Origin of the sequence: Microcoleus sp. (assembly GCF_041354475.1) — a bacterium.
Taxonomy (GTDB): Bacteria; Cyanobacteriota; Cyanobacteriia; order Cyanobacteriales; family Microcoleaceae; genus Microcoleus.
On the sequence record NZ_JBGJZU010000018.1, the window covers coordinates 1 to 57671 of the forward strand.

Sequence of the window (57671 nt, forward strand, 5' to 3'; positions counted from 1 at the left end):
GGCGGATTTTCCGATCTAGTTTTTTGTAGCTAGGACTTATAGAATTAGGAGAATTCAAGCCGTCAAGCGAAGGCGATGCACTGAGCGTAGCCGAAGTGACGGGGCTTCAGACCCATTTCTTTGGTGAAAATTTAAAGCGTGTGGGTAACTTATTCTTGTACTGCTGCTCTGACTCCAACTGCCGTTGCCTTGGGAAACTTTGATGGTTTCCACCTAGGGCATCGACAAGTCGTGCAGCCAATTTTAAATCGATCGATTCGGGACAATTCTGGGCAGATTTCGGCGACTGTTTCTGCACCGCAGCGGGCTTTGGGACAACCAGGGCCTAGTAACAACGAAAATTTGGTTTTTGAACCGGAGACTAGGAGGGAGTTTGATCCGGCAGACAGCCTCGTCCTCGCCCACTGGGGCAAGAATTCTGATGTGGGTTTGTCCCAGAGTCGGACTGAAGACAATGAGATTCCAGGCTGGAACTCTGATGGGGCCGTGAGGTTTTACGGAACGGTGGTGACATTCGATCCGCACCCACAAGAGTTTTTTACTGGTCAAGCAAAAAAACTGCTGACTCCTCTGGCAGAAAAGATAGAATTGCTAGAAGCAATGGGTGTCGAGCAGCTTGTGCTGCTGCCGTTCGATCGCGAATTGGCTGCTTTGAGTGCCCAGGAGTTTGTCGAGGAAATTTTGGTGGGACAACTGCAAGCGAGTCGAATTAGTGTCGGGATGGATTTTCGTTTTGGACGGGGACGGACGGGCACGGCTGTGGATTTACAGGCGATCGCCTCTAACTACGGCATTGATGTTACTCTAGTAGGACTTCACACCTGCGGTAGTGGCGAACGAATCAGCAGTTCTGTGATTCGCGAAAGTCTAGCCAGCGGAGACCTCCAACGGGCAAATCAGTTGCTGGGCCGTCCTTACAGTTTGGTGGGTCCCATAGTTCGGGGACAGCAGCTTGGCAGGACAATCGGATTTCCTACCGCTAATATTCAATTACCACCCTCCAAGTTTTTGCCACGTTTTGGTGTATATGCAGTGCGAGTATCGATCGAGGATGGAGATGGAGTCTTCCCAGATGAAAGTTCTTCCTATAAGTGGGAAAATCCCAAATCTCTAATGCTGGGGGAATCCTTAGATGTATCTTTGGTCAATGGGGTGATGAATGTGGGCTGTCGTCCCACAGTGGACGGTCAGCAACCAACAGTGGAAGTTCACCTGTTAGATTGGTCTGGGGATTTGTACGGTAAAACCTTGAGTGTGAGTTTGGTGGAGTTTTTGCGACCTGAACAAAAATTCCCTTCTCTGGAAGCTCTCAAAACTCAAATTCAGGCAGATTGTGATGTTGCTAGAAGTGTGTTGTTATAGGGAAAATGGAAGATGGCCAATGGCATTCTCTGTAATGGTTTAAACAATTAAAAATCAGAAAAATGAGAGAAAACATCGATCGGCTCAAGCAAAATCTAGGCAAGACTATTGTTGGGAAGACGGATGCGATTCGCTTGGTGATTGTAGCCCTGCTTTCGGGGGGACACGCGCTGTTGGAAGACGTGCCTGGTGTAGGGAAAACGCTGTTGGCGAAGTCTTTGGCGCGCTCTATCGATGGAAAGTTTCAGCGGATTCAATGTACTCCCGATTTGTTACCAACGGATGTCACTGGTACTAATATTTGGAATCCCAGCAGCGGGAAGTTTGAATTTTTGCCTGGTCCAGTGTTTGCCAATGTGTTGTTGGCCGATGAAATTAATCGGGCGACACCGCGTACTCAGTCTGCTTTGCTGGAAGTGATGGAAGAAAAGCAGGTGACAGTAGACGGGGTTTCTCGGAATGTTCCAGCACCGTTTTTTGTGATTGCGACTCAAAATCCGATCGAATATCAAGGCACTTTTCCGCTACCAGAAGCCCAGATGGATCGCTTCACTTTATCTTTGACTTTGGGTTATCCTGCACAGTTGGAAGAGTTGCAAATGTTGGAGAGGCTGTCTGATAGTTTTGCGGTGGAAGATTTGCAGCCTTGTATTTCTTTGGAACAGGTGCAGGAGTTGCGCCGTTTGTGCGCGACGGTCAAGGTGGAAGGGCATTTGAAACAGTATATTGTGAATTTGGTGCGATCGACTCGCGAAGATGAGGAGATTACTTTGGGAGTTAGTCCGCGAGGTGCTGTATCTTTGCATCGTGCGGCCCAAGCTTTAGCGTTTATTTCTGGCCGAGATTATGCGACTCCCGATGATGTCAAGAATTTGGCCCCCCACGTACTTGCTCATCGATTAATTCCCGCCGCTGGGAGGAGGGCGAAGACGATTGTTGACAGATTGTTGCGAGAAGTTGCTATTCCTTAAACAGTTGGTAGTGCATCTCAATTTGGCATAGGCGAAGCATGACCTCTGTAAATCTCTGGCGATTGCTAATAAATTGTCTGCGGTCATGCTATAGCCCCTAGGAATATATTTGCCAAAATGACAGCAAATAAGGTAAAGTAAACGGCACAAGAGTTGAGAGTTCCATCACTCCAGCAACTCAACCCACCGCTCCTACCTCAGCACAAATGAGGGTAGGAGGGAGGTTCACCCCATTGGTGTCAACTTAACGTCAAACCTAGTCACAGATTGCTGTTTGACTATTAAATCCAGATCCCCCCTAGCCCCCCTTAAGAAGGGGGGGACAAGATTCCGATCAAAGTCCCCCTTCCCCCATCCCCCCTTGGGGGGGGGGGGGGGGGGTGGGGGGGCTAGGGGGGGGTGGGGATTTAGGGGGATCTAGACTTAGGTAAAAGCGACATTTATCAAGGCTTTCAGTCTTAAGTTGACACCAATGGGTTCACCCCTAACCACTAATCTCTAACAAGCACAAAAAATGTCAACCTACTACTACGTTTTAGCTAGCCAGCGCTTTTTACTAGAAGAGGAAGCCCTAGATGAAATATTCAAAGAAAGAACTCGCAACTACCAAGAACAAGAAAAACAAATAGACTTCTGGTTAGTTAAACAGCCAGCTTTCCTAGAAGCACCGACAATGGCGAAAGTTAAGGCACAATGCCCTCAGCCCTCAGCGGCCATTATTTCCACCGATCCTAAATTCATCACTTGGTTGAAACTGCGATTAGAATATGTACTGACAGGTGAATTTGAATCACCTTCAGAAACTATCCCCGATGCCTTAGCATCCCTACAGTTAGCATGAACAAATTAGCAAAAAGCAAAAAGCTAGATTGTAAAGCTGGCAATATTTATCAGCAAAATCAACAATTTTATGGTTAAGTTGCGGATATTTTATGCTGGCTTCATCGCCATTTTTGCATTGACAATTTCATCGATTTCTGTGAAAGCTCAGCCGAGTTGCCAACCGCCTCAGTCCGATGAGTATCTACTGTTAATTGTTACCAAAACCCCGGAACAGCAAGAAATAGCCAGACGTTCTTTTCCCGGAAATACTAATAATACAGTTTGCCAATATATCACTGACACGGTAACGCGAGTTGGCGGCTTTCGCAATTCGCAAATCGCTCGCGATTGGGTGAAATATATCGAAGAAGTTGTCGGATTACGGGCTTATGTGGTACGATCGCCCGCGCAATCTATTACCCAAGATTTGCCAGTCTACAATCCTGAACCAGCTACTAATCCCGACAATGGCAGTGTGGGCTTTAATCCCCAACCCCTGGGTGCCGGTTATGCTGTGTTGGTGGATTATTTTAACCAACCGGAATTAGCCTCCCAAGTGAGGCAAGTTTTAGGGAAGCAAGTAGGCTTAGCTTCTTACGGGCAGCGTCCTTTTTTGTTCGTGGCTTATACAACGGATCAAGCTGCTGCTACTGCTGCGGTAAAAGCATTGAGCGATCGAGGTTTTTGGCCCATGTTGGTAGACAGCCGCCGGGTGACGTTAATTTCTCCTGGTGTTCGATGATGATGGCTTGATGCTAAATCCCAGTTACTCACCCCTTCGATCGAGGGGTTTTTTAACCTGGATTGGGTATGAGTTGGGGCTGATGGTTTCCTAGCTGACTTTCAGCGCGCTTTTTTGCTTCCATCGCGGCTCCATAATCTAGTCTATAGCGAAGTGCTTTGTCGTAGGAGTCGATCGCCTCTTGATATCTTTTGACTGCTACCAGGGCATTGCCACGACTGTACCAGGCTTCGGGGTAGTCTGGCTTGACATAGACAGCTTCATTATAAGAGGCGATCGCATCTTCGTACCGCTTCAAATTATATTGTGCATTCCCTCTGTTGTACCAAGCTTGATACTCCTTTGGGTTTAAATCTAGGGCTTTGCTGTAACATTCAATTGCTGATTCGTATCTGCGTAATTCGTGGTAAGACCAGCCTAAATTGTACCAGGCTTGATAATAGTCTGGTTTCAGTTTAATAGCTTGTTCGTAAGCTTCTACCGCTGCTTCATGCCGTCGCATTTTCAACAAAGCGATGCCTTTACTATACCAGCCTTGGTAAAAATTGGGTTGAAAGCGCACGGCTTTTTCGTAGGAGTCTAAAGCTTCTTGGTTTTTGTTCAATTCTAGGAAAACATTACCTAAATTGTACCAGGCTTCCGGGTTGTCGGATTTAATTTCTACTGTTTTTTGATAGGAGTTTACAGCTTGTTCGTACTGTTTTAAATTCTGGTAGGCTTGTCCCTGATTGTACCAAGCTTGGTATAAGTTTGGCTGAAATTTGACTGCTTTTTCGTAGGAGGCGATCGCTTCTTCGTACCGCTGGGAATTTAAGAGTGAATCGCCTCTACCTTGCCACGCTGGGGGATAGTCTGGCTGGATTTTTAAGGCGTGTTCAAAAGATGCCATCGCCTCTTTATCTTGTTGCAATTTGTCCAAAACATAACCGCGTCCAGTCCAAGCTTCTAAGTATTCGGGATTTAATTCTATTGCTTTGTCGTAGGCTGACTGGGATGCTCGATATTGTTTCAGTTCGGACAAAGTTTTGGCTTTTTCTTGCCAAACTTCAGCGTAGTCTGGTTTTAGATTAAGGGCGCGATCGTAAGCTTCCAGAGCTTCGGGAAATCGGTTTAAATTGTAAAGAGTATTGCCACGCTTGTGTAAGTCTGTGGCGTTAGCTGAATTCAGGGTATTGACAGCATAAGTGGATGCTATAATAGTGAGGCTAATTAAACTGGCGATCGACAATATTTTCAAATACAGTTTTTTGCGGGATTTGACAGGCACCTGGGGAGTCACGACAGGAGACAATAGAGGAACAGTACCGCTGTGAGCTGTTTTTAATTCTTTAATAGCTTCCAAGGCTTCGCCGGCACTAGCATAACGCTGGCGAAAATCGTAGCGCACCATTTTATCTAAAACTTTAGCAAATTCTGGAGTGACTGATGCTTTGTCCTGCCAAATAATTTCCTCTGTATCTGGATCTTTTGGTAATTGGTGGGGAATTATGCCTGTGAGGCATTGAATGGCGATCGTACCTGTTGCATATATATCACTGCTGAGTTTTGGGTTGCCGTGGGCTTGTTCGCTAGGCATATAACCGGGGGTACCAATGCTGACGCTTAAGCTGTTTTTGGCATGAGGATTGGTGATTTTAGTAGTAATTTCTTTGACTGCACCGAAGTCTATTAAAACTAATTTTCCGTCTCGATCTCTGCGGAGGATGTTGCGGGGATTGACATCGCGGTGAATCACATTTTGCTGGTGTACAAAGTCGAGAATTTCGAGAATTTCCTGTAAGATGCCCAGGACTTCATTTTCCTTCATGCAATTGCTAGCCCCCCCAGAGGTAGAAGGGGGGATAATTTCTTGATTTAAATCATGACCTTCTATAAATTCTTGAACTAAATAAAATTCTTGATTTTCTTCAAAATAGGCGAAAAGCCGGGGAATGCGATCGTGATTTCCCAACTTGTACAAAACTTGTGCTTCGGTATCAAACAAACGTCTAGCTATTTGTAGACTGTTGGGATCTGTTGTTTGGGGTTTGAGTTGCTTGACGACGCAGAGGTGATTTCCTGGTAATTGCCTATCTTCGGCTAGGTAAGTTTGAGCAAATCCGCCGCCTCCCAAGTGACGGATAATGTTGTAGCGACTGCTGAGTGTGATTCCAAGCATGAGATTTACCTATGGCCTTTGTCAGTTAGGTGGTTACTAGGTAATCGGTAATGGGGCATGGGGCATGGGGCATGGGGCATGGGGCATGGGGCATGGGGCATGGGGCTTTTGCTAAATTATACAAAAATAGTAGAGGAGGCAGAAATTGAGTTTTTGCTTCCTCTACTATTTTTGATGCGATCGCCTCTGGGGAGATGGAAGGGCGATCGCCAGCATTAGCCAAAAAGTGTCCGATCCCTGGGAGTGCCAGTTGTATGTAAAGTTTTATTACAATTACACTTTAGTAACTTTAGATACAGAATTATCTGTTATATTGAAAATATGGACAAGAAAGACCAGCCCAACTTTAGTCAAGCAAGACGGAGGAACCGCATATGTCTACCGAAAATCAAGCTCGCTCCCTGATGATGCGCCATCACCACTTAGTGAAAAACCGCCAGCAATCGATGCTCAACCGTAGCGCCACCGAAGTGGGTATGGAAGATCCTAACTACTGGGGTCATATTCAAGGGAAGCCCCAGCCAAGCCTGCAAGCCAGTTACGATCGCAGCAACGCCACCATGAGCTAAGCAAGCTCAATTGCCAACAGTCGGCCAAGTCAATACCTACCTTTGGAGAAATGGTGATGTCTACCCAAGAACAAGCCCGCAGTCTGATGATGCGCCATCAAAACCGAGTTGTGAATCGTCAGCAATCTTTGCTAAGCCGCGTGGCTGCTGAAATTGGTTTAGATACTAGCTCACAGCACAGAGGTCGATCGCAAACATAGCCTTCAAATAATGCCATTTACAGTATCATCGCGATTTCTTCTTGAGTTTGAATTCTCAAGAAAAAGTCGCGATTAATTTTATAAATGGGCTGAGATACTTGATATAATCCGGTCTCAATGGAATAGAAGGCTTTAGGGAGGGAATCATGTCAGACTGGAAAGTAATTGACGGCGGAGTTACAGCACCGAAAGGATATCGAGCATCGGGAATTACAGCGGGTTTGAAGCCTTCTGGCTTGCCGGATTTAAGCTTAATTTTGTCAGATGTCGATGCGATCGCCGCGGGAGTCTTCACCACATCGACTGTGCGGGCTGCTTGCGTGGACTACTGCCGCCAGTTACTGCAAGCTAAACCCAGCGCCAAAGCCATTTTGTGCAATGCGGGACAAGCCAATGCAGCAACGGGAGAACAAGGTTTAGCCGATGCCCTCGAAAGTGCGAAATTGTTGGGAGAAGCGCTGAATATTCCCCCAGAATCAATTCTGTTGGCCTCGACAGGAGTCATCGGGCAGCGGATTAAAATGGAACCGCTGAGGGCGGCAATTCCGCAATTAGTGGCCGAGGCTTCTTCCACTGGTTCCGATGCGGCCGCTAAGGCTATTTGTACAACAGATTTAGTGCCGAAAACCATCGCTCTAGAAACCATGTTTGGCGATCGACCGGTACGCATCGGTGGCATTTGCAAAGGTTCGGGAATGATTCACCCAAATATGGCAACAATGCTAGGATTTGTAACTTGTGATGCCGCCGTATCATCACATTTGTGGCAAGAAATGCTGAGTCGCGCGGCTAACAGAAGTTTCAATCAAATTACTGTTGACGGAGACACCAGCACCAACGATTCGCTAATTGCTTTGGCTAACGGACAATCTCGCACACCAGCAATTACAGAAATGGGTGCAGATGCGGAGAAATTAGAGGCGATGCTTACAGAAGTTTGCGTGCATTTAGCCAAGGCGATCGCCCGTGACGGTGAAGGTGCAACTTGTTTAGTAGAAGTGCAAGTTAGTGGCGCGCCGGATGAAGTTTCAGCTAGTAAAATCGCCAAAACCATAGTTGGTTCTTCTTTAGTGAAAGCAGCAATTTTTGGACGCGATCCAAACTGGGGAAGAATTGCAGCGGCGGCTGGGCGTGCGGGCGTACCTTTTGAACAAGAGAACTTGCGAATTCAATTGGGAGATTTTTTGATGATGGAAAATGGGCAACCTTTAGCCTACGATAAATCTGCCGCGAGTAATTATATGAAAGCGGCGGCTGAGGGAGAATATTTGACCAATGATACGGTTTTAATTCAGGTTAGTGTGGGCAATGGCGGAGGTTTTGCGAAAGCTTGGGGATGTGATTTGAGTTACGACTACGTAAAGATTAATGCCGAATATACGACTTAATCGTCATTTTTTATTAGATACCCAACTTTTTCACAAAGTCGGGTATCCAGGTATAATATATATACAAAATCACGTCTATTTTTGAATTTTCAGGGGAGTTATATCAATTCCGGTTGTATCGGAATGATTTAACCGCGAAGGCGCGAAGTACGCGAAGCAAGAGAAGAGAGAGTTTTAATACAGGACGATGAAGACAGGATTTTATATTATTTAACCGCAGAGAACGCAGAGAACACAGAGAGATGAATACAGGATTTGATAAGTAGAAGGAAGAAGGAAGAAGGAAGAAGGAAGAAGGAAGAAGAACCCCCCCCCTAGCCCCCCCAAGGGGGGAAATTCAGGAAGAAGGAAGAAGGAAGAAGAACCCCCCCCTAGCCCCCCCCAAGGGGGGAAATTCAGGAAGAAGGAAGAAGAACCCCCCCCAAGGGGGGAAATTCAGGAAGAAGTCACCCCCCCAGCCCCCCCAAGGGGGGAAGATCGAGGTGAAGAATGCTCATACAGCAAGCTTTTTAGCCACCTGTATCTTACGTTTAATTAGGTGGATTTACTTATCAGTCAACGAGACAACAGAATATCAGCCAATTTATTCAGTTTTTCATCCTCCTTCTTATTGGTCAAAAATGATTTTTCAATTTCTTGCTGAATTTCTAAAAGTATCTGTTGATTCGCATTGAATGCAGAATAGTTTTTTGACAATATTGGTTGAAAGCGAACATATTGCTCGGCATTCATTAATTGATTGATGATATAAATGATGCCGTCGGAGGAACCATCGGCAAAAACATCAATAATGGGGATACCATCTAGGGGATTAATCCATTCTCCCGCACCCCATGTTTGCGATTCTGAAATGCCGATTTGTTTGAGATTTTGACCAGTGCCTAAAGATGTGACTAAAATATCTTGGATATCGACTGTATCGCGCCAGGGGCTAGCAGGATTTTGTCGCCATTTGGGATTAGCAGGGGGATTGCTATTCCAGCGCAAACGTTCTGCGATCGCACATAATGCTGGGTTACTGGCGACAAATCCGCCGTCTATTAAAGGAATACCTTTGATATTGCCGCCTACGGGGATTTGATGGCCCTCTTCCTCCCAATTTTTGAGAAAGTCGGGATTGTTCATGATGTGGGCGGGAAAGGCAATGGGTACGGCAGCAGAGGAGCGACAAATTTCCCAAACTGGGATTTTTTCGTGGGCAACTTTGGTATTCTTGAAAACAACTGGTTGGCGATTATAAATGTCGTAACTGGTAATTAAAACTGGTTTTGGCAACTCTTGAAATAGTAAGGGTTTGCCCACTAAATTTTCGGGTTTTATTGGTTTTGGTAGTTTTTCAAAATTAATTTCTCCTTGTCCAAAAAATGCCTGAAGCACTTGTTTTAAACCTACACCATCGTAGATGGGCTGAGTGGAAAAACCTGCGGAAAGACGGTTGATAAAACTACTAAAGACATTTTTGAAAGGTGGGAATATTTCTATGCCTCTTTCGATGTACATTTTTTTGATGCGGCTAGCATCAATTCCTCTAGCTACAGCACAAACTGTCATGCTTCCTGCGGAAGTACCGGCCATCAAATCGAAATAATCTCTGAGTTTTTTATCGGGAGCTTTTTGGCGTAGTTTTTGCTCCAATTTTTCTAAAATAATGGCGGAAACTAGGCCACGGATGCCGCCACCGTCGCAGGAAAGGATGGAATAAGGTTTGTCAGCCATTCGATTTCGGATTGGGGATTTGGGATTGAAGATTGGAGATGTACCTTGTTGCTGACCCCCTTGGGGGGTGAGGGGGGTTGCCTTCTTCCTGAAGCGGTTGGTATCCTTCAACTTCGCTACGGCGGTAAACGCAGTCGTTGGACTTGCTTCCTTGTACTTAGGAAATCTGCAACACAATTTTACCTGTTACGGAGCCTGTTTCTAGTAATTGATGAGCGGCTTGGGCTTGTTCTAGGGGGAAAGTTTGGCTGACGTGAATTTTTAGTAAGTTACGATCGCACAAACGGGCACATTGCTGCAAAATACGAGCCTGCTGTTGCTGTTCTTCTACCAAACCTTGCAACATTGGGGTTAACATTAATTCCAAACTGATGCGCAGATTTCGCATTCGGGCGGTTTTCAAATTGCCTAAAGCGGGGTCTGGTTCCAAAATTGTCACCAAATCTCCATAAATTTTTACAGCCGGAATAGTTTGGTAAAAAGTTTCTCCCCCAACGGTATCGAAGGCTAAATCGACTCCTTCTCCTTGGGTCCAAGTCAAAATTTCATCGACAACATCGGCTTTTTTATAGAAAATAACTGAATCTGCTCCTAATTGTTGGACAAATTCGGCTTTTTCTGGGGAACTGACGGTAGTGCAAACCTCCGCACCCTGTAATTTGGCTAACTGTATGGCGACATGGCCGACACCGCCAGCACCTGCTTGAACCAAAACTTTTTGACCAGCTAGCAAGCGTCCGCGATCGTACAGCGATTCCCATGCTGTAATTAAGACTAACGGTGACGCCGCCGCCTGCACAAAACTTAAACTAGCAGGCTTGAGGGCGAGAAACTGCTCGTCTATCACTGCCAACTCAGTATAAGTCCCTGTCGGACCGCCTAAGCCACCGTTGCAGAAGAAAACTTCGTCCCCAACTTGAAAACTTTGTACGCCAGAACCTACGGCTTCAACAACTCCAGCACCGTCACAGCCCAAAACGTGAGGAGTTCGATCGGGATAAAAAGTACCGCGCCCCCGCAACTTAGTGTCGATCGGATTTACTCCCGCGGCTCTGAGCCTTACCAAAACTTCGGTTTCTTTTTGTATAGTAGGGGCTGGGATATCTTGCAGTTTCAACACTTCCGGGGCTCCGGGAGTTTCAAAAACAATTGCTTTCATATTTTTTTGTTAATTGTTAAAGATGCTCTACCTCCGATCCTACCTTGCTATGTTACTCATCTGTGAGGATATGTAGTTATTTTTTTAGTCGGTGTCTGCGAGAGTGGTAGTAGTCGTACAGTAAACATCTAAGTGTTCTTTTTTGGATCGGGATTACTGTTTACAAAACAGCGCAGGTTCGCTGGCATCTATATCTTTCTATAAAGCTGATAACTATGGACGGTTCTCAATACGAAATTCAGTCTCTGGCCTGTAACGATCCCCAAGTTAGTGGTGCTTCTCAATTCGATGAAGATTTGCTGGGCAAAATTTTAGCAGGTATCGATCGCGCGACGGGAGAAGAATTTTTTGAGGCGTTAGTTCGTCACTTAGCGTCCGCACTCTCAGTTCGCAGCGCCATCCTGTCCCAATTGCTCAAGTCTCACGATCGCAATGGTTCTAGTCCTAAATTGCAAGTTATCAGCTTTTGGAGCGATCGACAACGGCAGCCAAACTTTGAGTTCGACACGGCAAATACTCCCGAATCACTGACGATCGAGCAGGGAATGTACTCCTGTCCAGACTGCCTTATAGAAACCTTTCCTCAAGACCGTAGACCTTTAGCTAGAGGGGCGCGGAGTTTCCTGGGAGTCTCCCTAGTCAACTCCTACGGCGAACCCCTAGGCACTATTTGTCTGTTCGACGATCGACCCTTTTCCCCAGAAAAGGTAGCTCAATTTAGATTAATTCTCAAAATCTTTGCCTCGCGGGCGACGGCGGAATTAGAGCGACAGCGACTGCAAGCACAACTCTACACTGTGGAAGCAAAATACTGTGCTCTTGTGGAACAAGCACCTACTGTCACCTACATTTCTCCGCTGAACAACCCTAGCATCAAACTTGATATTAGCCCGCAAATTGAGACTTGGCTTGGCTATTCTGTGGCTGAATGGAAGGCTGACCCGAATTTGTGGCTGAAAGTTGTTCACCCGGACGATCGCGATCGGGTGCTGGCTGAAAGCGTTACACAGACATTCGCTGATGGAGAATATATCCCCTCGGAGGGGCCGATTGTTTCAGAATACCGGGCGATCGCCCGCAACGGCAAAGTGCTATGGTTTCGAGACCGGGCGATTGTGGTTCGCGACGAAGCCAGCCAGTCTCTGATCCTGCAAGGGGCAATGTTTGATATCACGGAGACTAAAGTAACGGCTAATGCGCTACTAGAAAGTGAATTACGGTATTACACTTTGGAAAAAATTCTCCCGGTGGGGATTTTTCGGGGCGATGCTTCTGGAGAGTGTTTGTACGTCAATGAACGATTTTTGGAGATGGCGGGGCTGAGTCTGACGGAGACACTGGGCTCTGGTTGGACTAAAGCTTTGCATCCACAGGACCATGACCGGGTTTTGAAGCAGTGGTACCGGGCGGTGAGAGAGAGATTGCCTTTTAAGTTAGAGTACCGCTTTTACCAGGGCGATCGCACAACTTGGGTATTTTCGCAAGCGGTGCCGGAAATTGCTAAAAGTGGGGAAGTTCTCGGCTACATTGGCACTCTGACTGATATTACCGATCGCAAACAAGCAGAAGAAGGACTGCAACGGGCGGAAGAAAAATATCGCAGCATCTTTGAAAATGCCAGCGAGGGGATTTTCCAGACGAGTCCAGACGGGCGCTACCTCAGTGCAAACCCAGCTTTGGCCAGGATTTATGGCTATGAGTCGGCGGCAGAATTGATGATACAAATACAAAATATCGATACCCAACTATATGTTGAACCCGATCGCCGGGGTGAGTTTTTGTCGGAAATCGAAAAACACGGTTATGTGTCTGAGTTTGAGTCGGAAGTTTACCGCGCTGATGGTACGGCTATTTGGGTTTCGGAGAATGCCAGGGCAGTTCGCGATGCTGAGGGAATTTTGCTTTACTATGAAGGCACTGTGGAAGATGTCACCGATCGCAAAATAACCGAAGAAAAGTTAGTACATGACGCTTTGCACGACACCTTGACTGGTTTGCCGAATCGAGCTTTATTTATGGATCGGTTGTCTGAGGCGATCGACTTGTCAAAATGTCGTCCTAATTTTTTGTTTGCGGTGTTGTTTATTGACCTTGACCGTTTTAAGGTTGTCAATGACAGTTTAGGGCATTTAGTCGGCGATCGATTGCTGATTGCGATCGCTGGACGACTGCAAACTTGTTTGCGTCATGGAGATACAGTGGCGCGCCTCGGTGGCGATGAATTCGCTATCTTGCTGCAAAATATCAAAGACAGGGAGGATGCAATTTATATTGCCGATCGAGTTCAAACCGAACTATCGGAGCCTTTTTACCTCAACGAATATCAGGTGTTTAGCAGTGCCAGTATTGGGATTGTTTGTTCCGGTTTGTCGCAGCAGTCATCAGAAAATTCGGAACAATCCCTCGCGGGCGATCGGGATATTAACAACATAGAAGTTGGTTTATCTGCCTTTGCTGCCGACTCCGCCATTCCCCCTATCCAGCAGCTTCAAATTTTGTACGATCGGCCTGAAGAATTGCTGCGAGATGCAGATGCCGCTATGTATCATGCTAAAGCATCGGGTAAAGCTCGTCACGAGGTTTTTGACTTAAGTATGCACACTCGTGCCGTCGCCCTTTTGCAACTAGAAAATGACCTGCGCCACGCTTTAGAACGCCAGGAGTTTCAACTTTACTACCAACCGATTATTTGTTTAACTAGCGGTACGATCAGCGGTTTTGAAGCGCTGCTGCGATGGCATCACCCGCCGCGGGGAGTAGTCTCTCCTGTGGATTTTATGTCGGTAGCAGAGGAAACCAAATTGATTATACCTATTGGTTGGTGGATGATGCGATCGGCTTGCCGGCAGATGCAACAATGGCATCAGCAATTCCCGGAGCATCCTCATCTAACTGTCAGCGTCAACCTTTCTAACCAACAATTTAAACAGCTAGATTTAATCGAACGTATTCGCGAGATTTTGGCAGAAACTCAGCTTAATCCTCGCACTTTAAAGTTGGAAATTACTGAAAGTGTAATTATGGAGAATGCCGAATCAGCAGCGGCTGTGCTCGTGGAGTTGAAAAGTTTAGAGGTTCAATTATATATTGACGATTTCGGCACTGGCTATTCTTCTTTGAGTCGGCTGCACACTTTTCCCACTGATGCTTTAAAGATCGATCGAGATTTTGTGAACCGGATGACGGAAGATGAAGGAAACGAAGCCATTGTGCAGACTATTTTAGTTTTAGCCGGTCATTTGGGCATGAATGTAATTGCTGAAGGTATAGAAACTATTGAACAGCTTAATTTGCTCAGGGCACTGCAATGTGAATACGGACAGGGATATTTTTTCTCTAAACCTGTAGACAGCAATACCGCAACCATGTTAGTAGCAACTAAACCAGAATGGTAATTAGTTTGTTGACGGTTGACTGTTGACGGTTGACTGTTAACCTTTGGCTTTTTGTTTTAGTGAATTAATATAAGCATTAAGTTTTGGTGAAAGTTCATTTAATAAGGGATGCAGATACATTTAATCCGGTAAATCCCGGACTAAGCCAGGAATAACCGTGTATGGCAAGACAGAGAAAGCAACAAGCTCTCCTGTCAAGGAGGTATCTCTCAAAGCTTTCAACAAAATATTGAAAGCGCCAGTCAACAGTCAACCGTCAACAGTCAACCGTCAACCGTCAACTAACTTAAACTTTCGCTTCCAAAGACTTAAGAAACTCGGTATTTACTCCCGACTCCCGCGTCAGAGCAATTTTCCCAGTACGAGCAATTTCCTTGATGCCAAATCTATTGAGCACCTGGACGATCGCCACCATTTTACCTGGATCTCCGACTACTTCCAAAGTCAGGGTATCATCACCAATATCCACCACTCGCGCTCTAAAAATCTGAGCTAACTCAATTATTTCCGATCGCGTCCCGGTAGCAGCATTAACTTTCAACAACATCAATTCCCGTTCCACACAAGGAATTTCGGTTATATCTTGCACTTTGAGCACATTAATCAACTTGTACAGTTGCTTAGTCAACTGCTCAATAATTTGGTCATCTCCCGGTACCACCATCGTAATCCGAGACACTCCCACTTGCTCGGCCGGGCCAACGGCGAGACTTTCAATATTAAAACCCCGGCGGGCAAACAAACCAGCAATTCGGGTGAGGACACCCGCTTCATCTTCAACTAAAACCGAAAGAGTGTGTTTCATTTATCCAAAAAGACGCATTTCGTGCAATTCTACATATTATGTTGTACGGGGGGGCAAGAGCGTTCCCTGTCGGCACTCGCGACAACTGAAAATTTGTGTACGAACGTACACAATTCCTCGCTCTAATTAAAATTATTCTGGTTTTGTCCGTGACTAGAACTGGATTTTTGAGACCAATTGGTCTCAAAAATCCTTCAGAGAAAAACGCGATGTTGGAGTGAGGGCATTTGGCGGCGGACTTGTTCTAGTCGATCGCTACGCCTCTAATCGCTAATTCATTGGACGTTTGTGGAAAACGCATACATATACCCATCGTTGCGGTGGATTGATTCGCAGTATTTATGACGCACTGGACTTACCTTGCCTAGTGGCGTTCTCATCTCGAAAACTCCACTTTCTCTGACAGTCAACCTGCCGACGTGAGTACCTGCAAACTTCCCCGAAGGGAGAACTGCCCTCACCATATCGCCAGTCCCAAACCCAAAAAACGTCTTGCACCGCGTTCTGTGCCTCACCGGAAATCCATATTTATTAGTCGTAGACATCTGACGATTGCCCCATCCTTTAGCTGAAATTAGCAACGGCTTCTTAGCGTGAACTTGCAGCATTTCTACATTTCCTACGCAGGCGGCATCCAGCCAATGAGTTTTAGGTAGTTGCAGTCGAGTACGATTGAACTTTGTTCTACCTCCTGTTGAAACTTCTATTGGTGATCCTGTTTGTTTAAGTCGTTGAAATAATGCCCAACGGGTAGAATTTACCGCAGTTGCATCTTTCAAAGGTTGTGAGGCCTGCTTCAAAATACGGGACAATATCTCAGGCTTTTTGGATAAGAACTCCCGGATATCTTGATTGCCTTTCTTTTGGTTGCATCCATGACAGGCTATGGCGAGATTGGAAACTCTATCGCTTCCACCTTTTGATTTTGGGTGAATGTGTTCTACCTCAAAAGGTACGTTTTCCACCCCGCAGTAAGCGCACTTCCTCCCCCATTTCTCTAATAAGTATTCCCTGACTTCATAGCCCGCAAGTTCACCTTGCTGATACTCCTTGCCAGAAATTTCGGGATTCTGCATTGCCTGCGTGTCAAATTTAACCAATTCCTGCGATATGCCTGTAATTGGCACATATCGACGGACGCGGTTAACCCAAGTCATGATATTCTTCACCCTGGATTCTCTACTCGGTGGCAACCATCCGGGCGTTCTCTTGCGGTTCAGAAAGCGTGGTTTGCGGTAACGAGTTTTGCGGTTACGACGATTGCGACGAATGGCACGACGCGATTCTAAGTCGTTTTTAATTTGCTGCCCGCGATGGGTTAATTCCGCACCCCAGATAACTTGATCGCCCTGCACAATTGCTAGCCCAGTAGTCTTGGAACCTGGATCAATTTTTAATTGAGCAGGTTGCACTTGCGGGTCTGAAACTGCATATTTCAGGATGATCGTGAACGGGTAACGGCGATATACAGCCGCTTGTTGTAGGTTCAATAATCGTCTTGCCTGTCCTGGCGGTACTGGATCAAGCGGTTGTTTGTTGGTATCTAGAACGAACACAAAGTTAGACATAAAAGTCCTCTGATTACTCAGGTTATGTTTTCCTCGTCAATGTTAGCGAGGCTTGTCGTGCCGGAGACACTTCCTTAGCTAAATAAAGATGTTTAATCTCCGGCGACAGAGCTACAGGCTCGAAAGCACCCGTAGGTGTCGTGACCCTGCTAACGTAGCCTAATTAAAGGCTTAGACTGGCTACCTTGTTCACTTTTGTCCAGTGATTAGCGGATAGCGATTAATTTCGGCAATTTTGAGACCCATGGGTCTCAAAAATCCTTCAGAGAAAAACGCGATGTTGGAGTGAGGGCATTTGGCGGCGGACTTGTTCTAGTCGATCGGGATTAATTTCGGCGATCGCCACACCCGGTTCATCCCCGGCATCGGCCAAAACCACACCCCAAGGGTCGATAATCATCGCGTGACCGTGAGTTTGACGGCGGCCGTAGTGGTGTCCAGTCTGTGCCGGGGCGATCGTGTAACAAGTATTTTCGATCGCCCTAGCTTGTAACAAAACCTTCCAATGATCCTTGCCAGTATAAGCCGTAAAAGCCGCCGGCACAAACAAGACATCCGCCCCCTGCTGGGACAAATGCCTGTACAATTCCGGGAACCGCACATCATAGCACACCGAAAGCCCCAGGGTCCCCAATTCCGGCGACACATAAATCGGCGGCAAATCTGCACCAGCCTTCACAGTGTTCGATTCCCGATAAGTAATGCCATCGGGCACATTCACATCAAACAAATGTACTTTTTCATACCTTGCCACCTCAGTACCGTTGGGATCGACTAGCAAGCAAGTATTGTATACCTTACCCCCCGTCGTCGGCACCGGAAATCCGCCGCCCAGAATCATTACCTGGAAACGCTGAGCCATAGTTTTGAGAAATTTTTCACTTTGTTGCCCGATGGCTTCGGAAGAAGCAATTTTTTCCTCTTCTTCTCCCATAAAGGAAAAATTTTCTGGTAAAGAAACTAACTCCGCACCCTGACGCACGGCTAGGTCGATTAATTCCTCTGCCTGGATTAAATTTTTTTCCAGGTCAGGCAAGCTAGTCATTTGAATTGCTGCGGCGAGATAAGACTTCATTGATATCAGTAGTCAGTAGTCAGTAGTTATTAGTCAGTAGTCAGTAGTTAGTAGTTATTAGTCAGTAGTCAGTGGTCATTAGTCATTAGTCATTAGTCAGTGGTCATTATAGGGGTTCTCAAGAAAGTGAGGTATGCCCTATGCCCTATGCCCTATGCCCTATGCCCTATGCTCTATTCCCTGATTTTGAGAGTTTTGATATTTGAGCCTTGAAATAACTTGATAAATCACAGCTCAAAATTCAAAACTCTCAACTTTTTTTACCTAGGTTTGGGAACCTAAATTCGCTGAAACTTTAGCGCAGCGGGTGGAAAAGCAAGTCAGGGTAAAAACGGTTGAACTCGATCAAAATTCCTGCCGTTACCACCATCCAAGCTGCTGCCAATACTGGTGCGGTTGAAAGATACTTCAGAAAGTATTGCATAAATACTGCTCCTCGAAAATTTAGACAACTTTAAAAACAATGCGCGAACAGATTTTAGATTGAGGATTTTAAAATTGGCATGAGTCAACCAGCTAAAATCTCAAATCTAAAATCTAAAATCCCAAATTACTAGCGCGGCGAAACGGTAATTTCGTCGTCTTTAGCAAACATTTCACCACTGGTGATTTCCTTGAGGGCTGCCACAGGCCACAAAAAACCACTCAGCATAAATGAGACTGCCATTGGAACATCGATAATAATCTCTTTTTCCTCTGGACTGTCAGATTTCTTAGCTGCTTGCAGATAAGCACGGCCTACCCAACCAATCCAGCCAGCGATATACAAAAACAGCACGCTAGGAATCAAAAAGTCGCCAGCGTAGCTCAAATTGCCATCCACAATTAAGTGAGGATATCCTTCAGGGCCACACAAAGCTTCGGAATAACGGTCAAATCTGGCTTTTGCAGATGCCGGGTCGCCATTGGTAGAACGGGCATCTTGAGCCAGTTCCTTGAATGCGGGGGAGTCCTTGCACGGCACTAAATTGTAAGCCGAGGCTACAGGAGCAAAACTAATCCAAAGACTCACCACTAAAATCGCAGCAAACAATCGTCGCATGAAATTGTTTCCTTTTGTTACAAAACAATAAGTTTTTGTACAAGCATTTCAACTTGTTGATCGGTCATCCAGATTACTGCTCTGTTGACAGTTTAAGCTAGCAATAGCCAACCTATCAAATAAAATTACCAGTTAATGGCAACCGTTTTCGCAATTGAAACAAGTTGTGACGAAACTGCCGCAGCAATTGTTAAGAATCGTCAAGTTTGCAGCAATGTTGTAGCATCACAAATTAAAATCCACCAGCAGTACGGCGGGGTGGTTCCAGAAGTGGCTTCACGAAGTCACTTAGAAATGTTAAATCAAGTAATTGCCCAGTGTCTGTCTGAAGCCAACCTCACTTGGTCAGAAATTGACGGGATTGCAGCCACCTGCGCCCCCGGCTTAGTAGGCGCATTGTTAGTCGGGCTGACAGCGGCAAAAACCTTGGCAATCGTCCACCAAAAACCCTTTTTAGGCGTACACCACCTGGAAGGGCACATTTATGCTTCTTACCTTACTGAACCAGACTTGCAGCCACCATTTTTGTGTCTGTTAGTTTCTGGGGGGCACACCAGCTTAATTCACGTCAAAGATTGTGGAGTTTACGAAACCGTAGGACACACTCGCGATGACGCAGCGGGGGAAGCTTTTGATAAAGTCGCAAGACTATTGCAGCTAGGCTATCCGGGCGGGCCGCTAATTGACAAATTGGCAACAGTGGGGAATCCTACAGCTTTTAAGTTGCCAGAAGGCAAAATTTCTCTACCCGAAGGTGGTTTTCATCCCTATGACAGCAGTTTTAGTGGCTTGAAAACTGCTGTTTTGCAATTAGTGCAGAAACTCAAGAAAGAAAATAATCATTTTGGTAGCGAGGGCATCTTGCCAGAATCTGTGATTAATGATATTGCGGCTAGTTTTCAAGAGAGTGTAGCTAAGAGTTTAACAAAAAGGGCGATCGCCTGTGCAGTCAATCTGGGACTCAACACTATTGCGATCGGTGGCGGAGTCGCGGCTAACAGCGGATTGCGACAACATTTGCAAGCCGCAGCAGCTAAACACAATTTGCGAGTATTGTTTCCACCTTTAAAGTATTGTACTGATAATGCAGCAATGATCGCCTGTGCAGCGGCAGAACACTTGCAGCAGGGACACGCATCACCATTAACTTTAGGAGCACATTCGAGAATGGCGATTAGCGATGTGATGCAACTGTACAATTTGAATATTGATTAAGCTGACTTCAAAATAACACGAATATTTTGGCGATTCGTGAGGTTGGAGTAAGGTTTTTGAATCTCCACGCGCCTAGTCCAAGAAACCGGGTTTCTGCGTAGCGCGCTTAGTCCAAGAAACCGGGTTTCTACGACAATTTAGGAATCATAACGAAGATTTGGGTAAGAAACCCGGTTTCTCAACGCCGCGCGCCTAATCCAAGAAACCGGGTTTCTGCGACAATTTAGGCATCATAACGAAGATTTGGGTAAGAAACCGGGTTTCTGAGTCCCACGCGCCTAATCCAAGAAACCGGGTTTCTGCGACAATTTAGGCATCATAACGAAGATTTGGGTAAGAAACCGGGTTTCTGAGTCCCACGCGCCTAATCCAAGAAACCGGGTTTCTACGACAATTTAGGCATCATAACGAAGATTTGGGTAAGAAACCCGGTTTCTCAACCCCACGCGACTATATCTAGTTGTTAGAATAGATAAACCTGAGCATTAAAATCGCAAATGTATGACAGCAAAAATACACATCAGCAACTTGGGTAATTCCTTAGCTTTGCCAATACCGGACTATATTGTAAAATTTTTCAACCTGAAAGCAGATGATTCGGTAATTTGCAGTATAGAAAATGGAAAAATGGTCATAGAACCTGTAAATCAGAAAGTTTCCAAATATACCCTAGATGAATTATTAGCAGGCGAAATAGAACCCAGCCAAGAAATCTATTGGGGAAAACCAGAAGGAGAAGAATTTTGGTAAACTATATCCCCGAACGAGGTCATTTCATTCGCCTCAATTTCGATCCTCAAGCAGGGCACGAACAAATGGGAACTCGACCTGCACTGGTTGTGAGTCAAACTAAATTTAACCAAAAAATGGGGTTTGTGTTTGTCTGTCCAATTAGTACCACACAACGCAAAAATCCGTTTTATGTTCCCATTCCAGAAGGTGAATTGGTGACAGGTGTAATTATGACAGATCAACTGCGTTCTTTAGATTATCGATCAAGGCAAGCAAGTTTGATTGGTGAATGTCCAGAAGATTTAGTTAGGGAAGTATTGAAGCGAATTGAACCTATCTTATTTGAAAATATGACCTCCTAGAAACCGGGTTTCTGCGATAATTTTTGTATCCTCACCGAAATGTGGGTAAGAAACCCGGTTTCTGAGGCCCCCACGCGCCTGATCCAAGAAACCGGGTTTCTACGATAATTTTGGCATCCTCACCGAGATTTTACGAAGAAACCCGGTTTCTGACTTCCCGCGCGATCGCTGTTATCATAAAATCACTTCAGAGCAGAAGGGAACGACAATGCCAACCCAAGAAAAACCAGCAATCGCCAAGCAACCACCAACCGAAAAACGGTACTACACGCCGGAGGAATATCTCGCATTAGAAGAAAGTGCGATCGATAAAAGTGAATACCATGATGGAGAGATAGTACCAATGACAGGCGGAACCGCAAACCACAACAAAATCGCACTGAATTTTTGCCGAAAATTCCCCTTGACTGTGAATGGTCAAGATTACGAGACATTTATCAATGATGTGCGCCTGTGGATACCCTTAACTCGCCGCTACGTCTATCCCGATATCATGGTTATTAAAGGAGAACCAAAATATCAAGGAAGTAACAAAACAATTGTTACAAATTCTTTGATAATCGTCGAGGTTTTATCCAATTCAACCAAAGATTACGATCGCGGTGGCAAATTTCTCGCCTATCGCTCAATCCCGGAATTTCGAGAATACATTTTAATTGACCAATATAGCTATCATATCGAGCAATTTGCTAAAAACTCTAATGGCAAATGGGTATTAACAGAGTATGACTCAGAGGAATCGGTATTAACCTTGGAATCAGTAGAATTTCAAATGCCGCTCAGAGAGATTTATGAACGAATTAATTTTGATGTTAAAGACGAAGAAGTGAACGAGTCAATAACTGAAATTCAAGCATAAAATCGAGTTAGTTGATAATCCAAGAAACCGGGTTTCTGCGATAATTTTGGCATCCTAACGAGATTTTGTGAAGAAACCCGGTTTCTGACTCGCACCCATCGCCCAACAATAATTCATGAAAATCCGCGACGCAAGTGAAAGCGACTTACCAGCAATAGTTCAAATATACAATGCAGCCATACCAGGTCGATCGGCTACAGCAGATTTAGAACCAATCTCCGTCGAAAGTCGGCTTGCTTGGTACAGAGAACATTCCCCTGATTCCTTACCAATTTGGGTAATGGAATCAGAACAAAATATCATTGGCTGGCTGAGCTTGCAACGTTTTTACGGGCGCGCCGCCTATCAGCATACAGCAGAAGTGAGCATTTACATCGCACCCGATCGCCAATGCTGCGGAGTCGGACAAAAATTACTCCAACAGGCAATTCGGCGCTGTCCCGAATTAGGAATTAAAACCTTAATCGGCATAATTTTTGCCCACAATCAACCAAGCTTAAAATTGTTCAATAAATTTGGATTTCAGACTTGGGGACATCTACCACAAGTCGCCGAACTTGATGGAGTTGAAAGAGATGTAGTAATTATCGGTTTGCGTTTAAACAAACCATAAACTAGACCGAAAGAAACCGAAATGGACAGCCCGGAACACCGATCGAGTTTTGGCTGAATGCAAAATTTATTTAAGAGAATTGGAAACTCCCTAAATAATTTGCTATAATTATGAATAGCAGCACCCAAGTGGTATTGCTAACCCCACAGAAAAGGTTAGAGGAGTTAAGTCAAATGCCAAACAAACTCCAAGTTAAAACACAATCAGTCGGATATAGCGACTTTTACTGGAACCGCTTTAGTCCGAGAGTTGCTACTATCAGCAGCATCCGTAACGCCAATCACTGGGAGGGTGGATTTATCACTTATATTGCCTATCCCAGAAAAGTTGAAGCTATAGCAGCAATGAAATATTTACTGTTGCATCAACAAGTTACGGATGTAGATATGCGAAAAGCCAAACGGATGAAAGCAAAAGGTATTCGTTGGGAGCTAAAAATACGGGGTTTAGCTTTTAATCAAGTGCTGAAATTTGCCACTATGGACATAACTAGCGAGCTAGTTATATCCCCAGCATTTGAAACCGCTTCTACACGCAGGAAGTCCGCGCCACGCGAGAGTGAAGGATAATATCAATTCCGGTTGCATCAGCGAAATGACTGTTGACTGCTGAGTGTTTAAACAATACCGATTCCAGCGTCAACGATATCAGTACCTGGGAGTGCAAGCTAAAAATTGCCACTCCAAGGTACTGATATTAAATCGTAAAAATTGACTTGACGCAACCGCTCCAATTCCTCTATCCATTCTTGTTCAGCGAGGACTTGTTGGTGATATTCTACAGCTTCTTCACAATTACTCGCCACATTCGTATTTTCCCACATATTCAGTGCAATGCGACGGCGTTTCATGCTGATAATTTGCTCGATGCACGCCAGAGCCGACCGAATTACTAAAGGTGCGCGATAAACATTTTTTTCCGACAACTCATTTAGGTGAAATAAATGAGAAATTTGATTGAGTTGATGGGGATATTCTATCAAACTATCTTGTAATTTTAATATTAACTCAGAAGGCGCTATTTGTAAATAGCTTTTATGCAATATTTCCGCATTCAAAATCTGATGCCACAAAAATCTATGGTGAGAAAGGCTAAACTGCACTTCTCTAGCTTCTATGGATTCTCTGACATCTTGCCGATATTCGGGACAATGCAAGTAAATCTGCAACAATTGCGCTTCTGCTTCTTCTAAAAGACTTCTGGCTACGGCGGAAAAAGTTTCTTGGGAGCGATTTTTGAGGCTGCTTGTAGTCTGACTTTTGTATTGTTTATTTGGCTTGAGTTTTTTTCTAATTAACAGTGGCATTGTCAATGATTCATCTTGAATCAGCCTTTTACCCCAATCGCTAACTACTTGGTTGAGCAAGCTTTCTGCTAGCATTTTGGTCAATTTAAACTCTCCTTTGCTGAGAATTTCGGCGGATTTTTGGAGGTAATGTGCCAGTTGATTGTCATCAGTGATTTTTGTTAATAAATGCACAATCTTTTTAGTAATTTGTTGATAAACATCAGCTTGTTTTAAATCTTGGTTGACCAACATTTGTTGAAGTTGCCAGTCGAGCCATAGAGGAGCTGTTTTCAGCAATTCTCGATATTGTTCAGGAGAGTAAGTTTTGAGGAATTCATCGGCATCTTTACCATCGGGAATGTTGAGAACTCGCAGTTGTACTTCTCCTTGATAGGCAAGTTTTTCTATTTCTCCAATCGCCCTTTCTGCTGCTTGAGTTCCGGCTTTGTCGGCATCGAAATTCAGGATAATTTGTTTGGAGTCTGTGTAGCGCAATAACTGCCGCACTTGATCTAGGCTGAGGGCTGTACCCAGGGAAGCGACGGCGTTGCCAATGCCCGCTGCATGAAGGGCGATCGCATCAAAGTACCCCTCTACGACGACGGCGGCATCTGCTTTGCTAATGGCGATTTTAGCTGTATCTAGGGCAAATAAAGTTTTGCCTTTGTCGAATAGTTCTGTTTCGGGAGAATTGAGATATTTTGGTTGTTCGTCGCCGAGACTTCTGCCACCAAAACCGATGACTCTACCTTGGGTGTCGCGAATGGGAATCATCACGCGATGGCGGAAGCGGTCGTAATAGCCACTGCCTCCTGATTTGCGTGGTACAATTAATCCTGCTTGTTCTACTAACTGGGCTGGATAGTGCTTTTGTTCTACTAAATAGCTGTAGAGTGTTTCCCAACCTTGGGGTGCATAACCTAACTGAAATTGTTGGATAGTTTCTTCGCTAAGCTGGCGATTTGATTTGAGATAGGCTAGGGTTTCTTGTCCTTGGGGTTGTCTTAAAGCGTGTTCGTAAAACTTGGCGGTGAGGGCGGAAATTTCATAGAGTTGTTCTCGCAGAGAAATTTGGCGCTGTAATTCTTGTCTATGTTCTGGTTCGACTGTTTTGACTTGTACTTGATAGGTTTTAGCCAAGTCTAATACTACTTCGCTAAAAGAGCGTTTCTCTAGTTCCATGAGAAACTTAAAGGCATTTCCGCCAGCGCCACAGCCGAAACAATAGTACATTTGCTTGGCTTGGTTGACGGTAAAACTGGGAGATTTTTCGTCGTGAAATGGACACAAGCCTACGAATTCTTTGCCTCGTTTTCGCAATACGACGCGGCCGGAAATGACATCTACTATGTCTGCTCTTTGTTTGACTTCTTCGATGGTTTCGGGATGTAGCCGTGGAACTTGCATAGGAATTTTTGAGTAAAGCTAAGCAGTAATTTTATTGTAAGATGTTGACACTAACTGTAAGGAGTCTGGAAAATAATGCGAATTTTAATGATGGGCGGTACTCGATTTATCGGGGTTTATCTGACTAAGATTTTAGCAGCACAAGGGCATGAGGTGGTACTGTTTAATCGTGGCAATAAGCCAGTACCAGTTTCAGGAGTGCAGCAGATTCAGGGCGATCGCACTAATGTCGATGGACTAAAAGAACAGTTATCGACTCTTGAGTTTGATGCCGTTTTTGACAATAACGGTCGGGAACTGAGCGATACAAAGCCTTTAGCTGAAATATTTAAAGGGAGGGTGCAGCACTTTATTTATATGAGTTCTGCGGGGGTTTATTTGAAATCCGATCAAATGCCTCATATTGAAGGGGACGCTACCGATCCCAAAAGCCGACATTTGGGCAAATTTGAAACCGAAAGTTACTTGGCAGAGTCCGGTTTACCTTGGACTTCAATTCGCCCGACTTACATTTATGGCCCCCAAAATTATAACGATTTAGAGGCTTGGTTTTTCGATCGCATTGCGCGCGATCGCCCGATTCCGATTCCTGGTAATGGAATGCACTTCACGCAGTTAGGGCACTGTCAGGATTTGGCTAGGGCGATGGCGGCAGTTTTGGGGAATCAAAGGGCGATCGGGCAAATTTACAACGTTTCGGGCGATCGATTTGTCACCTTTGATGGCTTAGCCCGCGCCTGCATTTTAGCCGCCGGCAAATCAGCAGATGCTATTAAGATTGTACACTACGATCCAAAACAATTTGACTTCGGCAAAAAGAAAGCTTTCCCCATGCGATTACAGCACTTTTTTGCCTCAGTGAACAAAGCTGTTACCGAGCTTAACTGGCAGCCAGAATTTGACCTAGTTTCTGGGTTAAAAGATTCTTTTCAGAATGATTATTTAGTTTCGGGAAGAGACAAAGGGGAGATTGATTTTTCTGTAGACGATCAAATTTTGAAAGCGATTTAAACAGTCCTGGACGCATGGGGAATCAAAAACCCGGTTTCTACGTGAATATTTGTCGAAAAAAACGACAATTTTTGGAAGAAACCGGGTTTTTTGCATCCTGGATTATTAAACTGATGTCAAATCCGGCTGATTCAAATTATCAGCTTGTGGCATATTTTATCAGCCGGAAGTCTTGGGTGGTTGCTGATTCGCGGGAATCCCACAATCCTGCTGAGGGAAAATGGCACCCTGATGCTGTTGCGATCGCCCTTGGAGTTTCTTTATCCCCAGAATCGAGGGGGCTGCTAACCCAGATTTGGGAGCGAGGAGATATCTACCTTACCTAAAATTTGGGTCTAAAGATGGATGGCAATCAATCCGAATTATGAAACCATAATAGCGATACCGTTAAAAATTTAGGAAAAAGTGCCTAAATCAAAAACACCTTGACATGGCCACTGCTAAGCGGACGGTAGAGCACTGATACTGAGCCTATTTGTGCTTGTAGAAATGTTAAAAAAGAGGGAGATTTCATGGAAAATACGTTATTCGATCGAACATTCCGGGACAGCGAAGGCAAAATTACGATCGCTCAACCACCAAATTTACCACTAATTGTCTGGATTCTAGCTAGTTTATTAAAGCTGATTCTTACCACGGGAAAAGTTAATTTAGGGTTGGAAATACTAGCTTTTGGTTCCTTGTTTACTTGGGCTTGGGAAGAATTATTTCAAGGCGTTAATTACTTTCGGAGAGCATTAGGTCTAATTGTGCTTGTGGGTCTGATGGCATCGAAAATGCAATAACTAGGTTAGCGGACATAAACTCCCCAGCCAGATAAATCTAAGTTAATATCCACAAATTATATCTAGATAATAGCATATTTATTTAATGAAAACTCAGGTATCAAAAAATGAATCAACAGTCTACATTTTGGAGCTTATCCACAGATACAGTGCTTCAACAGACGCACTCTACAGCAGCAGGATTAAGCCATGCTGATGCGCAACAACGCCTGAGCCAGTACGGCGCAAACAGCCTCAAACAAATACACAAATCGAGCGCATTCATGATGTTGCTCAATCAGTTCAAAAGTCCGATTATCTTGATTCTGATTTTGGCGGCGGTGCTCTCGATTTTTCTCAAAGATGCGGCAGATGCGATTATTATCATAGCGATCGTCCTGATTAGTGGGCTGTTAGGATTTTGGCAAGAGCGAGGAGCATCGAATGCGGTAGAAAAATTATTAGCTTTAGTGCAAGTTAAAGCAACTGTGTTGAGGGATGGTCAATCTCAAGAAATCCCTAATGAGGAAGTAGTTCCGGGCGATATTGTGGTGCTTGGGGCGGGTAAAACTATTCCCGGCGACTGTCTAGTTTTAGAGTCAAAAGATTTATCAGTGAATGAAGCAGCACTAACAGGAGAAACTTATCCAGTTGACAAACTAAATGGTGTATTGCCAGCGGTAACTGGACTAAATCAACGCACCAACTCCCTCTATATGGGAACTAATGTTATTAGTGGAACTGCGAAAGCAGTAGTTGTTCATACTGGAAAAGAAACTGAATTCGGCAAAGTATCGCAACGCTTGAAACTGAGACCTCCTGAAACGGAATTTGAACATGGGCTGAGCAAGTTTGGCTACTTTTTGATGGAAGTAACTCTAGTTTTGGTAGCTCTAATTTTTGCGGCCAATGTCTACCTGCATCGCCCTGTGCTGGAATCTTTTATGTTTTCCCTAGCGCTGGCTGTGGGTTTGACCCCTCAACTGCTACCTGCGATCGTCAGTGTTAACTTGGCTCGCGGTGCTGCGACAATGGCGAAAAAGCGGGTGATCGTGAAGCATTTACCCGCGATCGAAAACTTTGGCAGTATGAATGTGTTTTGCACCGATAAGACGGGTACGCTCACGGAAGGAGAGGTGAAAATTCACTCTGCGGTTGATGTCGAGGGGAAAGATAGCGATCGCGTTTTACTTTACGCTTATTTGAATGCTATCTCTGAGTCTGGTTATGTGAATCCGATAGATACAGCGATTCGCGAATACAAAACCTTCGACATTTCTACCTATCAAAAATTAGATGAAGTAGCCTATGATTTTAACCGCAAACGTCTCAGCATCCTGTTCAAAAAAGATAGTAGGAATCTAATTGTCACCAAAGGCGCACTGAAAAATATTCTGGATGTTTGCTCAACCGTTGAAACTGCCGAAGGGAAAACCATCGACATTGCAGACGGACGACAAAAACTCCACCAACAAGCGGAAGATTTGGGCAGTAAAGGATTTAGAGCCTTGGGTGTGGCTTATCGCGATTTCGAGCGAGATTCCTTCAGCAAAGATGATGAAACAAACATGACATTTATGGGCTACCTTGCGCTCTTCGATCCGCCAAAAGCGGGCATCGCTGACACCATAAAAGAGTTGGAACTGCTGGGAATCACTCCGAAGATGATTACCGGAGATAGCAAGGCAGTGGCAATGAGTATTATTCAGCAGATAGGACTGCCTGAACCAAAGGCAATGACCGGATCTGAACTCGAAAAGCTCAGTGATGAAGCTTTGATGCACCGAGTACAAGATACAAATGTTTTTGCTGAGGTAGAGCCGAACCAAAAAGAGCGGATTATTATCGCTCTCAAAAAAGCGGGGAATGTAGTTGGATATCTGGGAGATGGGATTAATGATGCCTCTGCGCTTCATGCTGCTGATGTCGGCATCTCAGTCGAGAGTGCAGTTGATGTTGCCAAAGAAGCGGCTGATATTGTGTTGATGGAAAAGGATTTGAATGTCCTGATCGAAGGTGTCAAGGAAGGACGGGTGACATTTGCTAACACTTTAAAATATGTGTTTATGGCAACGAGTGCCAATTTTGGGAATATGTTTAGCATGGCGGGAATTTCTCTGTTTCTCCCCTTTTTGCCACTGCTACCTAGTCAGATTTTGCTGACCAACCTCTTAACTGATTTTCCAGAATTGACGATCGCTACCGATCGCGTAGACAAGGAGTTAGTCAGCAAACCTCGCCGGATGGATATCAAGTTTATCCGCAACTTCATGATCGTGTTTGGTTTGTTGAGTTCCATCTTTGATTACCTGACGTTTGGGGCGTTGCTGCTGCTGCTGCACGCTCAACCACAACAGTTTAGAACAGGCTGGTTTTTGGAGTCTGTAATCTCTGCTTCGATGGTGGTGCTAGTCGTTCGTACCCGCAAATCTATTTTCGACAGTAAACCCGGAAAATACTTGTTGATGGCAACGCTGGCTACCGTAGGAGTGACGATCTTCATGCCCTGGACACCTTTAGGAACCCTGTTCGGATTTCAACCGTTGCCGTTGAGTTTTGTGTTGGTGCTGGGGGCGATCGTCTTGTTCTACGTTACGGCGGCGGAGAATGTGAAACGAGTGTTTTACAGTCGCGTGAAATTTTAGTTGTCAATTCGCAGCACTTATGGGTTAAAGCATTAGATATCAAATGGGTTTTAGCAATGGCATTTTGGGCAGAATAAAAATTAGGTATTATATCAATTCCCGTTGTATCGGAATGATTTAACCGCGAAGGCGCGTTCGGCGAAGCCGTTCCCGTAGGGTAGGACGCGAAGGAAGAGAAGAGAGAGTTTAATAATTCCGATGAAGACAGGATTTGGTATTACCTCCTCTACCTGATTTTTAGTCTGATGTTACTTGGGACGTTTAACCCCACCTTTCCGTTTAACTTGAAATCCATATAAATAGATTTCAGGCATATTAATTCGTCCATCAAGACGACCTTCTATAATTCCAAGTTGAAGTAGATATTGCAAAATTCCTTCGGGGTTAGTAACAGGTGGTTGTTTTTCAGGAATCCATGTAGTTGATTTTACCCTCTCTAAAAATACTTCCTTTGGCATGGGAGCGCTCAGATTTACTAAGCTCATTTTGAGAGATTCTAGCCAAGGATACTCTTCCTGTAATTCCAGAATTCTATCATCTGAAGTATTCATTAAAGCCCCTTGTAAATCAGAGGGTTGCAAGAGTAGCGTATTTTGTTCAACGGTCGAGTGCTGTTGTATTCGACTTTGTGCAGCTAAGGCAAATAACTTGAGAAAAGAACGTGGCGCAATTCGACCACCAGCATCCTGAAGGTGATTGGGAATCCAGCGATAGGTAATTCCTTTTTTAGCATTAGCCCCCATATACTTACCAATCATCATTTGAATTAGTTCTTCAAACAATTTTTCATTTGATGTTGCAGTCCAGCCCAAATCAGTTTTGTTTTCAATAATCAACTCTGGGATATTTTGCAAATATTCTGTCATTTCATTACCAGAGTTCGCAAGTCGTTTGACCAAAAGTTGGTAAAGCCATGAATGTTTCCATTCCAATCGAATTTGATGGGCTTGCAGTTTGGAAGCATCAGGAAAACTCAAAACATCCTCTCGAAATAGATCGGTACGCAAAAATATTTTGGGTCGTATTCTATCCCAACGTCCCCATCGATTGAGCCACAAAGCTAAAAGTTCACGAATTGGACTTGCTAAAGCAGTATAGGAAGCAACTAATCGATCTAATTCATCATAAGTGACAAATAACCAATCATCTGCTTCAATCAGTTTTTGATCTAATTTATCTAAGACAGAATTTAAATTTTCAAGATTTTGATTGACAATAGGTTGCCAAATTGATAAGCGAGATAAGTCATCTCTAAGAATGTTGGCTATTTCTGTCTCTATTTGTTCAACAAGAAAATCTTTGAACTTAAAATCTTCTTGCTGTAATAACCCACCTAAAATTAAACCTATCCAGAAGCTTCGCCATTCAATATTTGTAGCCTTATCCATTTGGTTTTGAACACTCTCTGGCGTTGGAAATCGCTTTTCTGCTGTGCGAGTCCTTCCAAAGCCAGCTATCCACGTCGTTTTGCTCAAAGTAGGTAAGGATCTGATTCCCAAGCTTTCAACCAAAGATTCTCGTCCTGAAGGGATTGCGAGTAAACGGAATAATTCTGTTTTTCCTACTCCACGACCTCCTAGTATTAATAGTGTATTGGGTTCTAAAGCATAACGATAATCTGCTATGGGTAAAAAGTTTTTTAAGAATTTATCCTCATCATTACTTTCCTGTTCAGCAGTTCCCAGACCAGGAGCGATATTCGTTATTAATTCTAGTAATCTCTGTTTATTAATTTCAGACATAGTTTTAATTGCTATACATTTTTTAATTCACGCCCAAAAAGTATACATAATTTTTCTGCAATATCCTGATAAGGAGAATTAGTCATTATCTTTACGAGGTCTGACAGTCGATTTGATTTTGAGTTGCGAGAAAATAGAGCTATGTCGCCGCGTAGACTCTCCTGATACGGCACAACCACAGGAAAAAATGGTTCTTCTCTATTGTTAGGATCAGGGACTGTTTCATCTTCAGAGTAATAGTTTTCTTTAAAAACAATGTAGGCTTGTTCTTGAAATTCCGTGAGTTCTGTTTCTCGTCCTGATATTCCGATTGCTGGAGCCATCGAATGTACAAGAATCAACGGCAAACGCTCATCAATTCCAGGACTTGCTAAATGTCGAATAACATGAGTTAGTCCTGCCCAACTTTGGCGTGATTGAGTCCCAAATATGACTACTCCATGTGAAAGATTTGTGATTGCCAAGCCACCAATATCATGAAAACCAGCCCGCGCATCCATCAAAATAAAATCTAAAGGTCTTACTGCACTTTCCAATTCTCTTAACATATTTTGCATTGTACTTTGCAGTTCACCATCGACAAGGTTCTGAAAGTCCAATCGGGCTAACTTCTCCAAATAATTATCATCTACTGTTCCTGCGGGAAGTAATTGCAAGGGTTGTCCATAATCACCTAGTAACGTCTGCTCATTAATAGGTATGATGTGAGTGCGAAGTTTCCAATCTTGATTTTGAATCTTCTTTTCCAATAAATAATCAATTACACCTAGATTATTGGAGCTATCTGGTGAAAAAATTGTAGCCAAGCCTGGTGCTTCTAAATCGAGATCAACAATGGCAACTCGATGCCCGTTACGAGCTAAAGTCAATGCAGTAGCAACGAGGGCACTGGTTCGTCCTACACCTCCTTTGAAAGAGAAAAAAGATACGATCGCGGGCTTATGCTTTTTCTCGACTAAATCCTCTGACCAAGGTGGTTGACCTAATTTCTTGTCTGTCCATGCCTGTTTAGCAATGTGGCGTTCAAGAATATACCAGCGCGGCAAAACTGATTCATCATCCCAAGGTGCTAAAACTCTTTCAGCCTTAATAGTATCAATTAAAGCTTTATAACCATCATTTTTTCCTGCTGGCAGCCAAATGTCATTGCCATAGTAATTGCCAAGTTTGCTAGATAAAAATATCTTAAGCTTAGCAATTTCTGATTCTTCAATGCTACGATCGTTTAATTGTTCAATAAACAGCCTAATTTTTCCATTAACATCACGAATAATAGTGACAGACTTAAGTTTAGGAACAAGTGTAACTACAATGCTTTGTTCCCTAAAGCATTCCTGGACTTTATCAAAGGTTTCACCAAAACTGATTGTCATTCTTTAAATATCCTGGCTGGAAATTGAGCCATTTAGCACTAACTTGGGGATGATTTCTCGATAAATTTCTTCGGCACGTTGAACGGCAGTTTTTGCCTCAGCTTCAGCCCAAAGTCCAGATTTGGAATATCTCCTCTCTGGATGATTTTGAGCTAGAATAGTATCAGCTATTCGTGAAGCAGGAAGTTGCCTATCCAGAATAGGATAGAGAACCCGCAAGCGTTCCATTGCCCTTCCCTCAAGTTCAGTGAGGTCGTGTCCATATTTTTTTACCGCATCTCGATCGTGCTTAAAGTGTTGCTCGACAAGCACTTTAAAGGAACATTCTACAACATAACCTGCTAGATAAACGGCGTTGTCCCACCGCTGCTCTCCCAAAAGAAGTTGGGCATCATGTAAATGCCTGCCTGCTGAGTTGGAAAAGGACTCTTGCATTTTTCAGTTGATCCAGAATAATTGAAAGTAAAGTTATAGTATAGGGAAAAGGGCTAGCGATCAATCTCAAGCGGTACACTTTAGCAGTAAACCCGGAAAATACTTGTTGACGGCATCCATCCCACACTTTGATATATGATTAGCCCAACTTCAGAACTTAGTGTTGAACCGCTGAATCTATCAAGTCCACAGAATTTGCTATCGACTCTGCAAGAACTTCGCCAGACTGTTGAAAGCGAAGGAAAAGCTACTTTTAACCAGTGGCGATCGCACATTCAGCGTCCTGAGTTTCTGGCTAGCGCCTTGAATTTAGCTGAGTATATAGCTTTACGTCGGCACGATCTCCGCGACCTCCAAGCTGCACTAATGCCTTGGGGCTTATCCTCATTAGGACGGATTGAAGGACGGGTGATGCCCAATCTTGATGCTGTCATTGCCACCTTGGAAGTGATTTGCGGATCTGAGTCTGCCCAGCAACTCAACCGTCCACCCATCGAGTTCTTTTTTGAGGGCGATCGATTACTACAACAGCACACGGAAGAATTGTTTGGTCAATCTCCACTCCAGCGGCGGGTGAGGATTATGGTTACGCTACCCACGGAAGCCGCCACTGATTATGAGATGGTGCGAGAAATGATGCAACGTGGGGCAAACTGTATGCGAATTAACTGCGCCCACGATACGATCGCAGTTTGGCAAGACACGATCGACCATATCCGTCGGGCCCAGCAGGAAACCGGAACGCCTTGTAAAATCATCATGGACTTAGCTGGTCTCAAAATCCGTACAGGAGTGGTACTTGCTCCCCATCATAAAAAACGGGTATTTAAAGGCGATCGCATCCTGCTGTTGCGTTGTGAGCCTAAAATTGCCACTAAAGCAGCGGCAAGAAAAGTAGAAGCAGGTGATGCTATCCCATCCCATGTCAAGCATTTCCAAACTTCCTGCACAGTTCCCGAAATTCTCGATTTATTAATAGTTGATAACCCTGTGTATATCGACGATGGCAAGATTCAGACTCGCGTGATTGATACCCAGCACCGAGTACACAAAGGACAGGGGATTTTACTAGAGGTGACAAATGCCAGCCCCAAAGGAGTCAAACTCCGCCCCCAAAAGGGGTTAAATTTCCCAGATACAGTATTGCCGCTCAGTCCTCTGACTGAAAAAGATTTATCCGACCTAGATTTTGTCGCTACCCACGCAGATATTATTGGCTACTCTTTTGTGCAACGTCCTGCTGATATTGAGTTGCTTCAACAAGAGTTGGATCGGCGTTTGGTCAAAGGGCAGTCCCGACCTGCGATCGTGGCAAAGATTGAAACCGCGATCGCAGTTTCCAATCTGCCAGAATTAATCATCTATGCAGCAGGTAAACAATCCTTTGGGGTCATGATTGCTAGAGGTGATTTAGCCGTTGAAATTGGATATCAACGTTTAACAGAGATTCAGGAAGAAATTCTCTGGCTTTGCGAAGCGGCGCATATTCCTGTGATTTGGGCAACTCAAGTCCTAGAGAGTTTGGTGAAAAATGGCATACCTTCGCGGGGAGAAATGACCGATGCCGCAATGGCTGAACGCGCTGAGTGTGTGATGTTAAACAAAGGGCCGTTTGTTGCTGAGGCGATCGCCATTTTGGATGATGTTCTAACCCGCATGGAAGCCCATCAATCGAAAAAAACGCCACAATTGCGCGCACTTCATTCGTGGTAATTCTTTTTACCCGCAATATGAACCATGTCGAACAAAGCCGCCGAAAAGCTGCGGGAAATGGTGAACACAACGGCAACGGTGAGTCGTAAAGATGCCATTTAAAGATGCTGCACCTAAAGAAGAGAAGGGAATCACAGCAGGAAAAAAATTGCGGTGAAGCTGTGCCTGTTGATGTCAGTAAGTCATCCCAAAGGTGGAGAGTTTATTGAGCAAATTGGTTTAAGGTTAAACCAACAACGAAAGAAACCCTAATTCCATTTTTCTGAGGGTTAGTAGTTTTTCTAGTCAATCTGTTCGGCTTGAAGGAATATTCATTTAAAAAGAAGGTAATAATTATGTCTGTTCAAGAACAAGTTACTTCAAAAGAGCTATTTACATCTGAAGAATGGCAATCTCTACAATATTCACCACTGTGGGTTTTTAGTGCTGTAGCGGGCGCTGATGGAGAAATTGATGACCAAGAAACTCATGCTCTTGTTAAAGAGGTGGAAGAAGCTCCTCTCTACAAAATTCCACTTGTACGCGATGTTTTTGCATCTGTCTCGATTGATTTCAACAACATCATGAAGCAATATGGTGCTGATTCTCGTGATGTATCAGAGGGGCTTGGCGATGTTGCTGACATTCTTGCCAAGAAAGTTTCTACAGAAGAATCGAAATCCTTTAAAGGTGCTTTGATTTTTCTTGGAGTCAATATTGCCAATGCTTCTGGAGGATTTCTTGGCTTTGGTGACCACATGAGCGATGAGGAAAAAGCTGCGATTGGTTTAATTGCTGCTGTGCTGAGAGCTGACTTATCTGATTTTACCTAAGAGGATGTCTGAAAAGTCTGCATCTGTGTAGCCTTGTCAACTAAAGTCGCAGCTATAGGGACAAAATCTGCCTCCATTTTTCGGAGGGTTAAGCTGATATGCAGCTAAATCGAATAATTTAGCGCCTGCAACGAATAAATAGTTAGGCGGGCGCGCAAAAGGAAGCAAGAAGTCCGCATTTAGCGGGTTCTCAAACTTGGATAAAATAACCAGCGAGGAGAATGGTATGACTATTTGTAAAAAGCATTCAGATCAGATTCATATGTGGGCAGCTGCTGGTGGAGCAACTGCCGCTGTTCTCCCAGTGGGTCTTGATGCTGCGGCGCTTATATTACAAGAGGTACTCATGGTAATACAAATAGGATCACTGTTCGGAGTGAACATTGAGAATGCTACAGCTCAGGGTATTCTTACTGCCACTATTGCATCGGGCATTGGGGTGGCAGCACATGCAACTGCAGTTGCCGGCTTGGAGGCGGCAAATCTTGGATATCCATTTACTATACCAGTTAAGATAGGAATTGCGGTTGGCATTATCGAACTCGTTGGTCGTGCTACATATACCTACTTTGAAAGTGAAAAAAAGAAAGAAAGAGAGTGAAACAAAGAAGTGTTCTTTGCGCTCCCTGAGCACTTGCTTTTAGGCGTGACGGAAATTTTGTTGCTAGTGGTAGGGTGATAAAAGGCTTTCTCAGTTACTTGTTCAGCCAAGTGAACTTGGCTGAACAAGTAACTGTATAAATCGGTTAAGTTCTTTCCCTATAAATCGAAATAACCACACATCGCAAGTTTTACCTTTCATTTTAAGTAGGCTTTACCTCTATGGATATGCCTTGTTATTCACATGAATTGATGTCAGAAGCAAAAGTTTCTAATTTGATTCTTTGTAGACAGATATCAAGTTCAATAAGAAAGCAAACTCATGCAAACTAAAAAAGCAAAAACCATGACTATCAAATACTTAGATAAAACTTTTTTAGGCTTCCAAGAATACATTCAGCATTCTGATACAGGTAGGCGATCGGGCATAGCCTCTGCACCTGTATACGCACATCCCGTAGATGAATGGATTATTCGTACATTGAATGCCACACCAGTCAAAGCCGTCCTTAACAAAGCTATGGATGCTTTAGTCAGCTTACAGTTTGGGCATGACCTAGCTAGTAGTGTCTTTATTGACCAAAAATCTTTTCCTGATGTATTCGAGGTGGTGGCTCATTGTGCAAAGACCTTGGATATCCCTATCCCCCATGCAGTCACCAAAGACGGATCAGATTTCTTTAATGCCTACACGGTAGGAACTGATGAATATGCCTTGGTTTATATTTCACCTGGGCTATGCCAGTATTTTTCTAAAAAAGAAGCCTCTTTTGTTATTGGGCATGAATGTGGACACATTGCGGCTGGTCACGCTATGTACCATACGTTAGTTCAAATGCTGACAGGTGCAATTACTCCCTATCTTGGCTTCATTGGTGTAGCGCTACGCGCTACCGCAGGCATCCCTTTGATGGCTTGGTCTCGGCGTGCAGAAGTTACAGCGGATCGGGCGGGACTACTCTGTTGTGGTGATATTGCCATAGCTGAACGAGCTTTATTGCGTTTAGTAACCGGGATTGCAGACGTTAATCAAGTTGATATTGAGGACTACCTACGGAAATTTACAGAAGTCAGAGAGTTTCACAAGTTTGCTGAATGGCAAGATTTGAATGATAGTCATCCTGAAATCCCCAAGCGTATTCAGGCTCTCAGACTTTTTGCTAATTCTGAAATCTATTACTCTCTCACTGGCAAAGAAAAGCCTGTTGGCAAGAAGCTTCTCAACCAAGAGGCTTTAAATCAACAAGTCAGCAAAATTGTTCAACCCTAGAAATTGAAGCGGAGATAATCATGCCAGAAACTATTCAATCCTTTTTAGATAAAGTCAAAGATGCTGCTGCTGTCCTTGGAGAGTCGGACACGATTGATTTAATTACAGCAGTCAAAAACCAGACCAGTAACTCTAAGTTGCGACTTCTCGTCGTTGGCTCTGCTGGGTCAGGACGTTTTTCTGTTGCAAATTTTCTTTTAGTCCAACCAGAACTGCTGCCCACATCGCCGATACCAAAGGCTGCAATTAGTTTAGTTATCAGTCATGGGGAAAAAGATAATGCTGAAGTTTGTACGAAAAATGGTACTAGGATGGTTATCCCCGTAGAAAAGTTACGGTCTTTTCTCACCAGTCCAGATACACAGGCTAGTAATTACCTAAATATTGAGTTAAAGACAAATTGTGACCTACTAAAAACCTGTGAACTAAGGATAGAAAACATTAACGGTAACAAAAATATTGCCGAGTGGAAAGAACTCTTAGCGGGAACTGACTATGCAATTTTAGTTCTCAATGCAACTGCTTTGCTTTCTGAGAAGGAACGACATTTTGTTCGAGATATTCTCAAGCCTAACTTGGGTTTGGAAAGAGTTGCCATTGTGATTAATCAAATGGATTTGGTTCCAGAGGATGAGCGTTTATCAATTTCTGAGATGGTGAGAACGTTCCTAGGATCGTTCGAGAGCCAGTCAGTGCTGATGGAATTTTCTGCTGCTAAGGCTAACAAAGCTCTTAAGTCTGGGGATGTAACTACGAATGGTTATAAGGTATTGAGTAATTTTGTCAAAGTTGACCTAGTGGAAAAACATAGCTTTTTGAAATCAGCAGCGATGCACCAAGCGGCAGAAATTTGTCTAACTGAGGTGACAGAATCAGCAGTTCGTCAAAATTCGTTGATTTCTACAAATGAAACTGAGCTTCAGGAATTGTTAGACAAAATTGATTCACAAAGCCAAGGGGTAGAAAGCCATATTCAGAGAGCGCAACAGAAAATAGAGATTTTCGTTAATACCTTTCTCAAAGAGGAATTCTTTCGAGAAATTGAAGGATTTGGATTTGCTCTGAGACAGCAACTTTCTGAGGAAATTATGCTGATCGAAGATGTGACTACGATTAGGCGGCATTTACCCGGATATATCGAGGCTGTCTGGGCAGAGTTTTTTGATTCGCAATTGGCTTCAATTAGAAATAAATTAATTAATGAAATGAAAGGGGTTGATAAAAATATTCAGGGAGATTTGAGAGAGTTGCTAGGTGATAAAGCTAGTAATTTACAGAGCTTTCTAAGTATTTTTGACCAGACTCCTGCAAATTTAAGAAATTTATTGATGCCTCGAAGAAGCAAAAATAAAGTTGGGTTTGTAGCCACAGGGTTGCAGTTGGGTGGATTTTTAGTATTAGTTGCGAATCTGCCCCTTGGTCTGGCTGCGATCGGCTCTGGACAGATTGTGCGGATGCTGGGCAAGAAAACAATGGAAACAGATGATAAAAAAGCCATTCTTGAATCGGCTATTGGCGCAATACAGGAGCTAGAAGGACAAATTAAGCAACAAGTTGAAAGCCAGTTTGTTGAACTAACCAATAAGCTAAAGACAGCTACGGCTGATTTGTATACCGAAGGAATCACTAAGATTCGTAGTGGTGTGAAGGATGCGATCGCATCTCATCAGGATTTACTGACTAAGAAAGAGAAAATAGACAGGCTGGTAAGTGTAACAGTTCCCGAATTGAAACAGCATCTTGAACAACTCGTTACAGGAGGATTTTGAGATGATTATTAGCGATTATTCTTCAATAAAGAAACGCAGAGAAATTATCATATCTGCTCTACAGACAGTCTCAGCTTTGGTAGGTGAGTTAGAACTTGACAGGGATATTGATGAGCTTCATGGACTAGCCAAGCAAATTCGTGAAGGAATTTTTAGTGTAATAGTTGTTGGCGAGTTTATGAATGGCAAAAGTACATTAATTAATGCTATTCTAGGTGATAAATTACTCATAGCTAGACATACTCCTGCTACGGCTATTATCACTTTAGTTGTGTATGGCACAAATAAAGAAGTTGCTATATATGAGAACAGAAAAGACACTCCACGTTATTTGACTTTAGATGATTACCAAAAAGGATTTCAACTAACGATAAAGGATATAGAAACTATTGAGAGTCAAGGATATTTGGGTAGATTTGAAGATGTTGACTATGCAAAAATAGAATGTTTGAACCCTTTGTTTGAGAAAGGAATTAGACTAATTGATTGTCCGGGTTTAGGAGAGCAGGTAAGTCGTACCAAACTTAAGAATAACTACCTTGGCAAAGCTCAAGCTGTCATTTTTATATTGAATGCTGCAAAACTATTCAGTATTGATGAAATCGAGTTTATTGAAGAAGAACTGGGTGAAGGTCGCCTAGACAATGTTTTTTTTGTTATCAATCGTATCCATACTGTATACGATGACGCAGGTGAAGAAGGAGTTCAAGAAGTTAAAGACTGTACTCATATGAAACTCGAACATCATTTTCTTAATGAAAAAGGAGAATTTGATGAGGAATTCTACAACCGCAGAGTTTTCTACGTTAATGCCAAAGGAGCCTTAGATGCCCGTACAAGTACCCCCATAAATAACGAAATGCTTGAAGTATCTGGTGTACCAGCACTAGAGAAAGCACTAGAGAATTTTCTGACCAGTGATAAACAAGTTGCTGTAGCATTCAACACTATTATCAACACTTTGAAGAGGGTAGTTGAAGATGCTTGTAATGAAATCTCTACAAGAAGAACTCATTTGAAGCAGTGTCTAAATGAAGCAGATGAACAGGACAAACAATCTTTAGATGAGACTGAAAGCCAACTACTTGAGCAATTGAATATAGCCAAGATGGCTGCTGATGGCAGCACTGACATTTCTGAAAACTTTGATACAACAATGGAGACTAAAACTATGACTACTAACACTTCTGCCAGCCATCAAGCCACAGGAACTGAAAGCGGCTATGGACCTATCAAGGTAAAGAGCGATACTCTTGTCTCTGTACTAGAAGATATTTCAGTTCTCATCGGTGAGCGAAAAAATCAATCTGTTCACTTAACTACAGGTGGAACAATAGACCAACCTGGATTAACTCTTATCGCCGATGCCAAGGTAGTTGTTAAGATGGCTAAAGATATTCGTGAAGGAATTTTTAATGTAATAGTTCTTGGTGAGTTTAAAACTGGCAAAAGCACTTTACTAAACTCTATTTTAGGCAGTGAAATTCTCATAGCAAAAGCTACTCCAGCAACATCCATTATTACCATGCTAGTATATGGCGTAAGCAAGGAGGTTGCTATATACGAAACAGGTAAAGAAACTCCGCGCTATTTAACTTTTGATGATTACAAGGAGGAGTTTAAACTAACGCCTAAAGATATCGAAAGCCTCAATAAGAAAAAAATCCTTGATAGATTTGAAAAGATTGAGTACGCACAGATAGAGTGTTTGAATTCTTTATGTGAAAACGGGGTGAAACTTATTGATTCTCCTGGCTTGGGAGAACAGGCAAGCCGCACAAAAGTCACTACTAATTACCTAAATCGAGTTCAAGCTATAATTTTATTGTTAGATGCAACAAAAATTCTGAGTGAGGATGAATGTAAATTTATTGAAAAAATCGAAGAAAAATTGGGATCTGGTCGCCTAAGCAATGTATTTTTTGTCGTCAATCGTATCAATCAAGTTGAAGAGAAAGAAGTTGAGGGAATTAAAGAATGGGTTAAAGCAAAACTTTACGATCACTTCTTAAATGAACAAAGTGAATTCGATAAAGACTTTTACAATCGTCGCATATTTTTTGTTAATGCAAAAGGAGCATTCGATGCACGTAGCAGCAATCCTATAGATTATAAAATGCTTGAAGGCTCGTCTATACCAGCCCTAGAGACAGAACTGGAGCATTATTTGACAAGTGAGGCAAAAAATACAGATATAATTATGATTACTTTTAAAAGTTTACAAGAGTTTGTTAAGAATGCTCTCATTGGCATAACCTTTAAGAAAACTGAGATAGCAGAGCCATTAGTTAAACTTGAACGCAACAAAGTTGAAGCTGATATAGGATTAGCTGCGTTAGAGGCTCAAAAAGTAGAGATACAAAAAACAATTACCCGATTTGGTGAAATCATTAGTGGTAAGCTATTTGCTAACTTAAAGTCTTATATTAACAACTTACACAAGACTTGGGAAGAGGACTCAAAAGAACTAAATCTTGAGGAAATAACGGGATTTGTAAATATTTTTAAATCCTTGGGCAACCAAGATATGATGAAAAATACTTTAAAACGAGAAATTGAGAAATATATTAAGAAAAAGCTAGAAGAATGGGGAGAGAAAGCACCTGCCTTGGTTCACGAAGACATAGAGAATATGAATACTATAGTTCAAACTCAAGTTGAAGATTTTCATTTAGAACTTAGTCAGATTCGTAGTATCTTTTCTAGTGGTCAACTACTAGCTGGTTATGAGTTAGATACAGAAAAAGGGAGAGTCAAAAAAGGTCTTCAGTCTACCATAAATGTGCTAATGCTAGATCCTAGTGGACTAACAGGAACTTTGATGGGATCAGGTGACTGGGGCAGTTTTATTGGACGAATTCTTTTGGATTTTATTATTTTTGGAGCTATTTCGGCTGTCGCCACTCCTCTGATCGGTTTAATAGCATATTTAGTCTCGGAATTAATTCATATGCTTTTTCAGCGTGAGGGATTTGCAGAACGGATGCTCACAATGATAGGTGAGCAGCTATTTGATTCTATCCCTCAAAAAATGTCTAAAATGTCTAAAAAACAGTTAAAAGACATTCAAGAAGGTAGTTTGATAGTTACTAGCTTACCAGAAGAAATTTCTAAACAAGAAAAAAATATCCGTGAAAAAATCCAACAGAAATTTTCTCAGGAGGCTAAGAATTTAACTAACAATCTTCAATCTCAAATAGATCAACAGAGGGCTAAACAAGAAGATATTATTCGTCAAAAATGCCAAGCAGGTTTTTCTGTCGAAAAAGAAACCAACCGTCTAGACACAATTGCCAGCAAATTAATTGAACTTGTTCCCATCGCTGGTGTTGCTGCCGATAAGCGTCCTGAAGAAATCACTCAATTTGTAAAAGAACTAAGAGAGATTTTAGCGGGCAAAGAGGATAAAAAAGTTTTCACATCTGTATAAATTGTTTATAGGAAGTGAAAAAATGAGTTCCCATGTCACTTTATCTACTCTAGACAGGCACTTTTCTACTCTAGAAAAATGGTTTTCCTCTGTCCCTAAACATGATTCACCAGATCGAGTAAAAACTTTACTCCAACCAATCCTAGACCTTCAACATAATTTTCGGCGTAAGGAAAAACAAATTACTTTTTTTGGTGCGTTTAAAGCAGGAAAATCGACTCTTCTAAATGCCATCATTGGGTCTGAAATGCTACCCTCGCGTGTTAATCGTGCCACAGGTGTAGTCACGAAAATTGGTTATGCTTCCCAGCCTTCAGCCAGCGTAACCTCTCATACTTCAAATGGGAAAATTACCAAAAAAACAATACCCTTTGATGATTTAGCAAAATACATTCTGCTTGACCTTTCTAGTGGCATCTCAAAACCACCACAAGGTGTTGAGGAAGTTGTCCTGCATATTCCACTGCCATTGCTCCAGCATCACTGCACCCTAGCAGATACCCCAGGATCGATGGACACCCAGGCTCTAACTGAACGCGCTTATCAGGAGATCGAAAAATCAGACCTTGCCGTGATGGTGCTATCTGCGGACAAGTTACTATCTGAGACAGAAAAAGATACAGCGGGGAGAGTAAACGAGCTACTTAACGGCAACATTGTTTTCATAATTAACCGTATAGGCTTAGTGGACAAAGAGGAACGTGAAGATGTTCTTGCTTGGGCTAAAACTACTCTAAGAGGACTAGGCAACTCCTTGGTTGGGCAACCTCGTATTTTTGTTGCTGATGCCAAAGTATCTCTACAGGAAAAAACTAATCATACAGTACAGACAACAGGTATAAGTAGCTTACTAGAGTTTGAGCAGTGGCTCGAAGGAGCATTGAGTACACCAATAGGCGAAAAGATCGCATTTATTTCTCGGCTTGGCATCCTAGAGAGGCATTTATTGAATGCTCAAATATTATTCCAGAATCAACTGGCTGAAGCACAAATCACTGTTAAAGATTTAACACAAGCTGAAGCTCAAGCTTCAGCAAATCGACAAACGCAACTAGAAAACGGAATCATGAGAGATAGCCTGCGGCTGAGTAGTATCAAAACACAACTTGACCATTTTGGAGAAACATTTTTGAACAGTTATACAACAAACGCAGAAAAATTGATAGTTTCCGATTCAGAGTGGCAAGGAAAACTCAACAGTTGTTTGCATTTAGCCCTTAATTCCTACTGCCAAAGTATCTATCAAGGAATTACCTCTCCCATACTACAAACCAGCATTGAAGTTCCCATTTGTGACTTAAATTCATCAACCATCAACCCTGGTATCATCCTTACTGAAGATTCATCAGCAGCAAGTATTGGTGGCTGGATCGGTGGCACTATTGGTACTTTGCTTGAACCAGGAGGCGGTACTATTGTAGGGGCTGGTTTAGGAGCTTGGCTTGGTCAATCTTTTTTTGGAGTTGATGTTAAGCAGCAAGCCTTAGTGTCATTACGATGTTCCGCTCATAGCATATTAGAAACTATCAGAGTACAGGCAGAGCAATATATTGACGAGGTAGATCAGTTATTAATTGACTTTGACAAGTCGTACAATTTCAACCCTCAGCCTTCGCCAAGCCTCCAAACCGCACAAAAAAACGATGAATATTATAGTAGCTTAGTCAGTTGGAGTGACGAATTTCAAAACACAATTAATAATATTAAGATGGAGATTGTAATATGATTTGTGAATCCGAAAACTTAAAGTTTAAAAAATTCTCTGACAATTTGACTAATTCATTAGCCGATATTTATCGAATTGGTAATTTGAGTTTAGTTTATATGTCTTTCGGTATTGTCATGATGTTAACTGGCCATTTTGTCAGCAATTGGTTGTTTGGCGTTGGCACTTTGTTGACTATTTCCTGTTTCGGATTTTTTGTCCACACTCAGTTAAAAGGATTAAAAGAAATATCTCAACTAATCCAAAAAAATCAGAGTTCCATAGATTTAGCCCAGGAAACTGCTATTGAACTAACAAAAACTTTTCATATCTTTGAGTCATTAATCATTGGTCATATGCAATCATTAAATGGCGTACTAGAAATAATTGTCCCCCTGTTGACGATGTTCCCAATTGTAGGAAGAAAGCTAAATAGTATTGGCATTACTAAACTGCAAAATATTTCTCATAATCTAATGGATATGCTCCTTAAAGCCGAATCCATAACTCAGAATATGGAAAATGCTTTGCTTAATGCAGATACTCAAAAACTTGAAGTTTATACTCAAAACTTGAGAGAAATCAGTCGAAAACTTAGAATTAATCAGGATAAAGACTTGGTGTTATAAAAAGAGAGAATCTTATAAAAGCATTAGAAATATTGAGCAGTATGATCACTTATAGTCACAAGGAAATATAAGGCTATTTCATTCTTGGAAAGGTAAACAAAACGGAGTATGAAATGGAATTTATTGAGGATTTACTAAAGTGTATAGTCATTCCCTTTCACTTTATTATGGAGGTTATTTCCGCTTTCTGTATTGTTATGGGTCTACTTATTTCAATCCAAAATTCTAAAAATGATTTTCAAGAGATTCCCGATCGTGGCTTCAAATGGGTAGCTAGGTTCACTTCAAATTATTTCCAAGAATAATTTTTTGGGCTTTGCGAAGCGGCGCATATTCCTGTGATTTGGGCAACTCAAGTTTTAGAGAGGTCAAAGGATGATTATGAACAGAATAAAATTTATCGGTAATGCGGTTGGGACAATACTTGCAGCCGTGACAACAGCTTATTTGTTGAGTGATAAAAGCAATCTTTCCAGGGCGGATATCAAACCGTCAGACGAGAAAAATGCAACTCTCCAGCCAGACGAAAAAGAGATTTTGCTTCTCGCCTCCCTTGCGCCCAGCGGTCATAACACACAGCCGTGGTTTGTCCAATATCTCGCACCTTATCACTGGATTATCGGCAACGATCGCACTAAATGGCTACCGGCTGTTGACCCGACTCAGAGAGAAACGATGTTATCGATCGGCACTTTCCTTCAAAATCTGGAATATGCCGCTGGTGCTTTTGGCTACCTCTGCGATTGGAATTTACTCGCTACGACCAATCAGGACGATCGGGTGATGGAAGTAAAACTGATCAAACAAACATCAAATAATCCCTTTGATACCGCAAAAATCAAAAATCGTCGCACAGTTCGTTCCGACTTTTTAAGTGATGTGCTGAAGAAAGAAGACCTCAAATATCTGGTCAATTCAGAACCAGAATTTATTCATTATCTACCTAACACCAGCAAAGAAAGTCAATTTATCAACGAACAAACAATCGTTGCTAACCGCCTGCAAGCCTATCGTAACCCAGCGCAGCAAGAATTAGCTGACTGGATCAGATTCTCTAGTAAGAATGCCGACAAATATCGCGACGGACTGACAACCGCAAGTATGGAAATAGAAGGAATTTCCGGCTGGGTGGTGCGGAATTTTTACGACAAAGACAATGTGATGAAAAACGATTTTCGAGAGGTCGGCATCGATCAAGTTAAAAAGCAAGTGTCGGAATCAGCAGGTTGGATTTTAATTACCAGCAAGCACAATTCGGTGGCGGCACTGCTCGAAACTGGTAGAAGAATGCAACGACTTTTCCTGAAAGTGCGGGAAAAAGGTATCGCCATCCATCCGATGACACAGATATTGGAAGAATCATCAACGCGGCAACAATTAAATCAATCAATTGCGATCGGCGAAAATATTCAATTTATCTTGCGATCGGGTTATTTGAAGAGTTATCCGCCGCCTGTTTCACTACGCCGACCTGTTGATTGGTTTATTCGTACATAATCAGATAGTTACATCTAAAATCACTTTCTGACTAATCAATCTAAAACGACATTTAATCAATCACAATCATGGATACCAGCACATCATCAAATAAATCACCGTTAAAATTCTTTCTACTGGTTTTTGCTCTTGCTATTCCATTATGGGTAATTGGAACAATGGTCAAAGTTAAAGGACTTCCTCTGGATGTTCCTGTTACTGACTTTATAGCCGCCTTTATACCGTTAATAGCTGCCTGCATCCTTGTTGATCAAGAAGAGGGGACTATTGGTATAAAGAGTCTGTTAAAAAGAGTTTTAGATTTTTCAAGAATCAGGCAAAAAATCTGGTATTTGCCTGTTATTTTATTGATGCCAATAATATATTTATTGATATATGGAGTAATGCACTTGTTTAGACTGCCACTTCCTATAGGAGTGGAAATTCCGTTTCTAAAGAACGCGGTAATGTCTGTTGCCTTCTTCATCCTTGCTACAGGTGAAGAAGTCGGCTGGTCGGGATATGCCGTTGATGCTCTGCAAGAACGATGGAGTGCACTAACAACCGCCATCACTATAGGCTTGGTGTGGGCAATATTGCATTACCCATCAATCATTCAACAGGGTCACGATTTGATATGGATACTATGGGCAACTCTAGGTATGGTTGGTATGCGGATACTTATTGTTTGGCTTTATAACAACACTGGAAAGAGTGTTTCTGGGTGCATCATTTTTCATGGCATGGCTAATATTGGGAGGATTTTATTTCCCAAATACCAAAATTACAATCCGCTAGTTGACTATCCTGAAGTTCACTATTCAATAATTGCGATCGCCGCTGTCATTGTAATCTTTCTGTGGGGATCAAAGACATTAGCTCGGTATAGATATAGCAATCCTAAATGATTCACAAAAATTTTTACCCCACCCCAACCCTCCCCTTACTAAGGGGAGGGAGTAAGAAACTCACAAATGATTTAGGATTGCTATATACTTGATTTATTTTATTAGAATTAGCCTAAAAACACTAAAAATAATATTCACACAAAATGAAAAATAAAACGCATGATCATCTCGCCCCAACATTTAGTCAATCACAATCATGGATAACAGCGTACCAGAAAACAAGTCACCATTCAAATTCTTTTTGTTGGTTTTTTTGCTTTCAATTCCCTTTTGGATACTGGGTGCTATGGCTGGGGATTTAACTAAAATACTGCCTATAAAACTCCCAATAAGTGCGCTAATGACTTTCTGCCCTCTATTAGCGGCAACAATTCTTGTTTATAAAGAAAGAAAAGTTAGCGGAGTAAAGGAGTTATTGAAGCGAGCCTTTGACCATAAAAAAATCAAAGATAAGATCTGGTACATACCAATTATTTTCCTAATGCCTGGCATTACACTGATGTCATATTGGTTCATGCAAATAACAGGAGCAACGCTCCCTGAACCACAGACACCACTTCTATTTGCTTTTATTTCTTTCTTCATATTCTTAATCGCTGCAATTGGCGAAGAGGTTGGCTGGTCGGGCTATGCTATTGACCCAATGCAAAATAAATGGGGTACATTAAAAGCAAGTATCATTTTGGGATTGGTGTGGGCAATATGGCACATCATACCTTACAGTCAAGCTCACCAAACTCCGATATGGATACTTTGGCAAAGCATCAGTACCGTTTTTTTACGGGTTATCATAGTCTGGATCTACAACAATACAGTTAAAAGCGTGTTTGCAACGATTCTCTTTCATGCCATGATTAACGTCAGTCTGTTTATGTTTCCCAACTATGGCTCCCATTATAATTCGTTTGTTGGAGCAATTTTTATAATACTGACAGTTGTAATCGTGGTATTTTTTTGGGGAACAAAAACGTTAGCCCGGTATAGATATACTTGATTTCTGCCCGATTGGTGGTTTTCTTTTGCGTAATGTACGGTTGCAGCATCAACAAAAAAAGTCGAATGTAATTCATAATTTAGAAGTAGTTTATCCATACTTTTTATTTACAAAATGCAGTCAATAATTAAGTATACAAAGAATGCCAGCCACCAACATTGCATTTGCAAAGCCGGGCTGGACAAACTAATACATCGGCTAGAGTTCGCCATCCATCCGATGACACAGATATTGGAAAAATCATCCACGAGGCAAAAACTGAATCAATTGATGGGGAGCGGCGAAAATATTCAATTTATCTTGCGAACGGGTTATTTGAAGAGTTATCCGCCGCCTGTTTCACTACGCCGACCTGTTGATTGGTTTATGCGGCAATGATGGAAAATTTATCATGAGTAATTCATACCTTCCTCACAGTTTCTTCATTTTTGTTCAGTATCATGAGAGATAGTTAATTTCCTTGTTATTGACGAGGATGAAATCTATGAAATGGCAACAATTAATTCTAGCTTTTCTAGCGACAATTTGCTTAATATTTGCAGGCAATGCCCTGGCGCAGACTGATATCAATATCAACAATACTAACCTGATTCGCTTTGGTGGAAACATCACCGTAGCAGAGAATCAAGTTGTGGAAAATGCCCATGCTTTTGGGGGAAGTGTTACTGTTTCTCCTAATGCCAGAGTTTTGGATACTGCGATGGCTTTTGGCGGGGATGTCATCCTGAAAAAAGGAGCACGGGTGGAGGGTGATGCTTATTCCTTTGGTGGCAAAATCGTGCAGGAACCGGGTGCAATTATTAGTGGTGAACGTGCTACATTCAGCGATCGACATGGCATGATGTATGGCTCTAATCGCGGCAGAAGTAGCTTCTTCGGTCAGTATTTCTTCAGTGCCCTTTTTAGAATTTGTTCGGCAGTAGTAGCAGCTATTCTGGGACTGATTATTTTGCATAGCAGCCCACAATTCCTACCGAATTTGGCGACACAATTGAGTCAACGTCCCGGTTTGACTGCTTTATGGGGGATTGGGGCGATCGTTTCCTTTGTCTTTGTAACAGTCTTTCTCGCGATTACGCTCATTGGGATTCCCCTGATTCCACTAATAAGTGTGACGGCGGTTGTCACGGCTTTAGTCGGATCGTTAGGTGTGGCGCTGTTTGTCGGTCAACGTGTAGTCGGTAAGGGCGATCGATCTTTGCAGCAGCAATTCTTGGTGGGTTTGGCGATCCTGACAGTTCTGGCACTAATTCCATTTTTCGGAGGGTTAGTAGTTTGCCTAGTCAATCTGTTCGGCTTGGGTATCATCTTGCTGTGGCAATTTGGTAGAGAAAAACCCCAAATAGCTACTTAGTGAGTAGGGCGGCATAAATCTTAATTATTATTATATACCACCAATATCTAAAGCTGATGAAATAGGGAAATTTATCATGAATAACCTCATTTATCCCAGATTCGCAAGCTAAATCAGCTATCCAAACTGCAAATTGCGATCGCATAGTCTGCGGACGATCTGTTCATTTAAATTTCAATTTGAACCAATGGAGGCAAAACAATGAGACTGAAGCGATACAGGTTGCTGGCGTGCTTGGTAGCTTTGAGCATAGTCGCGGGCTGCTATTTCAATATTGGTGGTAGCGGGATTAGAGGGTCTGGAATCGTCAAGACCGAATCCAGAGAAGTGCCTGGATTTTCATCTATTTCATTTAAATCTGTGGGCAGGGTCAATGTGCAGCAGACAGGAAAAGAGTCCCTCACAATTAGCGCCGAGGACAATATTCTTCCGCTTCTAGAGAGTCGCGTGAAAGATCGCATCCTGTATCTCAGCATCGCAAATGACTCCTCTTTTGTTCCAACCAAGCCTATTGAGTTCGTTGTGGAGGTCAAGAGTCTAGAAAGCTTGAAAATAGACGGGGTTGGCAGTATTGAAGCCAAGGGTATTCAAGGCAAACGATTGGCAGTTGCGATGGATGGCGTGGGGAAAGTAACGATCGCCGGAAGCGCTGATTTACTAGACCTTACCCTTTCTGGGGTTGGAAGCTTTAAGGGCGAGGAGTTCAAGACTAAACAGGCTACGGTTCGCAATAGCGGTGTGGGGAGTGCGGTGGTCAATGTGAGCGATCGACTGGACGCATCTGTATCCGGCGTGGGTTCAATAGAATATGTCGGCTCTCCCGAAGTTCGGGAGTCTGTGGAGGGTGTGGGGAAGGTCAAGAAACGGTAGCTTTTATTTAAGCAAGCCGCAATCTGAACCTGATGTAATTATTTAAATAGTGGAACTTATCATGAGTCAACTTATTCATGGCCACAAGCTAAATCAGCTATCTAAACTGCAATTTGTGAGTGCGATCGCACTCATATTACTGCGAATTATAGTATTCATTGCGATCGCTCTGACGATTTTACCAGTAGCATTGCTGCCGATTAGCACCAGCGTTCCCCCATCGATTCAGATTCTATTTGCAATGGCAGAGGTGGCTCTGCTGATTGCGGTGTTTCGGCTTGGCTTTACCGGGCCCGTGATTTTTGCCGAGGTTGCAGGGTTTATGACGATCGCCCTCCTTGCCATTTTTGCTTCACAAGTATTCGCATCCACACCACCCATTCTCGATGTCAACGGCAAACCCATTCCCAACAGCATTGCTGTACTGGAAAAAGTGAAACTCGGCGGTTCCGAGGAATGGATCTCGATTCGCGGCAAAGACTCGCGCAATCCAGTGTTGCTCTTTCTGGCTGGCGGCCCTGGTGGTAGCCAACTTGTCACTGCAAGACGCACACTAGCGGGGCTGGAAGATCGCTTTGTCGTTGTCAATTGGGAGCAACCGGGGGCGGGCAAATCCTTCGATGCAGTCGATCGCTCTAAGTTGACACCCGATCGCTATATCACCGATACCCGCGAATTGGTCTTAAACCTGCGACAACGCTTTGGCAAAGAAAAAGTCTATGTGTTGGGCGAGTCGTGGGGTAGCGCCCTTGGCATCATGGTGGTGCAACGTTATCCAGACTTATTTCATGCGTTTATCGGCACAGGGCAAATGGTGGCGTTTCTGGAGAACGATCGGATTTGCTACGATTTTGCTCTGCGTTTAGCAGCGGAACGCGGAGACACGAAACAAGTGGAAAAACTCAAGCAACAAGGCCTCCCACCTTATTACGGAAACGATGTCTTTTGGAAGAGTGCAACCTACCTCACAGAGACATTAAATTACATGAATCAGAATCCGGCGATCGCCAATGGGTTCAATACTTTGCAAGACCTTGCAGGTTCCGAGTACGGACTGTACGACAAAGTGAATTTTATCCGAGGATTGCTGGACACTTTCGGAGTTGTTTACCAGCAATTATGGGATGTGGACTTTCGCAAGCAAGCAACGCGCCTGGAAGTGCCAGTTTACTTTCTGATTGGCCGCCACGATGTTAACGCACCGCCTAAGCTGACCGAGGAGTATTTTAATCTCCTGACTGCGCCACACAAAGAATTGATTTGGTTTGAGCGATCGGGTCACAATCCCTGGGTGAATGAGTCAACAAAATTCGTAGATGCGATCGTGAACAAGGTTCTGGCGAAAAAATGAAAATTCAATTTCAGGAGAAATTTATGATATTTGGAAAGTCGATTCAGACCATATCGATCGGACTTGCGATCTGTTTTTGCCTCTTAATTGGACTTGGGCAAAACCCGACCATTGCCGCCATTCGCGAACTAGAGGAAGCACCAGGACAGATGGTTTATCAATCGCGGCAAACCCTCACAGATCAGCATGGCAATAACTGGCAAGCGATCGCCTTTAAACGCATCAGTGCAGATAACCAGACGAGTTTTTATCTGCGATTGGTGAGTTTTCCTGGAGTGGCGAAGATCGATCGCACTCAACCCCTCACTCTGACTGATTCGCTAGGAAAAACACTCACAGCTACCGAAGCTTCTAGTGATATTTTCACCGAGGGGGCCGTTCCCGAACCCAACGTCGGACAGTATGACCTCCAGCCATTATTACTGCAATTGCAAGCAGAGATTCCTCTGAAATTATCATTGCCAACTATCGGTGGTGAATCTGTTAGCTTGTCAGTTCCACCATCTTTTGTCGAAGAATGGCAGGCTGTTGGCAGCTATAAATACCATAAAATAACCCACAATCGAGCTGAGGAAAATTAGCGATGCCATTTACCACAGAAGAATTTCTTCGGGTTTTCGATAAATACAATCAGACTATATTTCCGATGCAGTTTGTACTAACTTTATTGGGGATTGTGGCGGTTGGACTGGTAGTAAGTCGAAAACCATTTGCAAACAAAATAATTTCGGGATTACTCGGTTTTCTCTGGCTGTGGGCAGGCATTATTTACCATTTTATTTTTTTTACAAAAATCAGTCCACCCGCTTATGTTTTTGGTGCGCTGTTCGTTTTTCAAGGCTTGTTGTTTTTATACGAAGGTGTGCTGAGAAATCGTTTGAGTTTTCGCGCTAGCCAGAAGTTCTACGGCATTTTCGGCGCGATGTTTATTGCTTATGCGCTGGTCATTTATCCGTTAATCGGCTACGCGCTGGGGCGAACTTTTCCAGCATCGCCGACGTTCGGCACACCTTGTCAGACAACCATTTTCACATTCGGTTTTCTACTCTGGACAGACAAAAAAATTCCGTCTAGTTTATTGATTGTTCCAATTTTATGGTCGATCGTCGGAACTTCGGCGGCGTTGAGTTTTGGGATTAAAGAAGATTTCGGATTGCTCATCGCAGGAACGATCGGAACAGCTTCTATTATTTGGCATAATTTAAGGTCAAAAGGAGAGAAATTATTATCAACAAGTTAATCGCTGCATGGCATGAAATTATTGGCGATTTTAGTTAGTACGTTTAGCCTTTTTACTTCAAAAATCGCAAATGCCTATGTTCATTTAGTAGCAGCTAACATTACAGGCAGGAGAGCTTCGTGGTAAAGCGTAATTGTGGTGGCACCATTATCATCATTGGGGCTGGAATTGCTGGGCTGGCAGCAGGTTGCTATGCACAAATGAATGGTTATCGATCGCAGATATTTGAAATGCACGATCGACCAGGTGGGCTGTGTACGGCATGGCGACGACAGGGATTTGTGTTTGATGGTTGCATTCACTATTTGTTTGGTTCAGGGCAAGGACAGCCTTTCTATCGGCTCTGGGAAGAACTTGGCGTTGTGCCCCACCAACAATTTGTCCATCACGATGAATTGCTACGAGTGAGCGAACCTCATGGTAAAACCTTAATTGTTTACAGCAATCCCGATCGGCTGGAACAGCATTTAAAAGAACTATCACCCGTTGATCGCCGATTAATTAGCGATTTCTGTACGGGGATTCGCACTTTTACTCACTTCGATCTGTCACTACTTCAGCAGCAGCCCAAAGCATTGATGCAACTGGGAAACTGGGGAAAACTGGCAAGGAAAATGTTGCCATTTGTATGTCCACTGGCGCGGTGGGGAAACCTCTCAGCAGCAGAGTTTGCCGATCGCTTCCAAGATCCCTTTCTGCGCCACGCTATTCCTCAGATGTTTGGCTGGGAAAGTATTCCAGTGATGGTGGGTATGTCTTTGCTAGCTTATATGCACACCAAAAATGCTGGCTTTCCGCTGGGAGGATCGCTCCAATTTGCTCAAAAGATCGCCAGACGCTATCGGGAATTAGGAGGTGAAATCCACTATGAATCGCAAGTAGAAAAGATTTTAATCGAGAAGCATCGAGCGAATGGTGTGCGATTATATGACAACGAAAAATACTTTGCCGATCGAATTATTTCAGCCTGTGATGGACACAATACACTTTTCAGTTTACTCGATCGGCAATATGTCCCCCGCGAAATTAAACGTTACTATGATGGACACTTACCGATTCATTCTCAACTACAGGTATCACTGGGCGTAAATCGCGATCTATCAGCCGAACCGCACTGGACGACTCATCTACTGGCTGAACCTGTAGTAATTGCAGGGGAAGAGCGGTATGAGATTGGAGTCAAACACTATTGCTTCGATCCCTCACTAGCACCACTGGGAAAATCAGTGCTGATGGTAGTGCTGACGACTAATTATGAATATTGGCAACGCATTTACGGTCGATCAATCTACGATGCAGAGGAAATTCAAGAATCACAAATTATCATCGATCTTCTAGAGCAATTTTACCCTGGGATTAAGAATGATATTGAGTTTGTAGACGTGGCTACACCGCTCACCTACGAGCGTTACACGGGGAACTGGAAAGGATCTAGCTGTGGCTGGCTACTGACGAAGCAAACCCTCCCACTGTCGATAAAAGGATTACCGAAAACATTACCTAAACTGCGGAATTTCTATTCGATCGGCCAGTGGGTCGAACCAGGTGGTAGTGTGCCAGTGGTGGCAATGTCGGGACGCAATATTATTCAGCAAATCTGTCGAGAAGATAAGCAGACTTTTCGGGCAATGACACCTTGAAAATAGAGAGGTAATATGGAAAATGAAACCAAATTAACGCTGATTAAAATCATTCACACTGCGATCTGGGTATTCTTCAATTTTGTGATTTTCTATATGCTGTATGCCGCGATCGCCAACAAACTCGATCTCTGGCTCTGGATTGGTTATGGATTTGTATTTATAGAAGGTATAATCTTACTAACCTTTCGATTCGTCTGCCCGTTAACTCTGATTGCACGGAAGTATTCAAATTCAACAATGGACAATTTTGCGATTTATCTTCCTAATTGGCTATCGAAGTATACATTTTTAATCTATACAACTATTTTTGCGATCGCTACAATCATCACAATCTATCAAATTCTAAATCAACAAACATAGGTAAGTATCATGTGGATTAAGTGGATTGCAATTATTGGTGTTTTAATCATAGTTTGCATTGGACTGGCTACCCTTTACGGCAAATTTCGGTGGCAGTCAGATACCGATCGCCTACGAGCCAAATTAACAGATGGACGGCGGACAATTAAGCCCCTACTCTATGACCAAAAAGAAATTGAAGGCTTACCAGAACCAGTACAGCGATTTTTTCGGACAGTAATTAAGGACGGACAACCCATCGTGGCTGCGGTCAAACTCTCTCAGCAGGGACAGTTCAATTTGAGTGAGACGGAAGATAAGTGGATGCCGTTTACCGCCACTCAAATTGTGATTACTCAACGTCCGGGTTTTGATTGGGATGCACGCATTCAGATGACTCCAGGACTGAATGCCTTTGTTCATGATACCTATCTGTTAGGATTCGGCAGCTTACACGCATCATTACTCGGTCTTTTCACCGTTGCCAAAATGCACGGTGCGCCTGAAAACAATCAAGGTGAATTATTGCGATTCTTGGCTGAGGCTACTTGGTATCCTACTGCACTATTACCCAGTCAGGGTGTACTCTGGGAGGCGATCGATGATACCTCAGCACGCGGCACTCTGACGGATGGTGCGACAACTGTCTCCCTTGTGTTTCAGTTTAATGCTGAAGGGGCGATCGCTACTATTCGGGCCCAGGCTCGTTATCGCGACAAGGTGACTGCGATGCCTTGGTGCGGTCGATTCTGGGAATATTCAGTTCGGAATGGGATGCTGATTCCCTTACAAGGCGAGGTGGGATGGGAGCATCCAGAAGGCACTAGGCTCTATTTTAAAGGAAGAATTACAGAGATTAATTATGAGTTTGCATCGTGAGGGATGGCGATCGCCAGAAATATCAAAATCAAAATACTGGAGGCAATTATGAGTAAACAAATTTCTTTCAAGATGACGTTTCAAGGACAAGGTGACTGCGATGCCTTGTTGCGCTCGATTCTGGGAATATTCAGTTCGGAACGGGATGCAGATTAATAGCCAACTAATTCATAGATTCTTCACAGGTTCTTCATGTTTGTTCAATATTATGAGAAATACTCCATGTTGTTCTCATTTTTAAGGATGAAGTCTATGAAATGGCAACAATTAATTTTGGCTTTTATTGCCACTATTTGCTTAATATTTGCAGGCAATGCTCTGGCGCAGACTGATATCAATCTCAACAATACTAACCTGATTCGCTTTGGTGGCAGCGTCACCGTACCAGAGAACCAAGTAGTCGAAAATGCCATTGCTTTTGGCGGGAGTGTTACAGTATCCTCGAAGGGCAAAGTTTTGGATACTGCGATCGCGTTTGGCGGGGATGTCCTTCTGAAACAAGGAGCGCGGGTAGAGGGTGATGCTTACTCCTTTGGTGGCAAAATTCTACAGGAACCAGGTGCGATAGTTGGTGGTGAACGCGCTACATTCAGCGATCGACATGGCATGATGTATGGGTCCGATCGAGGCAAAAGTAGCTTTTTCGTGCACTATTTCTTCAGTGCCATTTTTAGAGCTTGTTCCGCAGTAGTAGCAGCTATTCTGGGACTAATTATTTTGCATACCAGTCCCCAGTTCCTACCTTCTTTGGCAACAAAATTGCGTCAACACCCCGGTTTGACTGCTCTATGGGGGATTGGGGCGATCGTCTCCTTTGTCTTTGCCGGTGTATTTTTAGCACTAACGCTCATTGGTATTCCTCTGATTCCAATCCTGAGTATGACTGCGGTGATGACGGCTCTAGTTGGATCGTTAGGTGTGGCACTTTTTGTCGGTCAACGTGTAGTCAGTAAAGGCGATCGATCGTTACAGCAGCAGTTCTTGATGGGTTTGGCAATCTTGACAGTTCTAACACTAATTCCATTTTTCGGAGGCTTAGTAGTTTGCCTAGTCAATCTATTCGGCTTGGGTGCGCTCTTGCTGTGGCAATTTGGTAGAGAAAAACCCCAAATAGCTACTGAGTGAATAGGATGGCATAAATGTTCATAATTCGCTTTTAGTTTCGGGATTAAAGAAGATTTCCGATTGCTCATCATAACGCCTTTATGTAGTAAAAAATTAGGGACGCTCTACCTCTCAAGATATTCTAATCTTAAACCTAAGATAGATGG

The 57671-nt window shown here is 43.2% G+C and carries 50 protein-coding genes; 38 read left to right on the top strand and 12 right to left on the bottom strand.

The genetic code is table 11. The features are described 5' to 3' along the window. Positions 1–138: 138 nt before the first annotated feature. From ACBR23_RS09480 to ACBR23_RS09495, 4 genes are all read left to right on the top strand, one after another. A complete protein-coding gene (locus ACBR23_RS09480) occupies positions 139–1362 on the top strand; it encodes a bifunctional riboflavin kinase/FAD synthetase (protein WP_371118967.1) in 1224 nt (407 codons plus the stop codon). Positions 1363–1424: 62 nt separating this feature from the next. After that, positions 1425–2333: a MoxR family ATPase gene (locus tag ACBR23_RS09485; RefSeq protein ID WP_341739095.1), complete on the top strand. Its 909-nt coding sequence runs from the start codon at positions 1425–1427 to the stop codon at positions 2331–2333. Positions 2334–2847: 514 nt separating this feature from the next. Continuing rightward, positions 2848–3174 carry an MgPME-cyclase complex family protein gene (locus ACBR23_RS09490; RefSeq protein ID WP_340526107.1) on the top strand — a complete coding sequence of 109 codons (327 nt, stop codon included), beginning with the start codon at positions 2848–2850 and terminating at the stop codon, positions 3172–3174. 69 nt (positions 3175–3243) lie between these two features. After that, positions 3244–3897 carry a hypothetical protein gene (locus ACBR23_RS09495; protein ID WP_371118966.1) on the top strand — a complete coding sequence of 218 codons (654 nt, stop codon included), beginning with the start codon at positions 3244–3246 and terminating at the stop codon, positions 3895–3897. 52 nt (positions 3898–3949) lie between these two features. On the opposite strand, the gene ACBR23_RS09500 is transcribed toward ACBR23_RS09495, so the two are convergent. Continuing rightward, a complete protein-coding gene (locus ACBR23_RS09500) occupies positions 3950–6055 on the bottom strand; it encodes a tetratricopeptide repeat protein (RefSeq protein ID WP_371118965.1) in 2106 nt (701 codons plus the stop codon). Between the two features lie 374 nt (positions 6056–6429). Between ACBR23_RS09500 and ACBR23_RS09505 the strand changes: the two genes are divergently transcribed. From ACBR23_RS09505 to argJ, 3 genes are all read left to right on the top strand, one after another. After that, entirely contained in the window at positions 6430–6624 is a 195-nt protein-coding gene (locus ACBR23_RS09505; RefSeq protein ID WP_340526191.1) for a hypothetical protein, read from the top strand. A gap of 56 nt (positions 6625–6680) precedes the next feature. Further along, positions 6681–6824 carry a hypothetical protein gene (locus tag ACBR23_RS09510; RefSeq protein ID WP_341739098.1) on the top strand — a complete coding sequence of 48 codons (144 nt, stop codon included), beginning with the start codon at positions 6681–6683 and terminating at the stop codon, positions 6822–6824. A 146-nt stretch (positions 6825–6970) separates the two neighbouring features. Next, entirely contained in the window at positions 6971–8212 is a 1242-nt protein-coding gene (argJ, locus tag ACBR23_RS09515) for a bifunctional ornithine acetyltransferase/N-acetylglutamate synthase (protein WP_341739099.1), read from the top strand. 555 nt (positions 8213–8767) lie between these two features. Here argJ and ACBR23_RS09520 read toward each other — a convergent pair. Together ACBR23_RS09520 and ACBR23_RS09525 are read right to left on the bottom strand one after the other, a co-directional pair. After that, entirely contained in the window at positions 8768–9928 is a 1161-nt protein-coding gene (locus ACBR23_RS09520; RefSeq protein ID WP_341739100.1) for a patatin-like phospholipase family protein, read from the bottom strand. 157 nt (positions 9929–10085) lie between these two features. After that, positions 10086–11087: a zinc-dependent alcohol dehydrogenase family protein gene (locus ACBR23_RS09525; protein WP_371113743.1), complete on the bottom strand. Its 1002-nt coding sequence runs from the start codon at positions 11085–11087 to the stop codon at positions 10086–10088. Between the two features lie 215 nt (positions 11088–11302). Between ACBR23_RS09525 and ACBR23_RS09530 the strand changes: the two genes are divergently transcribed. Next, complete coding sequence (locus ACBR23_RS09530; protein WP_371118964.1) at positions 11303–14482, top strand: EAL domain-containing protein; 3180 nt, start codon at positions 11303–11305, stop codon at positions 14480–14482. A 286-nt stretch (positions 14483–14768) separates the two neighbouring features. Here ACBR23_RS09530 and ilvN read toward each other — a convergent pair whose 3' ends face one another. From ilvN to ACBR23_RS09555, 5 genes are all read right to left on the bottom strand, one after another. After that, positions 14769–15287, bottom strand: a complete 519-nt coding sequence (gene ilvN / locus ACBR23_RS09535) for an acetolactate synthase small subunit (protein ID WP_333253232.1) — start codon at positions 15285–15287, stop codon at positions 14769–14771. A gap of 275 nt (positions 15288–15562) precedes the next feature. Next, positions 15563–16855, bottom strand: a complete 1293-nt coding sequence (gene iscB, locus ACBR23_RS09540; protein WP_340551173.1) for an RNA-guided endonuclease IscB — start codon at positions 16853–16855, stop codon at positions 15563–15565. 262 nt (positions 16856–17117) lie between these two features. Continuing rightward, positions 17118–17930: a carbon-nitrogen hydrolase family protein gene (locus ACBR23_RS09545; protein WP_371118963.1), complete on the bottom strand. Its 813-nt coding sequence runs from the start codon at positions 17928–17930 to the stop codon at positions 17118–17120. 295 nt (positions 17931–18225) lie between these two features. Further along, positions 18226–18354: a photosystem I reaction center subunit IX gene (gene psaJ / locus ACBR23_RS09550; RefSeq protein WP_340524295.1), complete on the bottom strand. Its 129-nt coding sequence runs from the start codon at positions 18352–18354 to the stop codon at positions 18226–18228. A 129-nt stretch (positions 18355–18483) separates the two neighbouring features. Beyond that, positions 18484–18972, bottom strand: a complete 489-nt coding sequence (locus ACBR23_RS09555) for a Photosystem I reaction center subunit III (RefSeq protein ID WP_371113740.1) — start codon at positions 18970–18972, stop codon at positions 18484–18486. A gap of 135 nt (positions 18973–19107) precedes the next feature. Between ACBR23_RS09555 and tsaD the strand changes: the two genes are divergently transcribed. The 6 genes from tsaD (at position 19108) to ACBR23_RS09585 (ending at position 23322) form a co-directional block, all read left to right on the top strand. Then, positions 19108–20187, top strand: coding sequence for a tRNA (adenosine(37)-N6)-threonylcarbamoyltransferase complex transferase subunit TsaD (gene tsaD, locus ACBR23_RS09560; RefSeq protein ID WP_371118962.1), 1080 nt, complete (start codon positions 19108–19110; stop codon positions 20185–20187). Positions 20188–20688: 501 nt separating this feature from the next. Continuing rightward, positions 20689–20937 carry a hypothetical protein gene (locus tag ACBR23_RS09565; protein WP_340550668.1) on the top strand — a complete coding sequence of 83 codons (249 nt, stop codon included), beginning with the start codon at positions 20689–20691 and terminating at the stop codon, positions 20935–20937. Beyond that, complete coding sequence (locus ACBR23_RS09570) at positions 20931–21281, top strand: type II toxin-antitoxin system PemK/MazF family toxin (protein ID WP_026787033.1); 351 nt, start codon at positions 20931–20933, stop codon at positions 21279–21281. The genes ACBR23_RS09565 and ACBR23_RS09570 overlap by 7 nt, the downstream gene beginning before the upstream one ends. 208 nt (positions 21282–21489) lie before the next feature. Then, positions 21490–22140: a Uma2 family endonuclease gene (locus tag ACBR23_RS09575; protein WP_371118961.1), complete on the top strand. Its 651-nt coding sequence runs from the start codon at positions 21490–21492 to the stop codon at positions 22138–22140. A gap of 115 nt (positions 22141–22255) precedes the next feature. After that, positions 22256–22753 (top strand): N-acetyltransferase family protein, encoded by a 498-nt coding sequence (locus ACBR23_RS09580; protein ID WP_371113734.1) that lies wholly within the window; start codon positions 22256–22258, stop codon positions 22751–22753. A gap of 173 nt (positions 22754–22926) precedes the next feature. Next, positions 22927–23322: a hypothetical protein gene (locus ACBR23_RS09585; protein WP_371113733.1), complete on the top strand. Its 396-nt coding sequence runs from the start codon at positions 22927–22929 to the stop codon at positions 23320–23322. A 98-nt stretch (positions 23323–23420) separates the two neighbouring features. Here the strand turns inward: ACBR23_RS09585 and dnaG are convergent, their stop codons facing one another. Beyond that, complete coding sequence (dnaG, locus tag ACBR23_RS09590) at positions 23421–25448, bottom strand: DNA primase (protein ID WP_371118960.1); 2028 nt, start codon at positions 25446–25448, stop codon at positions 23421–23423. A 75-nt stretch (positions 25449–25523) separates the two neighbouring features. Here dnaG and ACBR23_RS09595 point away from each other — a divergent pair, with 75 nt between their 5' ends. The 4 genes from ACBR23_RS09595 to mgtA all read left to right on the top strand — a co-directional run bounded on the left by ACBR23_RS09595 (position 25524) and on the right by mgtA (position 29868). Continuing rightward, entirely contained in the window at positions 25524–26459 is a 936-nt protein-coding gene (locus tag ACBR23_RS09595) for an NAD-dependent epimerase/dehydratase family protein (protein ID WP_371113731.1), read from the top strand. 14 nt (positions 26460–26473) lie between these two features. Continuing rightward, positions 26474–26785: a hypothetical protein gene (locus tag ACBR23_RS09600; protein WP_371118959.1), complete on the top strand. Its 312-nt coding sequence runs from the start codon at positions 26474–26476 to the stop codon at positions 26783–26785. Positions 26786–26971: 186 nt separating this feature from the next. Continuing rightward, positions 26972–27244 (top strand): hypothetical protein, encoded by a 273-nt coding sequence (locus tag ACBR23_RS09605; protein WP_371113729.1) that lies wholly within the window; start codon positions 26972–26974, stop codon positions 27242–27244. A 107-nt stretch (positions 27245–27351) separates the two neighbouring features. Next, the gene (gene mgtA / locus ACBR23_RS09610; RefSeq protein WP_371118958.1) at positions 27352–29868 is read left to right on the top strand and encodes a magnesium-translocating P-type ATPase; all 2517 of its coding nucleotides are present in this window, start codon (positions 27352–27354) and stop codon (positions 29866–29868) included. A 248-nt stretch (positions 29869–30116) separates the two neighbouring features. Here mgtA and ACBR23_RS09615 read toward each other — a convergent pair whose 3' ends face one another. Genes ACBR23_RS09615 through ACBR23_RS09625 form a run of 3 tightly spaced genes read right to left on the bottom strand, consistent with a single transcriptional unit; the run spans position 30117 to position 33418 of the window. Beyond that, positions 30117–31610: a P-loop ATPase, Sll1717 family gene (locus ACBR23_RS09615; RefSeq protein ID WP_371113727.1), complete on the bottom strand. Its 1494-nt coding sequence runs from the start codon at positions 31608–31610 to the stop codon at positions 30117–30119. Between the two features lie 11 nt (positions 31611–31621). Continuing rightward, positions 31622–32983, bottom strand: coding sequence for a tyrosine-protein kinase family protein (locus ACBR23_RS09620; RefSeq protein ID WP_371113726.1), 1362 nt, complete (start codon positions 32981–32983; stop codon positions 31622–31624). A 3-nt stretch (positions 32984–32986) separates the two neighbouring features. Next, the gene (locus ACBR23_RS09625) at positions 32987–33418 is read right to left on the bottom strand and encodes a HEPN domain-containing protein (RefSeq protein WP_371113725.1); all 432 of its coding nucleotides are present in this window, start codon (positions 33416–33418) and stop codon (positions 32987–32989) included. A 135-nt stretch (positions 33419–33553) separates the two neighbouring features. On the opposite strand from ACBR23_RS09625, the gene ACBR23_RS09630 reads away from it, so the two are divergent. From ACBR23_RS09630 to ACBR23_RS09725, 20 genes are all read left to right on the top strand, one after another. After that, positions 33554–35131, top strand: a complete 1578-nt coding sequence (locus tag ACBR23_RS09630; protein WP_371118957.1) for a pyruvate kinase — start codon at positions 33554–33556, stop codon at positions 35129–35131. A 335-nt stretch (positions 35132–35466) separates the two neighbouring features. Further along, positions 35467–35943, top strand: coding sequence for a hypothetical protein (locus ACBR23_RS09635; protein WP_371118956.1), 477 nt, complete (start codon positions 35467–35469; stop codon positions 35941–35943). Positions 35944–36139: 196 nt separating this feature from the next. Then, complete coding sequence (locus ACBR23_RS09640) at positions 36140–36544, top strand: hypothetical protein (protein ID WP_371118955.1); 405 nt, start codon at positions 36140–36142, stop codon at positions 36542–36544. 321 nt (positions 36545–36865) lie between these two features. Then, complete coding sequence (locus ACBR23_RS09645) at positions 36866–37813, top strand: M48 family metallopeptidase (protein ID WP_371118954.1); 948 nt, start codon at positions 36866–36868, stop codon at positions 37811–37813. 20 nt (positions 37814–37833) lie between these two features. Next, positions 37834–39582 carry a hypothetical protein gene (locus ACBR23_RS09650; protein WP_371118953.1) on the top strand — a complete coding sequence of 583 codons (1749 nt, stop codon included), beginning with the start codon at positions 37834–37836 and terminating at the stop codon, positions 39580–39582. A gap of 1 nt (position 39583) precedes the next feature. Continuing rightward, a complete protein-coding gene (locus tag ACBR23_RS09655) occupies positions 39584–43012 on the top strand; it encodes a dynamin family protein (RefSeq protein WP_371118952.1) in 3429 nt (1142 codons plus the stop codon). A 22-nt stretch (positions 43013–43034) separates the two neighbouring features. Beyond that, positions 43035–44738, top strand: coding sequence for a dynamin family protein (locus ACBR23_RS09660; RefSeq protein WP_371118951.1), 1704 nt, complete (start codon positions 43035–43037; stop codon positions 44736–44738). After that, positions 44735–45346 carry a hypothetical protein gene (locus ACBR23_RS09665; RefSeq protein ID WP_371118950.1) on the top strand — a complete coding sequence of 204 codons (612 nt, stop codon included), beginning with the start codon at positions 44735–44737 and terminating at the stop codon, positions 45344–45346. Before ACBR23_RS09660 ends, ACBR23_RS09665 begins: the two co-directional genes overlap by 4 nt. A gap of 381 nt (positions 45347–45727) precedes the next feature. Beyond that, complete coding sequence (locus ACBR23_RS09670; protein WP_371118949.1) at positions 45728–46843, top strand: hypothetical protein; 1116 nt, start codon at positions 45728–45730, stop codon at positions 46841–46843. A 68-nt stretch (positions 46844–46911) separates the two neighbouring features. Beyond that, positions 46912–47730, top strand: coding sequence for a CPBP family intramembrane glutamic endopeptidase (locus tag ACBR23_RS09675; RefSeq protein WP_371118948.1), 819 nt, complete (start codon positions 46912–46914; stop codon positions 47728–47730). 196 nt (positions 47731–47926) lie between these two features. Beyond that, positions 47927–48724: a lysostaphin resistance A-like protein gene (locus tag ACBR23_RS09680; protein WP_371118947.1), complete on the top strand. Its 798-nt coding sequence runs from the start codon at positions 47927–47929 to the stop codon at positions 48722–48724. Between the two features lie 484 nt (positions 48725–49208). Continuing rightward, positions 49209–50078: a hypothetical protein gene (locus tag ACBR23_RS09685; RefSeq protein WP_371118946.1), complete on the top strand. Its 870-nt coding sequence runs from the start codon at positions 49209–49211 to the stop codon at positions 50076–50078. Between the two features lie 201 nt (positions 50079–50279). Continuing rightward, positions 50280–50948 (top strand): head GIN domain-containing protein, encoded by a 669-nt coding sequence (locus ACBR23_RS09690; RefSeq protein ID WP_371118945.1) that lies wholly within the window; start codon positions 50280–50282, stop codon positions 50946–50948. 61 nt (positions 50949–51009) lie between these two features. Beyond that, complete coding sequence (locus ACBR23_RS09695; protein WP_371118944.1) at positions 51010–52299, top strand: alpha/beta fold hydrolase; 1290 nt, start codon at positions 51010–51012, stop codon at positions 52297–52299. Beyond that, the gene (locus ACBR23_RS09700; protein WP_371118943.1) at positions 52296–52880 is read left to right on the top strand and encodes a DUF3122 domain-containing protein; all 585 of its coding nucleotides are present in this window, start codon (positions 52296–52298) and stop codon (positions 52878–52880) included. Before ACBR23_RS09695 ends, ACBR23_RS09700 begins: the two co-directional genes overlap by 4 nt. Before the next feature lie 2 nt (positions 52881–52882). Further along, a complete protein-coding gene (locus ACBR23_RS09705; protein ID WP_371118942.1) occupies positions 52883–53539 on the top strand; it encodes a DUF6064 family protein in 657 nt (218 codons plus the stop codon). Between the two features lie 119 nt (positions 53540–53658). After that, on the top strand, positions 53659–55179 hold the full coding sequence (locus tag ACBR23_RS09710) for a phytoene desaturase family protein (RefSeq protein WP_371118941.1): 1521 nt from the start codon (positions 53659–53661) through the stop codon (positions 55177–55179). A 15-nt stretch (positions 55180–55194) separates the two neighbouring features. Next, entirely contained in the window at positions 55195–55542 is a 348-nt protein-coding gene (locus tag ACBR23_RS09715) for a hypothetical protein (RefSeq protein WP_371118940.1), read from the top strand. A gap of 9 nt (positions 55543–55551) precedes the next feature. Further along, on the top strand, positions 55552–56400 hold the full coding sequence (locus ACBR23_RS09720) for a DUF6544 family protein (RefSeq protein ID WP_371118939.1): 849 nt from the start codon (positions 55552–55554) through the stop codon (positions 56398–56400). 252 nt (positions 56401–56652) lie between these two features. After that, positions 56653–57525: a hypothetical protein gene (locus tag ACBR23_RS09725; protein WP_371118938.1), complete on the top strand. Its 873-nt coding sequence runs from the start codon at positions 56653–56655 to the stop codon at positions 57523–57525. Positions 57526–57671 lie beyond the last annotated feature (146 nt).

What these genes read in the sequence shown, in the direction of transcription:
- ACBR23_RS09485 (WP_341739095.1), top strand. Translation starts at nt 1,425, where the DNA reads ATGAGAGAAAACATCGATCGGCTCAAGCAAAATCTAGGCAAGACTATT.
- ACBR23_RS09490 (WP_340526107.1), top strand. Translation starts at nt 2,848, where the DNA reads ATGTCAACCTACTACTACGTTTTAGCTAGCCAGCGCTTTTTACTAGAA.
- ACBR23_RS09495 (WP_371118966.1), top strand. Translation starts at nt 3,244, where the DNA reads ATGGTTAAGTTGCGGATATTTTATGCTGGCTTCATCGCCATTTTTGCA.
- ACBR23_RS09500 (WP_371118965.1), bottom strand. Translation starts at nt 6,055, where the DNA reads ATGCTTGGAATCACACTCAGCAGTCGCTACAACATTATCCGTCACTTG.
- ACBR23_RS09505 (WP_340526191.1), top strand. Translation starts at nt 6,430, where the DNA reads ATGTCTACCGAAAATCAAGCTCGCTCCCTGATGATGCGCCATCACCAC.
- ACBR23_RS09510 (WP_341739098.1), top strand. Translation starts at nt 6,681, where the DNA reads ATGTCTACCCAAGAACAAGCCCGCAGTCTGATGATGCGCCATCAAAAC.
- argJ (WP_341739099.1), top strand. Translation starts at nt 6,971, where the DNA reads ATGTCAGACTGGAAAGTAATTGACGGCGGAGTTACAGCACCGAAAGGA.
- ACBR23_RS09520 (WP_341739100.1), bottom strand. Translation starts at nt 9,928, where the DNA reads ATGGCTGACAAACCTTATTCCATCCTTTCCTGCGACGGTGGCGGCATC.
- ACBR23_RS09525 (WP_371113743.1), bottom strand. Translation starts at nt 11,087, where the DNA reads ATGAAAGCAATTGTTTTTGAAACTCCCGGAGCCCCGGAAGTGTTGAAA.
- ACBR23_RS09530 (WP_371118964.1), top strand. Translation starts at nt 11,303, where the DNA reads ATGGACGGTTCTCAATACGAAATTCAGTCTCTGGCCTGTAACGATCCC.
- ilvN (WP_333253232.1), bottom strand. Translation starts at nt 15,287, where the DNA reads ATGAAACACACTCTTTCGGTTTTAGTTGAAGATGAAGCGGGTGTCCTC.
- iscB (WP_340551173.1), bottom strand. Translation starts at nt 16,855, where the DNA reads ATGTCTAACTTTGTGTTCGTTCTAGATACCAACAAACAACCGCTTGAT.
- ACBR23_RS09545 (WP_371118963.1), bottom strand. Translation starts at nt 17,930, where the DNA reads ATGAAGTCTTATCTCGCCGCAGCAATTCAAATGACTAGCTTGCCTGAC.
- psaJ (WP_340524295.1), bottom strand. Translation starts at nt 18,354, where the DNA reads ATGCAATACTTTCTGAAGTATCTTTCAACCGCACCAGTATTGGCAGCA.
- ACBR23_RS09555 (WP_371113740.1), bottom strand. Translation starts at nt 18,972, where the DNA reads ATGCGACGATTGTTTGCTGCGATTTTAGTGGTGAGTCTTTGGATTAGT.
- tsaD (WP_371118962.1), top strand. Translation starts at nt 19,108, where the DNA reads ATGGCAACCGTTTTCGCAATTGAAACAAGTTGTGACGAAACTGCCGCA.
- ACBR23_RS09565 (WP_340550668.1), top strand. Translation starts at nt 20,689, where the DNA reads ATGACAGCAAAAATACACATCAGCAACTTGGGTAATTCCTTAGCTTTG.
- ACBR23_RS09575 (WP_371118961.1), top strand. Translation starts at nt 21,490, where the DNA reads ATGCCAACCCAAGAAAAACCAGCAATCGCCAAGCAACCACCAACCGAA.
- ACBR23_RS09580 (WP_371113734.1), top strand. Translation starts at nt 22,256, where the DNA reads ATGAAAATCCGCGACGCAAGTGAAAGCGACTTACCAGCAATAGTTCAA.
- ACBR23_RS09585 (WP_371113733.1), top strand. Translation starts at nt 22,927, where the DNA reads ATGCCAAACAAACTCCAAGTTAAAACACAATCAGTCGGATATAGCGAC.
- dnaG (WP_371118960.1), bottom strand. Translation starts at nt 25,448, where the DNA reads ATGCAAGTTCCACGGCTACATCCCGAAACCATCGAAGAAGTCAAACAA.
- ACBR23_RS09595 (WP_371113731.1), top strand. Translation starts at nt 25,524, where the DNA reads ATGCGAATTTTAATGATGGGCGGTACTCGATTTATCGGGGTTTATCTG.
- ACBR23_RS09600 (WP_371118959.1), top strand. Translation starts at nt 26,474, where the DNA reads ATGGGGAATCAAAAACCCGGTTTCTACGTGAATATTTGTCGAAAAAAA.
- ACBR23_RS09605 (WP_371113729.1), top strand. Translation starts at nt 26,972, where the DNA reads ATGGAAAATACGTTATTCGATCGAACATTCCGGGACAGCGAAGGCAAA.
- mgtA (WP_371118958.1), top strand. Translation starts at nt 27,352, where the DNA reads ATGAATCAACAGTCTACATTTTGGAGCTTATCCACAGATACAGTGCTT.
- ACBR23_RS09615 (WP_371113727.1), bottom strand. Translation starts at nt 31,610, where the DNA reads ATGTCTGAAATTAATAAACAGAGATTACTAGAATTAATAACGAATATC.
- ACBR23_RS09620 (WP_371113726.1), bottom strand. Translation starts at nt 32,983, where the DNA reads ATGACAATCAGTTTTGGTGAAACCTTTGATAAAGTCCAGGAATGCTTT.
- ACBR23_RS09625 (WP_371113725.1), bottom strand. Translation starts at nt 33,418, where the DNA reads ATGCAAGAGTCCTTTTCCAACTCAGCAGGCAGGCATTTACATGATGCC.
- ACBR23_RS09630 (WP_371118957.1), top strand. Translation starts at nt 33,554, where the DNA reads ATGATTAGCCCAACTTCAGAACTTAGTGTTGAACCGCTGAATCTATCA.
- ACBR23_RS09635 (WP_371118956.1), top strand. Translation starts at nt 35,467, where the DNA reads ATGTCTGTTCAAGAACAAGTTACTTCAAAAGAGCTATTTACATCTGAA.
- ACBR23_RS09645 (WP_371118954.1), top strand. Translation starts at nt 36,866, where the DNA reads ATGCAAACTAAAAAAGCAAAAACCATGACTATCAAATACTTAGATAAA.
- ACBR23_RS09650 (WP_371118953.1), top strand. Translation starts at nt 37,834, where the DNA reads ATGCCAGAAACTATTCAATCCTTTTTAGATAAAGTCAAAGATGCTGCT.
- ACBR23_RS09655 (WP_371118952.1), top strand. Translation starts at nt 39,584, where the DNA reads ATGATTATTAGCGATTATTCTTCAATAAAGAAACGCAGAGAAATTATC.
- ACBR23_RS09660 (WP_371118951.1), top strand. Translation starts at nt 43,035, where the DNA reads ATGAGTTCCCATGTCACTTTATCTACTCTAGACAGGCACTTTTCTACT.
- ACBR23_RS09665 (WP_371118950.1), top strand. Translation starts at nt 44,735, where the DNA reads ATGATTTGTGAATCCGAAAACTTAAAGTTTAAAAAATTCTCTGACAAT.
- ACBR23_RS09670 (WP_371118949.1), top strand. Translation starts at nt 45,728, where the DNA reads ATGAACAGAATAAAATTTATCGGTAATGCGGTTGGGACAATACTTGCA.
- ACBR23_RS09675 (WP_371118948.1), top strand. Translation starts at nt 46,912, where the DNA reads ATGGATACCAGCACATCATCAAATAAATCACCGTTAAAATTCTTTCTA.
- ACBR23_RS09680 (WP_371118947.1), top strand. Translation starts at nt 47,927, where the DNA reads ATGGATAACAGCGTACCAGAAAACAAGTCACCATTCAAATTCTTTTTG.
- ACBR23_RS09685 (WP_371118946.1), top strand. Translation starts at nt 49,209, where the DNA reads ATGAAATGGCAACAATTAATTCTAGCTTTTCTAGCGACAATTTGCTTA.
- ACBR23_RS09690 (WP_371118945.1), top strand. Translation starts at nt 50,280, where the DNA reads ATGAGACTGAAGCGATACAGGTTGCTGGCGTGCTTGGTAGCTTTGAGC.
- ACBR23_RS09695 (WP_371118944.1), top strand. Translation starts at nt 51,010, where the DNA reads ATGAGTCAACTTATTCATGGCCACAAGCTAAATCAGCTATCTAAACTG.
- ACBR23_RS09700 (WP_371118943.1), top strand. Translation starts at nt 52,296, where the DNA reads ATGAAAATTCAATTTCAGGAGAAATTTATGATATTTGGAAAGTCGATT.
- ACBR23_RS09705 (WP_371118942.1), top strand. Translation starts at nt 52,883, where the DNA reads ATGCCATTTACCACAGAAGAATTTCTTCGGGTTTTCGATAAATACAAT.
- ACBR23_RS09715 (WP_371118940.1), top strand. Translation starts at nt 55,195, where the DNA reads ATGGAAAATGAAACCAAATTAACGCTGATTAAAATCATTCACACTGCG.
- ACBR23_RS09720 (WP_371118939.1), top strand. Translation starts at nt 55,552, where the DNA reads ATGTGGATTAAGTGGATTGCAATTATTGGTGTTTTAATCATAGTTTGC.
- ACBR23_RS09725 (WP_371118938.1), top strand. Translation starts at nt 56,653, where the DNA reads ATGAAATGGCAACAATTAATTTTGGCTTTTATTGCCACTATTTGCTTA.